This is a genomic window from Paenibacillus sp. FSL P4-0176 (assembly GCF_037975265.1).
GTDB classification, from domain to species: Bacteria; Bacillota; Bacilli; order Paenibacillales; family Paenibacillaceae; genus Paenibacillus; species Paenibacillus amylolyticus.
On sequence record NZ_CP150242.1, the window covers coordinates 3,287,276 to 3,344,946 of the forward strand.

Sequence of the window (57,671 nt, forward strand, 5' to 3'; positions counted from 1 at the left end):
ACTGAAAAAGAGCGTACCACTGAAAATATGGTTAGTGAAATTCATGAAGCGTTACAGCAACTTGGTATTCATAATTACACGCTCATGGCTCACTCCATTTCAGGGATATACGGCCTGGATTATGTGAACAAATATCCAAACGAAGTAAGTTCATTTGTGGGAATTGAGAGCAGTGTCCCAACGCAGGGAGGTAATGATGATCCATTTCCAACCGAAACGTACAAACTGCTTAAAAAATCAGGATTCTACCGATTGTTAATGAAACTGGCCCCTGATCAACTGATTGCACCCGATGTTGATGATGAGACCAGAGAACAAATTAGAATACTTTCACTCAAAAATACGTTTAATCCGAACAACCTGAATGAAGGCGAAAACTTTGGTCCTAATTTCAAAGCAGCTGAGAACTTGTCCTTCCCCAAAGATCTTCCGTTGATTTTCTTCTTACAGGCGAATGATACGGAAACGGAAGGCTGGATACCCTTGCATGAAGAGCAAGTCAAAGATTCTGTGCATGGAAAAGTGATGACATTTGAGGGAGAACATTATTTGCATCACACCCGATCCAAAGAAATGGTTCAAGAATATAGGAAGTTTATGAGTGAGATAAAATAGTATTGTCGCCAACAAAAGAAGTCGCGAAATCGCGGCTTTTTTTTTGTTGGCAAAATGATGAATATACAAGCGTAGTTACTTTATTGGAAAATTTAGGTTGACACTTCTTTTTATCGCGTATACAATCGTATACATGAATACGCTGTATACATATGTATACACGTTATGGGGGTGGCAAATATGAGAGATCGTCCTATCGAAGAGAAGGATGGAAGTGTACGTCAAGTTGAGCGTCCGAGACGTGATATGAGTGACAATGAGCAACGTGGTGAACGTTCCAGACGTGGAAGAGGTCATGTTGAACATGAGGGAAAACGGGGCCGTGGTGCGCAAACATTCCGTCGCGGCCGAATTCTTGTATTTCTGGAACAAATGCAGAATCGAAGAACAACGCTCGCCAGACAACTTGGTCAGGAGGAGTATGAACATATTCGCCCGATAATCAGTGGGGAGTTGAAAGCCATTGATCAGGTCATCGACGAGTATATCCATCTTTTCGAGCTGCAAAATGAAGATGTAAACCCCAATAAGGATCTGGAGAGTGAGAGTGAATAAGTATGATTCGTCGTTTTTTTTCGTATTATCGTCCCTATAAAAAACTGTTTTTGATTGATTTTGGATGCGCTGTACTCGCAGGTCTTCTGGAGTTGGCTTTCCCCCTTGCCGTCAGCAAATTCATTAATGAATTGTTGCCAGGTCAGGATTGGCCTCTCATTATGCTTGCCTGCGTCGTGCTGTTATCCATCTATGCACTTAATACCGTATTGAACTATGTAGTTACATATTGGGGACATATGCTGGGCATTAACATTGAGACCAACATGCGTGAGAAGATGTTCGCTCACTTGCAGAAGCTGTCCTTCCGGTTCTTTGATAATCGTAAAACAGGCCACTTAATTGGTCATCTTACGAATGATCTGAATGATATCGGCGAGGTTGCTCACCATGGACCTGAAGATGTGTTCATCGCAGTGATGACATTAATCGGATCGTTCTGGCTGATGGCTAACATTAATCTGGAGCTTGCGCTGCTTACCTTTATCATTATCCCAATTATGGCTTGGGTCATTATCGTATTTGGTGGCCGCATGACAAAGACCTATCGGCGACTTTTCGGAGACGTCGGCAATTTCAATGCGCGTATTGAAGACAACGTCGGCGGTATGCGTGTTGTGCAATCGTTCGCCAACGAAGAACATGAGAAAGAACTTTTTGCAGTGGACAATCAGAATTTCCGTAAAACCAAACTGCTTGCCTACAAAACGATGGCGAAAAGTATCTCGGTGAGTTATATGATGATGCGACTGGTTACGGTGTTTGTCATGATCAGCGGGGCTTGGTTTTATATCGATGGCAGAATCAATATGGGTGACTTTATGGCCTTCCTGCTTCTGTCCAATATCTTCTTCCGCCCGATCGAGAAAATCAATGCCGTCATTGAAAGTTATCCAAAGGGCATTGCTGGTTTCAAGCGTTATCTGGAGATCATTGATACAGAACCTGAGATTGCGGATAGCAAAAACGCCGTTGAATTCGAAAGTGTGAAGGGTGATATTCGCTTTGAGAACGTCTCGTTTGGATATGAATCCAGTCGGCGTATTCTAAGTGATATCAGTCTGTCTGTTCGACCAGGGGAAACCGTTGCTTTTGTTGGACCTTCGGGTGCAGGCAAAACGACAATCTGTAGCCTGTTGCCTCGATTCTATGAGGTAGAAGAGGGACGTATCACTGTAGATGGTGTGGACATTCGTAACGTTAAGCTTCAATCCTTGCGCAAGCATATCGGAATCGTTCAACAAGATGTATTTTTGTTCTCGGGTACCATTAAGGAGAATATTGCTTATGGTGATCTGAGTGCAACGGATGAACAAATCTGGGATGCCGCCCGTCGTGCCTCATTGGAGGAATTGATTCTTACGTTGCCGGATGGTATGGATACTGTCATTGGCGAGCGTGGAGTTAAGCTATCTGGAGGACAGAAGCAACGGTTATCTATTGCTCGTATGTTCTTGAAAAATCCACCCATTCTTATTCTGGATGAGGCAACCTCAGCGCTGGATACGGAAACGGAAGCACTGATCCAGCAATCACTCGCTGAATTGTCGGTGGGCAGAACTACACTTGTGATTGCACACAGACTGACAACTATCAAGAATGCAGATCGAATCATCGTAGTAAACACAGATGGTATCGCTGAGCAGGGCAACCATGAGGAATTGGTCGCCGCTGGAGGGATATACAGCCGTCTTCATCAGGTGCAATATAGTCACTCTTAATCCATGTAAATTGAATTTACACTGGACACTCCGATGACAGAACAACCTTGCCGCGCATATGCGTGGCTTTTTTCTGTTTGGATGTTAATAATGAGGTTATCAAATGCTAAGCAAAATATAATGTTGACAACGTCCACTAACGTGATTATTATAATGTTGACAATGTCCACTAAAAAGGAGGGTTTGACATCAACTCTCAGTACATAAATCCAGATATACTGGCTGACATGCGACGTTTTAACCGTTTTTATACCAACATACTCGGTGTACTCGATAAGCATATTCTCGGAACAGGGTATTCGTTTGCAGAAGTACGAGTCATTATTGAGATTGGAATTCGGGGAGAGAGCATTGCGAATAATCTGGTAGATACACTGACCATTGATCGCAGTTACATGAGCCGAATTGTGAACAAGCTGTCCAAGGAAGGACTGCTGGTGAAAGTGGATTCTGCGGCCGACAGCCGGGTCAGTCTGATTCGTCTGACAGCCAAGGGTGAGGAACTGTATGCCCAATTGAATGACCGATCCGATCAACAGATCCTGAAGCTGATGCAAGAATTGAATGAAGAAGAGATTCAAGAGGTATACACCTCCATGATGAACATACAAGAGAAGTTGAACAAGAAGGCAGGAGAGACAACACGATGATACGATTTGAATGTGATTATAACGAAGGTGCGCATGAACGCATTTTACAAAGACTGATGGAAACCAATATGGAACAGACGAGCGGGTATGGCACGGATGGACACTGCGAACGGGCGAGAATGCTTATTCGTCAGGCTTGTGACAATGAGCAAGCTGATGTTCATTTCCTGGTTGGTGGTACACAGACAAATACAACGGTGATTGCCTCTATTTTGCGTCCATATCAAGGTGTGATTGCTGCGTCCTCGGGACACATTGCGGTTCATGAAACCGGAGCTATTGAAGCTACGGGACATAAGGTACTCACAGTTCCAAGCGAGGACGGAAAGATCACGCCTGAGCAGGTTAGAGCCGTCTACGATGCGCACATGAATGAGTCGTCACCGGAACACTGTGTTCAACCAGGAATGGTCTACATATCCCAACCAACGGAGAATGGAACGATGTACAGCAAGGCAGAACTGCAAGCATTGCATACAGTGAGCAGAGCATGTGGTCTTCCGTTTTTCGTGGATGGAGCACGTCTTGGATATGCACTCGCTTCACGCGCTTGCGATATGACACTTGCTGATCTTGCTCGCTTGTGTGACGTGTTTTACATCGGGGGAACCAAGATTGGCGCATTGATGGGAGAAGCGGTTGTAATCCTGAATGATGCACTAAAACCAGATTTTCGTTATATGATCAAACAAAAAGGTGGCCTGCTTGCCAAAGGCAGATTGCTAGGTATCCAATTCGAAACGTTGTTCGAAGATGGTCTGTACCTCGATATTTCTCGCCATGCCGTAGATATGGCCTTGAGAATTCATGACTCACTCGAACAGCAGGGGGTACGCTTCCTGTACAATTCACCAACCAACCAGCAGTTTCCGATTCTGCCGGATCGTTTGCTTGAGAAATTACGCAGCGGTTATACGTTCACCTTCTGGGAAAAAGTTGACGGTACACACAGTGCGGTGCGGTTCTGCACCAGCTGGGCGACTCGTCAAGAGAATGTAGATGCACTGACTCGTGATATCACTCAATTATTGCACGGAGAGATCCACGTGCCAGAACCGGTCGAAGCATTGGTCTGATCATGTCCAAAAATTAAGGAGAACAGTTCCGATTTCCTTCTCATAAATACGAGTATTTGGAATAAATCCAAAAGAAATTACGCAGAATTTTGATACTGAACAAAGGACAACTCATTGTGGTTGTCCTTTTTTGGTTTGCCTTTTGTGTGATAGTTGTGAGATAGAGAGTGAATACTCGGTTACTCACTCAAGGCCATGTCATATTTCTCTTTCAGCCGTCGGATATCGGCTCTTGGCGGCGCACCGAACATGCGTGCATATTCGCGGCTAAATTGAGAAGCGCTCTCGTAACCAACCCGGAACGCTACATCTGCCGCATCGGCAGATTCGGCCATCAGAAGTCGCCGGGCTTCCTGTAATCTTAATTGTTTCTGGAATTGTAATGGGCTCATAGCTGTGATCTCTTTGAAGTGACGATGGAATGAAGAGACGCTCATGCTGGCGGTCTCAGCCAGATCTTCAATGCGAAATGGCTGTTCCCAATGATGAACGATGTTCTCAATCGCTTCTCTGATCCGATAAGTGCTGCTACCTTCAACCGCAATCTGCGCCAGTTCTCCTCCGTAAGGTCCTTGAAGGAGGCGGAACAGGATTTCTTTAACGTACAACGGAGCCAGAAACGGTATCTCTCCCGGCGTATCCAGCAATCGAACAAGTCGGAGTACAGCGTCCTGAATGGACGATTCCATCTGACCTACAAACATGGCTCGTCTGGCGTTTTCGTTGAATGTTACCTTGATATTGCATTCGTTAAGTACTTCGAGAATTTGGTTCGGTGTGAATTCGAGTTTGAGACTTAAGTAGGGTGCATCGGCGGATGCCTTGATAATCTGCCCGATGACCGGGAGATTCATGGAAGCAATCAGGTAATTGGAAGGTCCATATTCATAACGCTCCTGTGCGAGCAATACTTCTTTCAACCCTTGAACAATTACACAAAATGAAGGTTTATATACTCTGTATGCCGGTTCACTAATCTTGGAATGGTGATAGACAAACAGGGAAGGGATCGCCGTTTCCATTGCACCGTTATGATTGGAATGGCGTTTGATCAGGTCACTCAATTCCTGTTTTGGTTGAAATATTTCTTCGGTCATATGTATCCTCCTCACGGATTTAACCTACTTACATTATATAGCTTACCGTACAGAACCAAAAGAGGGCCTGAGAGGATCAGGCAATCAATTAAGACGATTGATATACCGCTTGCAGCCCATGACTCGGCATACTAAGAGTATATTAACAGAGCCAAGCGATTAAAGTTTATTCGAAAAGTTGGTGAGTAAGGTGATGAAGTGGTTATCAAACCATGTGAGGCAAATTTTGATTGACAGGCTCGAATCACAGATCAAGTATGAAGAAAATTCTGTACATCGAGAGATATACTTCACATGCTGGTTAGAGCTAGTTACCGTAGAGGTCGAGACAACATCAGTTTACAGAACAAATTCAAGGAGAGTATGAAATATGGAATATGTGGGCGAACAAAATCTCAGTTGATCCGAATTCTTAATGTTAAAGTCGCCATTCGGCGGCTTTTTTTATAGTGATCTGATGAGTGAATTGACAGTTCCTTTATATTAAAGTTATTATAGATACATTAGATCCTTAATTCAGAAGGAGATTATAATCTATGAATAACGGACATTCATCCGGTCAAACGAACGAATCGTGGAGTGGTCATTCCGCTCCTTTTGCGACGTTACAGGAAACACCTATCTTATCATTGCTCCAGCCATCCCAAGGTGAACGTATTCTTGATGTGGGTTGTGGCAATGGGGATCTGACAGCCAAAATTGCAGCCAGAGGAGCACTGCCAACAGGTATAGATTTTTCAGAAGAGACGATTAGGCAAGCTAAACAGAAATACCCTGATATGAATATTCAAGTAGCAAATGCTTGTCATTATCGGACAGAAGAACCGTTTGATGCGGTCTTCTCTCATGCCGTTCTGCATTGGATAAAGGATGCTCCAGCTGTAGTACAATCAATACAGTTAGCGCTCAAGAGGGGCGGGCGATTCGTGGCTGAGTTTGCTGCAAATGGTAACACGGCTATATTAATTACAGCGGTACAGGAAGAACTGGATGCCCGTGGATACAAATGGGAAGGACGGAATCCGTGGTATCACCCGACCATTGGCGAATATGCTAATCTTCTGGAGCAACACGGATTTCGAGTTAGTCTGGCTCAGCATGTGGATCAATTTACCCCGTTCAAGCCAGGTGCCAGAAAGTGGTTGACCAGCTTCGCGGAGTATTTATTCAGTGGTATCACACCTGCGGAACAGGATGTTATTATGGAAGCAGTTGAGAAAAAAGTACAGCCACAACTGATGCGGGATGGACAGTGGTATCTGGACAGAAGCCGACTGCGAGTTGTAGCTATTAAGGAATAGGGGAATACGGGATGAAAATGGACAAACCCAAGATTCAGGAGCAGTTGCTCGAACCGGAAACGATTGCATTCCTGGAATCCAAAGTGGAGTACAAACACAAACTGATCGAGAACATTACATTGGATCAACAGGAAGCGAGTAAGGTTTCCTTTGAAAATGTTGTATTTAGACATGTGACCATCTCGGAGTCTACCTTGGAACAATTTGAATTCACCGATGTCAGGTTCGAACACTGCGACTTCTCCAATGTCAATCTCTCTGGTGCCTTCATGCACCGGATCGAATGGCATAACTGCAAGTTTGTCGGAACTGATTTTTCCAATAGCCGATTGCAAAATGTCAGTTTCCTTCATGGTCTAGGCGACTACAGCAATTTCCGTTTTGCCCATCTGAAACAGGTCTCCTTCTCGGAATGTACCTTGATTGGTGCGGACTTTGCCTATCTGGCACTGCAAAAAATGGAGTTCAGTCAATGTAACATCGACCAAGCTTCCTTAACGGGGACCAAAATGAAGGATTTGGATCTTAGCGATTGCGAATTTGACTCCTTGGTGCTGACCATGGAAGATCTCAACGGTTGTGTGATTTCACCACATCAAGCCGCCACATTTGTAGGATTAATGGGTTTGATAATCAAATAAATGGCATGCTTGCATATACGGGGTTGCCAAGATAGTGGAAGTGTGTATAATTGGAGACACATTAGAATAAAAACAGGTTTTCTAGGGTTCCGCGATGGATGTGTCGGTCTGGTCCGAGAGAAAACCCGCAACCTGTTGGTTGTGCCACGGAGGGATAAAAGCCTGGGAGATGAACTGCTACATGCAGTTTGTTTCCCGGGCTTTTTTTGTTTTTACGCTAATGAACCTTGCGGGTTGTACAAAAAATGTAGTAGAGAAGGAGTGTTACAAGAATGAATAAAACATGGATGTCGGTTGTGATTGCTGCTTTGTTTGAAGTAGGTTGGGTCATTGGATTGAAACATGCCAGTGGTCTGCTGGAATGGGGGTTTACGTTGGTTGCAATTATCATTAGTTTCTCCTTGATGATTGCAGCTTCGCGGACACTGCCTGTGGGAACCGTATATGCCGTATTTGTTGGCCTGGGTACCGCTGGTACGGTACTTGCAGAGATTGTTCTGTTTAATGCGACTGTTCAAACCGGAAAAATGGTACTCATTGGTGTACTTTTACTCGGCGTGATTGGTCTTAAAATGCTGAGCAAAGAGAAGAATAAGGAGGTGCAGCTATAATGAACTGGGTATTTCTTATCTTGGCAGGTATATTTGAGATGATCGGAGTGCTGATGATAAACAAGTTGCACAAAGACCGTAATCTCATTTCACTGGTTCTATTGGTAGGCGGGTTTGGTTTAAGCTTCCTGTTCCTGTCCATTGCAATGGAAACTCTTCCGATGGGGACAGCATATGCCGTATGGACGGGAATCGGGGCCTCCGGTGGTGCCATTCTGGGCATGGTGTTTTATGGAGAACCTCGAAATGCCCTTCGAATTCTGTTTATCGCTATGGTGCTCGGATCGGCAGTTGGTCTTAAATTGGTCAGTTAAACAAAGTGATTTTAAAAAGATAATGTACAAATTACGTTTTTAATGGTATCCTTATACGTTACGTGTGAAATAAAAGATGCGTCATATTGATAGATGTGCGTAAATGAAGGAGACAACATGACATTTAAGGACTTAAATATTATCCCCTCTATTATGGAAGGGTTAAGCAAAGCAAACTATACTAATCCTACCCCTATACAGGAACAGGCCATACCAGCTGTATTAGCTGGCAGAGATCTGCTGGGATGTGCACAGACAGGAACAGGCAAGACGGCAGCATTTTCAGTGCCGATCATTCAATTATTAAGCGAAAGATCCAAAGGGCAAGGATCGAAGTCCGCACGACATATTCGCTCATTAATTTTGACACCAACACGAGAACTGGCGATTCAGATCGCGGATAACATCAAGGTATATAGCCGGTATACGGACATTCGTTGTACGGCAATCGTTGGCGGCGTTTCGCAAAAAGTGCAAGAGCGTGCGTTGAATCAAGGTGCAGATATTATTATCGCAACGCCTGGTAGATTGAACGATCTGATTAACCAGAAACGTATTGATCTGAAGATGGTTGAGATTCTCGTTTTGGATGAAGCAGACCGGATGTTAGACATGGGCTTCATTCATGATGTGAAAAGAATCATTGCCAAAATGCCGAACAAAAAGCAGACGCTGTTCTTCTCAGCTACGATGCCTCCTGAAATCACCAAAATGGTTAAAACCCTGCTGGTTGATCCAGTCAAAGTAGAAATCACACCGGTATCTTCAACGGTAGACCGCATTGAGCAGTCTATTTATTTGTTGGAGAACGGCAAGAAGCAACATATGTTGAACCAAATTTTGGAGGATAAATCCATCGTCACGGCATTGGTGTTCACACGCACGAAGCGCGGCGCTGACCGGGTTACACGTGATTTGGCCAAAGCGAATGTTACGGCACAGGCTATTCATGGCAACAAGTCTCAGAACGAGAGACAACGGGCACTGAACAACTTCAAGAGTGGTGCAACACGTGTATTAGTTGCGACGGATATCGCGGCAAGAGGAATTGACGTAGAGGAACTTTCACATGTCATTAACTTTAACCTGCCTAACATTCCGGAAACGTATGTTCACCGTATTGGCCGTACAGGTCGAGCAGGCAAAAGCGGGATGGCCATCTCGTTCTGCGAGAAGGACGAACTTCCATTCCTGAAGGATATCGAGAAAGTAATCAAAAAGACGATTCCTGAAGTGAAAGGTCATCCGTATCCAATGACAGGTGTACCTGTGTTTGATAAAACCAGCAAAGCATCAGGCAGTAAACCTTCGTTCAACAAATCGGCTGCAGGCAAACCGGCGAAGTCCAAAGCTAACCCGGCACGCAAGCCCAAATCCGAATGGTTTGCCAAGAGTGGTAAATCAAACAGTAGTCGTTCAAACGACGGTAGACCCAATAGCAGTAGATCAAACAGTAGTAGCAGTAAATCTAACCATGGCTCATTCAGCCGCAGCAGCAAAACTAGGAATGATAGAGCCAATTAAGATCTAAATAAATCCAGATAAAACCTTCTCCATTCATTTGGAGGAGGTTTTATTATGTGCTTTTATGTGCAACGAGCTTATTTACATACGAACTTACATTCGGTATCATTATATCGTCCACTGGTGAAAGGGAGGTACTGACTTGAAGGATACGATGATTGAATACAGTTTGAAGAAGAAAGGTGCGACCAAGGATTATCCATTTGGGCCTGATCCAGTCGCGATGAAGGTCGGAGGGAAAATATTCGCATTACTTTTCGAAGACAAAGAAGAAAATGGTCTATTAAACTTAAAATGTGATCCCATTATTGCAGAGAACCTGAGAGAGCAGCATGAAGCGGTTCGACCAGGATATCATATGAACAAAAAACACTGGAATACCATTACGCTGGATGGTTCATTGTCCGATGAAGATGTCTATGTCATGATCGATCACTCGTATGATATGGTTGTCAAATCCCTTCCAAAAAGCGTTCGGGAGTCTTTGGCCGAATGAGGAGAACATATACCACTTTCTCTACACCTCATTCATCATGTTATTGACATTTAAGAGGTAGGTGAAAAGGCTAATGGTCTGCTTCTCTAACAGAATGAATATCCTATGAAAATGAAGACATATTTGAAGTCCATTTGGTTCCATTACCTTGGAAATAAACAAGATCGAACAGCCTTGTTTAATGTGGCTTCCCTTGTTATCAATGCGGTAACAGGGATAGGCAAGTTAATCCTGGGTATATATCTGCTTTCGGGATGGTTCATCACAAATGCTGTATATTATCTGATTCTGTGTGTGGCAAAAAGCCAAGTGCTCCATAAATATACAGTTATCAAGAGAATGGACTCTCCCGAAGAAAGATATAGATTGGAACTTACGGTATATAAGCGCGGAGGTCTGTTCCTGTGTTTACTAGGCGTGTCCTATTCGATGGTCTGCCTGCGAATGTATCTAATCGGCGATGCCTTCATATATGAGGGTAACATCGTGTATATCGTATCTACAGTCGCTTTTACCAAGCTGGTTTTTGCCGTGTATGGTACCTGGGCGAACCGTCATCTCCATAACCCGATCATATCTACATTGAAAATGATTAACTTCACCGATGCGATGGTATCCATCGTGGTGACCCAAGCGACGTTACTTACCATGCAAGGCTCACCTCTTGCATTAAAAACCAGTAGCTTGTTTGGCATGGGGTGCAGCGTTTTATTTTGTTTGATGGGGGTCTGGATGATGTTCCACAAAAAAAAGGAAACAAGCACGGACCCAAACCAATCTCCTGGCACTGAATGTTAACATTGAAGCATTAAGAGCAGGGGAAGGTAATTTTGGTTGACGTTTCAGCATGTTGATCAATACATATCAAATGAATTGCACATGACGGAATAGACGAGTGTCATCTTTACTTAAAGTGACAACGGAAGAAGGCGTATTGGCAATCCACTAAAGGAGTGATATCTATGGATCAACAACAACAATTGGCAATGGTACAACGTATGCGTCAAAATGTCGTCGGTACAGGTGCAGCTCTTCAACCCAGTTCCACGTATGCGGTCACAGTAAAAGAAGTCATGATTCCTACGACGAAAGGTGATACACGTGTACTTGTGTATACACCGGATAGGGAGCATTCCGCGCCTCTGCCGGTCTTCTTTAATATGCATGGGGGTGGTTTCATCTTGGGACAAGCAGAGATGGATGATCCATGGTGTCGCTTGATTGCTGATCGATCTGATTGTGTGGTCGTTAATATCGATTACAGTCTTGCACCAGAGCACAAGTTCCCAACGGCGGTTCATGAATGTTACGACGTTGTACAGTGGGTCCACGCCAATCCGCAATCCTTATCGGTTAACCCGTCTCTATTCGCTATTGGGGGGCATAGTGCTGGTGGTAATCTTGCTGCAGCAGTGTGTTTACTGAATCAGCAACGTGGTAGCGAGCTGCCGATTGTTCTGCAAGTTATGGATTATGCCGTATTGGATGTGGCTACAGATCCGGCCGAGAAACCGAGTTTTGCAGAAGCCATTCCAGCCGATATCGCCAGAACGTTCAATGCTATGTACCTTGAAACGTCAGAAGATGCGCAAGACCCGTTGGCTTCACCTGTGCTTGCAACATCAGTAGAGGGACTTCCAGAAGCATTGATCATTACCGCGGAGAAAGATTCACTGGCCCAAGAAGCAAGAACATATGCAGCAAGGCTGGAAGCAAGCGGTGTGAAGGTGACACTTAAGGAGTATAAGGGAGCCGCTCATGGATTTACGCATTTTGGCGATCTCCAGATGGCTGAGGATGCCTGGTACCTGATGAGTGACAAGATCAGAGAAGCATTTTCCAAATAACGTGTATCAGAATGACGCTTAGAAGGAATATAGTTACCTTGAAGTCGCCTAATGGCGGCTTTTTTTCGTTCATTGGTGTAATTGCTTCAATGGCATGTTGAAACCAAGCTTCTGAGCTTGCGAATGTGTTAATAAACTAGTTTAGGAGCCTTATTGAGATTATAACGATATCGTTAAGGGTAAGAGTTGTTAAATTAGAGGAAATAATGACCAATACCAGGAGGTTTATTATGAACCAATATAACAGTCCATCCGATATCGCGATTCTTGGCATGGGAACGGCTCTACCTGCTCACCCCGTAGCGCAGCCAGATATTGCAGAACTAATCGCTTCTTCTCTTCAAGATCGGCCAGATTTGGCCCGTTTTGCCAAGCGAATATTCAAGTCCTGTGGTGTTGAAACACGATATACCGTGGAACCGAGCTATCTGGGTTCACTGGAAGAATGCCGTTATCTGCCCTCTGGTGAGCGATCAGACATCCCGACAACCGAAGAACGAATGAGTACATACAAGCGAGAGGCGCTTCCACTCGGGATTGAGGCGGCAGAGAAAGCCCTGGAGGATTCAGGCGTATCTCCAAAGAGCATCACACATATCATCACGGTCAGCTGCACCGGTCAATATCTGCCGGGTCTTGATGTTATGCTCATCCGCCATTTGGGTTTGTCTGCCCGAGTTAATCGACTGCCGCTGATCTTTCAGGGTTGTGCTGCAGGGTTGAAAGCCATTCAGATGGCAAGAGATGTCGTGCAGGGTGCTCCCGGATCACAGGTCCTTGTGGTCTGTGTAGAGTTGTGCACCATTCATTTTCAGCCCGTACAAGATCGGGAAGCGCTGTTTGCAGCTTCATTCTTCGGAGACGCTGCTTCTTCTTGTGTGGTGGGTACACCAGAATCTCAGCACAAGAATGTTTTGAGTCTGGGAACGGGTTATTCTGTGCTTCTTCCGGATTCGACTGAAGATATGACCTGGGAGGTGGGGAATCTGGGGTATGACCTGTATCTATCCCCTCGTATTCCGAAGCTGTTAGGTGTTCATCTGGAAGAGGAACTACGTCTCTTATTGCAAAGTGAACAGCTTCCTGAACTATGGGCCATTCATCCGGGAGGACGTGGGATTGTGGACTCTGTGCAGAATGTAATGAAGCTGCGAGACGAGCAAACGAAGTATAGCAGGGATGTCCTCAGAATGTATGGTAACTTATCTTCCAATACCATTCTGTTTGTACTGAATGCGATGCGTGAGGATATGAAGGCACAGGTTCAATCCTCCACAGATGGTGTAGCCATGGCATTTGGACCGGGACTCACCGCAGAGTTGATGAAATTCACTTATGTCCCCTCATTATCTTCAGTGATGGAGGAGCATGATCATGTCCTTTTTTAGAACATTGTCCATTCGAGCCAAGGAAGATGAACTGATGGATGACTTCTCTCTGGGAGGGGAGGAGCTACGTGAAGCGCTTAGACATCTGAGACGTCTTAACAAAATATTTGCAGCACCTGGCCCAACTCTGGCTGGTGTAGAGAAGTTATGGAACTCTGTCGGCAGGCCGGATAAGCTGACTCTGCTGGATGTGGGGGCAGGTTCAGGAGATGTGAACCAGAAACTACTGCAATGGGCAGATCGTCAGGGTGTTCAGCTGGAAATTACGTTGGTTGATCTGACGGAAGAAGCGTGTGAGGAAGCGAGACAACTATTTCGTGACGAACCCCGAGTTCGGGTACAGCGTGCCGATCTTACACAACTGCCCGATGCTTCCGCAGATATCGTGACAGGCTCCCAGTTTGTTCATCATTTTGACGGAGATCAGCTGGTTGATATGGTTTCTCATATGCTGCGAGCATCCAGATACGGTGTCGTTATTAATGATATTCACCGCCACCCCGTATCCTATAAGGCGGTCTGGATTACTACACGTATGATCTCGCGCAATCGTTATATTCGTCATGATGGGCCTCTTTCCGTAGCCAAAGGTTTTACAGGGAGGGATTGGAAGGAACTTAAACAACGTCTCAATCATGATACGATGACCTATGAATGGAAGCCATTATTCCGTTACTCTGTTGTTATTCCCACGAAAGGCAGGTGATCTTACGTGTCGAAATCGATAGATGTGATTGTCATCGGAGCCGGAATTGCCGGCAGTACATGTGCAATGCAACTGGCAGGGAAAGGACATCGGACCCTTTTGCTGGATCGCCAGGAGTTCCCGCGGCACAAAACCTGCGGTGAGTTCATGTCACCCGAAACGAAGGAGATGTTAGAAGTTCTGGATATTCACCTTCTGGACCAGTCGAAGAAACCTAGTACGATGGATCATGCCAAAATCGTTATGCCTCAAGGCGGAGTGATCGAAGCACCGCTGCCGGGATTCGCATATGGCATAAGTCGATATGAGCTGGACCAGATTTTGCATCAGAAGGCGCTGGAGGCCGGAGCCCAGATTGTGACCAAAGCGACCATAACGAGCATCGAGCAGCTTGAGGATGCCAGTTATGAGGTTCAGGTGAAACAGGGAGATGAGCGGATCAGTTACAGAGCCAAAGCCGTTATCGGGGCACATGGGACCAAAAAGCCGCGCGGGATGGCTTCCGCACCTGATCTGCGGGACCAAACCGTATATGTTGGCGTTAAGTCCCACTTCAGCGGGATAGAGATTCCCGCAAGGGTAGAGTTATATTTTTGCGAGGGTGGTTACGTGGGCATTTCCCCGATTGAGGATGGTATTGTGAATGTCGCCGCATTGTTGACACTGGATACCGTCCAGGGAAGTGGCAAGTCTGTAAACGATATTTTACGGGCGGCATCCCTGACAAACGTGAGCTTGGCGGCCCGTTTAGCCGAAGGAAAGCCCGTAGATGGAACGCAAGTGTCAATTGCGCCGCTGCATCTGTCCAACGTTCCTGAGTCGTGGTCTCAATATCCGCATATTGGGGATGCCATGCTGATGATACCACCCTTATGTGGAGACGGAATGTCCATTGCCCTTCGCTCCTCACTCCTGTGTGCAAGGTGGACTGACAAGTACCTGCAGGGTGATATTGAACATGCCGATTGGCAGAGTAATTACACGCTGGAAGCAAGCCGTGAATTCACCCAATTGCTCAGACGCGCAAGAAGAATCCAAAAGCTGGCATTTGCCAAAACCAATAAATTCTATCCTGGTCTCGCTCGGATGATCCCCGGTCTAGCCGCTTATGTCGTGAAGGCCACACGTTTATCCGAGATGAACGCAGCGCGCTAACAGGCTGAATGTTTGCGCAATACTTATGCAAAGAGGTTGCTGATGGCGGCCTCTTTTTTGGCGTACAAACATTAATTTTGTGGAGACAGTTTGGAAATTTCGGAAATGCTCGTATAATAGAATCTAATGTAATGATAGAGAGTTAATTCAGATGAAATGTCGGGAGGCACTATTTAAGATGAACTATTCATTTTCCAATCGTATCGCAGCACTGCAACCATCCATTATTCGTGAGATTCTGAAGGCTTCTTCGGGACAAAATGTGATTCCATTCTCCGCGGGAAATCCTGCTCCGGAAACCTTTCCTATTGAGGCGATTCGCACATTCACTCAATCCATTCTGGAGCATGACCCCGTCACAGCTCTGCAATATGGGATAACGGAAGGATATGTTCCCCTCAGGGAAGCATTGACTCAACATTTGAAGACAGGTTTTGATACCGGTAAACCATCCGATCAATTGTTCATTGTATCTGGAGCGCAGCAGGGGATTGAACTGGCCTGTAAAGTATTCTGTAATGAAGGGGACACGATCATCTGTGAGAGCCCGAGCTTTATTGGTTCCCTGAACTCCTTCCGGGCATCTGGTGCAAAGCTTGCAGGTGTTCCGATGGAGATGGACGGTATGGATATCGAAAAGCTGGAACAGGCGCTGCAAACGGAGCCTAATGTGAAAATGATCTACGTGATCCCAAGTTTCCAGAATCCTACCGGTGTAACAACGAGTCTTGCAAAACGTAAGGCCATATACGAGCTGGCTAAGAAGTATGGCGTTATGATTTTGGAAGATAACCCGTACGGAGAACTTCGATTCAATGGAGACGATGTGCCAACCATCAAGTCTATGGATGATGAGGGTCTGGTCATCTATGTTGGATCATTCTCCAAAATTTTGTCGGCAGGACTGCGCGTTGGTTTTGTACAAGCGCCCCATGAAGTCGTGGAGAAGATGGTTGTTGCCAAACAGGGAGAAGACGTACATACGGCCATGCTTCCACAGATTCTGGCATATAAGTTCATGACAGAGTATGATTACGCGGGGCACATTAACAGCATTCGTGAGGTCTATCGGAGAAAAGCAACATTGATGATGGACAAGCTGCAAGAGCATATGGGTGAGTCCATTACCTATACCCAACCGGATGGTGGACTGTTCCTCTGGTGTGATCTGCCAGCACATGTGCCAATGCTTGATTATGCCAAGACAGCGGCAGCTCAAGGGGTTGCGGTTGTACCGGGAAATGCATTCCTGGTGAACGAGCAAGACCCTTGTAATGCCATCAGACTTAATTTCTCAACCCCGTCAGATGAACAGATTGTCAAGGGTGTAGAGATTTTGGGGCAGGTATTGAAAGGGTATAACGCTTAAAAATGATTCAATGTGATATATCTACGAAAAGCCGCCAATTGGCGGCTTTTTTGGGCTTTTTCTCGTCCTTAATTATCGATTAAAGCACTTAATTCTGCCTGAAATACCTTTTGATTCTTCTGATTGAAAGTACTCAGCAGCACCGTAACAATCCCATTTCCTTTTCGTCTGGGAGTCAGTCCAATGACTTCTGCAATGACATGAAGTTCATCATCCGGAAAGACCGGTTTCAGGAATTGAATGTTATTCATTCCGGTGCCCGCCACGACATGCTCTCCATAGACCCCAACCTCAATCCATAATTTAAAGGAGATATTCATCGTTTGCATGCCAGAAGCAATTAAACTGCCAAATCGGCCTTGTTTGGCCTTTTCCTCATCCAAATGCATGTACTGTGGGTCATAGTTTGTGGCAAACTCAATAATATCACTCTTGGATAATGCCAAGGATGTGGTTTCGTAACGCTGACCTATTACATATTCACTAAATCTCATGAAGGCACCTCAGTTTCTTTAATATGTTTTTTCGTAGTTGATGTTTTGCTAAGAGACATGACTGGACTGACGTGTTAAAATGCTAGTGAACTATCCCGTGTGTATTGCTGTGTTACTGCCATAATGGACTAAACAGATGAAACTGTGTTTGAGGAGTATATATGATGACAACGATTAAAGATGTAGCCAAGATGGCTGGTGTAGCCAGTTCGACCGTATCTTGCGTACTCAACGATAAAGGGAATGTAAGTGAGCCGACAAGACTTCGAGTGCTTGAGGCAGCGAGTCAACTCAATTATGTTAGGCATGGTCCTGCATCGGAATTAAAACGAAATAGTACACAAACCATTGGTATTATTGTCCATGACATGTCCAGCCCGTATTTCTCGGATTTGGTGAACGGAATAGAAACCGTCGTTATGAGTCATGGATACGATATGATCGTATGTAGTTCGTTGGGTGGAGAGAAGTCGACAGCCCATCGTTACATTCGTGAACGAAGAATTGATGGAGCTATTGTTATCGCTCAGAATATTCAAGATCAGTTGCTGATTGAAGCATCTGAAGCAGGGTTTCCGATTGTTGTCATGGATCGGGATCTGGATGCTCAACATATTGTAAAGGTTTTGATGAGTGATACGCAAGGCGGTTACTTGGCTACCCGTTATCTGATCGATAAAGGGCATCGGACAATAGCTTATATTAGTGGCCCGTCACAATCGGAATGTAATCTCCATCGTTATCAAGGTTATTTGAAAGCCTTGAAGGAGGCAGGTATCGAAGAGAACCCCGAATGGAAAATTGGCGGACAATACATGAAGCAAGATGGGTACGATGCAGCCAAGAAACTGCTTGAAGGAGAGCTGCCATCCGCTGTATTTTTTGCAAATGATGAAATGGCCATCGGCGGCTTGGAAGCCTTCAGGGAGCATGATATCTCAATACCTGAACAGTTATCCGTAATTGGCTTTGACAATATACCTGCATCTCAGTACATGAATCCACCTCTAACCACATTTCGTCAGCCGAAGAGGGATGCAGGCCAGCTTGCAGGTCATGTTCTCTTCCAACTGCTGAACGGAGAGATCGTAGAGACGTTATATACACTGGACATCCAATGCGTGGAACGTGAATCTGTTCGGCTCCTCAACCTGAGTTGAGGAGTTTTTTTGCATTCTATAGAATTTTAAATTCTTAAAAAGAAAGGAGAGTAGCCATTTATGCATAATATAAAGACGAGGAGTATTTTGCGTTGGAAATAAATGGAGGTTGATACGATGGGCGTACCCACTTTTTTGGAGACAGGCCATATGCAAGAAGGTTTTCCCATTCGGGTAATTCATACAGGAAATCAGTTCAATTATGCTGCACACTGGCATGATGAGGTTGAACTGGTTCTCGTCAATGGAAAGAGCGCCAGAATTGGCGTGAACGACCACGTGTGTGAGTTGGAAAGAGGGGATGTGCTGCTGATCAAACCAGGGGATGTGCACTGCTTTTTGCCGGGGACCGAACATTTGACCATTATCTTGTTCCGACTCGAATTGTTAACCGGGAGTTTCACGACCGAAGCCGAAATTCAGGATCTCGGACAACTTTTCAACAAAACAACAGTTATTCCCTCGAATACGGGAAGTCAGAGCAATCTGACTCAATATATAGATGACATCATTACCGAGAAGAAAAATCAGAAGCCGGGATACCGATGGTTAATGGTATCCAGGTTGTATGATCTCATCATACTTTTATTACGTACCAAAGTACCGGTTACCACCGATGAATCCTCATCTTCAGGATGGGCATGTACTTCATCCAAAAAATTTGAATTCCTTGAATCGGTCTGTGAATACCTGGAGGAGCACTATGCTGAGCCCATTAAGCTGGAACAGGTGGCGGAACATATTAAATTCAGCAAGTTCCATGTCTGCAAGCTGTTCAAAGAGATCAAGGGAGTAACACTGATGGAATACTTGAATCATTTTCGAATTATCAAGTCCGAGTGGGCTTTATTGTTCCGTCAGGATACGATTCTGGAGATTGCGATCGGACATGGATTTAACAATGTTAACTCCTATAATCGTCTTTTTAAAAAATATAATGACTGTACACCCTCCGAATTTCGTAAGAAACATCGTACGAATATCACAAAATATGGAGGGTAATGCACAATATTTGTGGAGAAAGCCCTCTCCAAAATCAATATACTCTAATAAATTGTAAGCGTTTCCTTTTTGAAGGAGGGGGCCTATGAAGAAGTGGTTTAAGCCAACTATTGTATTTGTATGTGCAGCGATGTTGTTAGCTGGTTGTCAGTTCAGTCCATCGAGTCAAACCAAGCAACAGGAGATTACTGTGTGGAGTTTTACGGATGAAGCAGGGTACGCCATCGAGAAATTCGAACAGAAATATCCTGACATCAAAGTGAACTTTGTCAACATCCCTGGTAATTTCTATATCACCAAGCTGAAATCTGCGCTACAGACAACCTCGAAGGCTCCAGATGTATTTATGATTGAAAATGCGAATATTCGAGAGCTGATTGACGTTCCATATCTGGAGAATTTATCAGCTTCGCCGTATAACGCCAATGAACTTATCCAGGAACAATATGCTTTTGTTCAGGCCAATGAACAGGACAGTGAGGGAAATGTCAGAGCGATAGGTTATCAGGGAACACCAGGGGGCATCTACTATCGTCGGGATCTGGCGAAGAAATATCTGGGCACCGATGATCCTGAGAAGGTGGGTTCACAGATCGATACATGGGAGAAGATCTTCGAGATTGGAGAGAAGGTACAGCAACTTAGCGGGAATAAAGTACATGCATTGGCGAATTGGAATGCTATATCGAATTCATATGATGGTATACCTTGGGTGAAGGACGGCAAACTTGTTATCGATCCAACGTACTTGGAAGTGCTTGATCTTGTACGTGAAGCACGTGAGCGGAATGTACTTGCCGAGTATGAAGATGGAAGTGCCGGTTACGCTGCATCCATGCAAAAAGGAGAGGTCATGTTTTATCCCGGGGCAACCTGGGGTTTGCAATATACGTTCAAGGCAAACGCTCCGGATACCGAAGGCATGTGGGGCTTAGCCCAGGGACCGTCAGCCTTTAGTTCAGGTGGAACCTACATCGCGATGTACAGTAAAAGTGAGAAAAAGGATTTGGCCTGGAAGTTTATTGAGTTCTATAATTTTGACCACAATTTTCTATCCGAGTTAGCGAAAGAACAGGATTATTTCACCAGCAACATGGTTGTGAATGATGAACTTGCCCCGTCTCTCTCATCATCTTATTTGGGAGGACAAAAGCATTTCGAGTTTTTCTCGGAGGCTGCAAAACGGGTACCTGTATACGAACGCACCAAATATGATGCCACGATTAACAATGATATCTACAAGATTGTACTCCAGTTATATCTCAACAAGGACATTCAGACCAAGGAAGAAGTCGTAAAGCGAATCAAACGTGATGTTACCTTGAGATTTCCGGAGCTGGAAGTGGATTAACTTAGAAGTAATGAATTGAATATACACATCCGATGATAACTGGGGGGATAGAACATGTTTGCCAAAACGATTCGCAAGGACCATTACGGCTACTATTTCATTGCTCCGTTTTTTATTATTTTCACCACTTTTGGGCTGTATCCCATTTTATATTCCCTCTACATCAGTTTCACCAACTTTGATGGGATCACGACACCTGACTTTGTAGGGATCGGTAACTACGTTGCCGTATTACAAGATCCGTTGTTCTACAAAACCTTGTTTAATACGTTATTCATCTGGGGCGTATCTGTAGTTCCACAGCTCACAATCTCACTTGTGTTGGCTTTTATCTTGAATGATAAGCTGCTCAAAGGACGGGACTTTTTCAGAGCCGTATACTTTTTTCCCAACATCGTTACGGCGGCATCACTTGGATTGCTTGTGAGCTTGATTTTTGACTGGCAGTCTGGCGGACTGAATCATTTTTTGGTGCAGACCGGTATAATACAAGATCCAATTAACTGGAAAAATGATCCCTGGTTTATGCGTCTGATTGTATCATCCATTTTGTTTTTTCAATACTTCGGCTATTCCATGGTTATCTACCTTGCAGGTCTTCAGGGCATTGATCCTTCATTGCTGGAAGCTGCACAGATGGATGGCGCGAAAAAGAAACATATTTTCATCCATATTATCGTGCCGATGCTCCGTCCAATTATTCTGTTTCAGATGATTACATCCATTATTGGTGGCATCCAGATTTTCGATCAGCCATTTACACTAACCAACGGCAATGGCGGTCCTGACCGAGCAGCCATGACGAGCATTATGTATCTCTATAATGTAGCATTTCAGAGCACACGATTTGGTTACGGCGCTGCCATAGCATTTTGCCTGTTTATTATCATCATATTGTTGTCCGTTGCATCCTTCATCATGACCAAGCGGAAGAGCCGTTCATAGGGAGGGGAGTTCTTATGCAAACTGCAAAATCAGTTGAACAACCAAATGCGGCGATTCAGCAATATGCCAATACAAGGGGCCTGACGGCAGGCAAAATCATCATCTATCTGTTGCTGACAGGTCTTGCCGTGCTCTGCATTATTCCATTTTATCTGATGCTTATCTATTCCACACATAACAATGCAACGATTGCTTCGACGTTTACATTTCTCCCTGGGTCATTTTTGATTGATAACTATCTGAACATGGTATCCAAAATCAACATATGGCGTGGGTTTGCCAACAGCATATTTATTGCCGGAACATCGACCGTATTATCTCTGTATATTGGGGCCTTAACTGCGTATGGATTTGCCAAATTTAAATTCAAAGGTCGAAACGGGTTGTTCCTGTTTCTGTTAGCAACCATGATGGTACCGGGTCAACTGGCTTTGATTGGCGTATATCGACTATTCAGCATGATGGGACTTCTGGATAGTTATGCCGCAATTATTTTGCCTGCTGCGGCTAACGCGTTTAATGTATTTTTTATCAAACAGTTCATGGAGAGCAGCATCCCGGATGAGATTATTGAATCTGCACGGGTGGACAGTGCCGGTGAGTTCCGGACGTTCAATCAGATTGTACTGCCTATTCTGGGGCCGGCAATCGCCGCCCTTGGCATATTCACGTTTATCGGATCATGGAATAATTTCCTGACACCGCTCGTGCTATTTTTCTCCCTGGATAAATATCCGCTTCCGGTATTGGTTGCGCTAGTGCAGGGGTACTATGGGATGGATTATGGGCTCTTGTATTTGGGTGTAGCGATCTCAATCCTGCCTATTATTATTGTATTCTCTATATTTTCCAAACAGATTATTGGGAGTGTTGCTTTGGGTGCTGTGAAAGGATAGGGATAAATAGCGTTCTATATCATCAGAGTCGCTCATGAGGGCGGCTTTTTTGGCATTCTATATTTTGCGTATATATCCCATCTGATAAGTAAAGGATACCTTTAACTGAGAATATCTGGACGGAGCGTTTACGGAAAGGGGAGGCGTCATGGACACATCAGCGATAACACAACAGGACCTGCCATTAACCGGAAATCTTGCTATTGATCAAGAAATGTTACGCTCCGTTTTTGCGGGTTGCTCGGACGTTGTATTTCATACATTCCAAACGGCGTGTCTTACTTCAGCATTATGCGTATATTGTGTTGGTGTATGCGATACGGAACGGCTGGAACGCCAGGTACTAACGCCCCTTCAGGAAATGGGGATCGAAGCTGCGCAAGTTCCCCTAGCTTCTGTTAAGCAAGTTGAAACGACTACTCAAGCAGTACAGGCCATATTTGAAGGAGAAGCTCTGTTACTGCTGGACGGTTCAATAGGAGGAACTACATACCCTCTATACCTAGCTGCAAATCGTTCAACGGAAGAACCGTTAGCTGAATCGACCGTGCGTGGTGCACGGGATGGGTTCACAGAGTCGTTGACCATGAATATGTCTTTATTGCGCAAACGTCTCAAGACACCTGCATTGAAGATTCATACACGTAACATGGGAGATCGTACAAACACCAGTATTTCACTTGTATACATGGAGGGGATTATTGATCCCAAACTTGTTAAGGAAGTGGAGACACGACTTGGCGATTTAAAGCTCCGAGACGTACTGGAGAGTCAGTACATTGAGGAAGGCATTGTCGACCAGCGATATTCACCATTTCCACAGATGATTGCGACAGAGCGCCCGGATGTCGTCGTATCCAACTTGCTGGAAGGTCGTTTTGCTATTCTCGTTGACGGAACGCCGTTTACCCTTATCGCACCAGTAACCATTTTTTCCATGTTACAATCCCCCGAAGATTATTATCAAAATGTGTTCATGAGTGTTTTTGTACGCTGGCTGCGATACATTTTTTTTGTTTTATCCATGCTGCTTCCATCGGCTTATGTAGCGATTACGACGTTTCATCAGGAGATGATTCCTACCGTATTACTTCTCAGTATTGCTCGGGCGAGAGAAGAGATCCCTTTTCCTGCCCTGGTGGAAGCACTCATTATGGAAATTGCCTTTGAAGCATTGCGTGAGGCTGGCGTCCGATTGCCCAAGCAGGTCGGATCAGCGGTCAGTATTGTGGGGGCCTTAATTATTGGGCAAGCGGCGACGAGTGCCGGAATTGTCTCAGCCCCCATGATTATCATTGTAGCGATTACCGGTATCGCTTCTTTCATGATCCCTCGCTATGCTGCCAGCATCGCGACCCGTCTACTACGTTTTCCCATGATGTTTCTTGCAGGAACGTTGGGACTCACGGGTGTCATGCTGGGAGTCATCTTGGTTGTCATTCATCTAAGCAGTCTTCGTTCATTTGGAACACCTTATCTCTCACCGGTAGCACCTACGATGGCTAAGGAACTTAAGGATGTATGGTGGCGTCCATCCCCAAGGAACAAACCACACTAGAACAATCTACATTCAAGCAAACAAGGGAGCGGGATTACATATGTTGACGGACAAAGGGAAAATATCGGTGACTCAATTGGCATTTATGGTCTTTCCCGCCATTCTCGCGACGGCTATCCTGTCTGTGCCTGGAATTACAATGCACTATGCAGGACATGACATGTGGATGACCCCAATTATAGGTTCGATCGTTGGGTTGGCTGCCATTGGTATTTCCGTTGGACTTGATCATCTGTACCCTGGAAAAACACTCATTCAATCCAGTGTATTGATTATTGGTCGGATTCCTGGCAAGTTATTCGGCCTGATATATATCGCTTTTTTGCCCCACCTGACGGGCTTGATTATTCGGGAATACGGTGAATTCATTGTCAATAATGCACTTCCGCGTACACCTTTGTTTGTTGTGATGGGGACGATGGTTGTTGTATGTGCGATTAATGTCAGACTCGGGATTGAAGTTGTCGGACGAACCGCTCAGGTGTTTGTTACCCTGCTGATCGTTCTGCTGGCTTTGATCTTTATATTGTTGATTGGTGAACTGAACCCTGCCGAGCTGTTTCCTTTTATGGAGAAGGGTCCAATTCCCATTATTACGGGGGCTGCTGCACCTGCTGCATGGTTTAGTGAATATATCGTGTTGGCTTTTCTGCTACCTTATGTGAATGAAAAAAAACGAATAACCCGGGTCATACTGGGTTCCCTTGTGTTTACAACAACTGCAATGACAGTGACCAATCTGTTTTGCCTGTTTTTAATTGGTGATTTAACGGATACATTTGTATTTCCGGTCATGATCGCAGCAAGATACATAACCATTGCGGACTTTTTGCAACATATCGAATCCCTTATTATTGCTATCTGGATTTTCGGTATTTTCGTTAAAATTTCCGTTTTTTTATATATCTTTGCTACATCAACCGCGGAATGGATTGGTTTGCGGGACTACAAACCTGTGGTTGCGCCACTTTCGTTCCTGTGCATGATATTTGCTTACTGGGTTGTGTCCGGTGGATCCGGTATTTCCAGTTTGGTTAGCGCCTCAGCCAACTTGTATACGATCAGCATTTTATTAATCCTTCCGGCTATGATCTACGGTGTCGCATGGCTGAAGAAAGGGTGGGCACATTTTCGGAAGAATCGAGCGAACACCTGATTGATGGGGGAGGAGCACTTGCGAATATATAGAGTACTACTAATGCCAATATTGTGTTGTGTGCTTTTAAGTGGATGCTGGGATCGCATCGAGATTAACGATTTGGCTATCGTGCTGGCTACAGGGATAGATTATGAAGATGGTGAAGTACATTTGACTTCACAGATTTTCATTCCGCGGAAGGCGAGTGCAGGAGATAGTAGTGGGAGTGGAGGCAGTCCAAGCGGGGTAACAATGATTCGAACAGCGGAAGGACGTACAATTGCAGAGGCATTGAATCGGTTACAACGTAAAGTTCCCCGGAATATGTTCTGGGGCCACTGCGAAGTCATAATCATCAGTGAGCAAGCAGGCAAACGCGGTATCCGCGAGTATATCGATTTCTTCCTGCGTTACCCTCAGTTCAGGGAGCATGCATATGTCTTTTCCAGCGAAAAGGCTGCGAAAGATATCCTTGCGTTACTTGATCCACTGGAGCGAAGTTCTGCTGAATCGCTACGTGAGATGGCCAATCTGAAGTTAGGTACACGTGTTACTGCGCTTGAACTGGCTAAATCTATTGAAGGTCCGAGCAGTTCAGCCATTTTGTCTCGCATGTTAATCTTACCCCCGGAGCCCGATCAGGATAAACTGACGACTACGCCATATGTGAAAGGTCTGAGTATGTATAAGAAGGATCGTTATGTCAAGACGGTCAAAGAACCACTAAGCGTAGGTGTATTACTACTTGCAAAAGAACTGAACAGCATTATCATGCCCGTTGAGTTTGAGCCGTTAAAGGGTTCTTTTTCGATAAGACTCATTGAAAATAAAACCTCCTTGAAGCCGCGAATTGTAAACAAACAGTGGAGTATGAAGGTCGACATCCAAACCAGGGGAGAAGTGGTGTTAAATACGACGGATGCCAATCTGACGGATCCCGCTGTATTAACTAAACTGGAAAAGGAATGGTCGGCTAAACTCACATCTTTGGCTCATGATGCTTTAGACATGTCCCAGAAAGAGCAGCGCTCCGATTTCTTCAAATTCGCAGTTGAATTCCGCAGATATTACCCGCATCAATGGAAAGCGCAGGAGAAGAACTGGGAAACCATCTATCCTGATATGGACGTGGAAGTCAACGTAGATGCACATGTAGTACGTACCGGAAAATCAACAGGACCACAGGGGATACCTAATGAGGACGAAAGTTGAACAGAATCGGCTCCTGTACAAGCCTGGAAGAGAGGTGATTGCATGAAACTAGGCTCAATCCTTGGAATATTGATGCTGGCGACTGCGATAGTGTATGGAGAGTGGAAGAGCAGCAAAGAGAAGCGAGCCAGAATAGTGAGCGCGGGATTTACTGCTGTGGCGGCAGTAATTGGGATCATTCTTCTCTTTCAGCCCCGTTTGCCTGGTCCTACCCAGTTTGTGAAGCTTATATTTGGAAGTGTGGATAAATTTATAAAATAAGATGATGGGAAAAAGAAGGACCAAGTCTCTGCGTACCAGAGGCGCGGTCCTTCTTTTATTTAAGTTGTAGCCAGTTAGAAAGTTTACTCTTTGATCACAGAAGCATTCACGGCATCTTCCATCTTTGTATTGTAGGAACGGAACAGACCCAGACGCCAGAACGCGGCTCCTTTGAGGTCATAACGTTTGGCGAGACCCAGCTTATCATCAACAGAGGACGGCATTTCACTGCTTAGACTGATACCGAGCAGAAGCTTGCTCTTTGGGACACCGGCCTGAATGGCTAATTGAATCGCCTGATCTACAAGACTATTTGGCTCAGGTACCTGAGATTTGGTGCCAACCGGATTATACTGATAGGCCATAATGATAAGATCATCTGCAATAGAGGCAAGTGTCTTGTAATCATAACCTTTATAAGCACTATTTAGCGGTGGTACCGCCAGAGATAAAGCTGTCTCCTGGGGCAAGGAACTTTTTAATTGTTTCACGTAAGCATTGAGCAGCTTCTGTTGTTCTACTACATCCAGTTTAAAGCCCAGTCCTTCAAAATCCAGAACAACTCCGTCAAAACCATGCTCTGTGACAGCAGCAGTTATACCTTCAATCGATTTCTGCCGCAGGCTCTTGTCGCTCAGAACTTTGGTCAGTTCACCATTTCCGTCCAATGCGTACACCATGAGCTGTGGTTGGATCTGCTGATCTGCTGCGTCAGCAACGATAGACTGCGGTGTAATATCACCCGCAGCAGCAGGGAGGCGGTACTCATCCCCTTGGAGCGTAAATTGGCCTTCACGATCAATGCGGCTCCAGCCAAAGGCTACGGAATTCATGGAAGTAATAAGGTCCTTTTCTTGAAAGGATTGCAATGCATAGAAGGCTCTCAGGTGCATCTCGCGTTGTGGGGAGACAAGGGAGACCGTCTTGGTTGCTTGATTCCAGCTTACTTGTACACCGAATTGGTTACTGAACGAACTTAGTGGAATAAGTACGCGGCCCTCCCGCTGAACGGGTGCTGCAGCAAGTGTAACTTTTTTTCCATTTACGGTCGCTGTGGTGCTGCCAACTTGTAATAGTACCTCGGTAGTTTGTCCTTTCACAGTGTTCGTTGCTTTTACAGTCTGTGATTTGCTGTTCCAGGTAATATCGATACCTAGGGCTTCCCCGACCGTCCGAAACGGAACGTAAGTGACACCTCTATCAATACGTGGAGCTGCATCAAATATCAGGGGCACATCATCCAATTGAACTGAGATGGCCGGGGCAGCATAGGCTCCACCGATATTGGGGGTACTTCCAAGAATAGAGAGAGCAATTACGGTAACCGCAGCGATGTTTCCTACACGTTTAATAAGCATCGTTTGTGTCCTCCAACTCCGTACATAATAGTAGAATTATATTTTGAACAGAATCTAGTAATCTAACATATGTAGCATAACAAAATTTTCATATCGTTCCAATATAAGAGTCTGGAATATAGTCATATATACCATATCGCTGTTTAATGGATTCTTCCAACCATAGTGTAATTGAATGATAGCTTTGGTGAGTTGTTGGCTAGAAGTCCAAACACAATAGTACGCTACGAATATACTATCCTATCCCAACATTAGGAGGTAGATTGATGAGCACATTTCTGGATGCAAGAACATCACAAAATGCCAGTTTGGCCAACTCAATAGCTATTCCAATATTATTCCTGAACACCCCACAGCTCTTTGGTCAAATTGGTCTGCAAACTGCCGGAGCAGGAGCCAATCCCAGAGTTCAATTTAAAGGGACGGTTTCTGTACAATTACCTTTAGCTCTTGTGGGCATAACGATTACCGTTGTAAGAGGTACCTTGTCAACGGACCCGGTTATTTACTCCGCAACGTCCACATTTGGTTTAAGTGTATTGGCACCACAAGTAATTACATTCTCTGGAAATGATTTTAATCCACCGATTTTACCACAATTAACTTACACTGCTTTTGTAAGCTCCAACTTGCTGGGAACAATCCGCGTTGGTCCCGAGAATTTTGATGGATTTGTGGTCTCTGATTAATAGCTCGCTCTAAAAATAGTTATGTTATCGTAAAAACAACCCCATATCTCTAATCTACGGGAAACCGATTAGAGGTATGGGGTTGTACATGTTTGTTCAATCTGAAACGACATATCCGTCGAAACTCTCGGGTCCCACCCGAGTAGTACCGAGCAGGTTTGTGCTGATAAATGCGGTATAGGTTAATTGAGGCATAAGCGGTGGGTTATAGTCAGTGGAAGAGAAGACAATCACTTCAGGGTTAAGCAGACCATTCAGACCATATGTGTGGTTTCCCGAGTATACAATTGGATCGGTTGCGATTGTTCCTCTTACCACAGTAATCCTCACTATAAAAAGTGCACGCGGCAATTGCACCGTGATGGTTCCTTTTAATGAAACTCTTAGATTGGTTCCGGCTCCAGCGGTGATGAGACCAATCTGGCCGAATAATTGTGGCGTAAAAATCACTGGAATCGGTATGGAGATAGAATTAAACAAGGCGGCATTTTGCGATGATCTTGCATCCAGAAATTGAGTCAACGTATATACCTCCTATCTGTTTCAGATAGAATAATATATTCATCATTCAGATATTCGTATGGACGTTGGGTGAAGCGCTGGAAATATTAAAGACAAACCGACTGCCCATAGGACTGGACTTTTTAAGCCATACAATGCCACCCATTAATTCGGCGAGTTGTTTACAGATGGACAGGCCCAGCCCTGCTCCGCCATACTTTCCTGAATTACCATGAATCTGGGAATAGGATTTGAACAATAGATCCTGACGATCCTGCGGGATGCCGATGCCCGTATCCTTTATTTCGTAGGATGCATGGAGAGTACCTTCTGTATCAGCAGATACCTCAGTAGAGATGCATACTTCACCTTTCTCCGTAAATTTAAGTGCATTCCCAACGAGATTGATTAGAATCTGACGAACTTTGTGCTGATCGCCCATAAGCATCAGATGATCATTAATATTATATTCTGCGTACAACCTAATTCCTTTTTTCTGTGCTTCAGAAGAGAATAATTGTAATACATGTTCAACTGTTTCAGTGACACTATAGGGCTTGATCTCCAGAGAGATCGCACCAGCTTCTGCTTTGGAGTAGTCCAGAATCTGATCCATCATCGACAGAAGGCTGGCGCCACTTGACTCAATGACATTAACATATAACGATTGATCCTCACTTAGCCTGGTCGATTGCAACAGATTGGCCATTGCAAGAACACCATTCATTGGCGTCCGGATTTCATGGCTGAGAACGGCCAGCAAATTTTTCTTTTCTTCAAGCACTTTTGCAGCGGTCTCTTCCGCCTGTTTTAATTGTTGCAGAGTTGTTTCCATCTCAAGAAGACTCGTGAAAAAGGAAGACAAGGAGAGAAGCAGATCCACGTCCTTTTGTTGATAGGAATAGAAATCCTGATCAAATGAGCAAAGGGAGCCGTAGATTTCTCCGTTCTCATTATGTATAGGCACACCAACAAATGAACACCCACCTACGAATTCGGTTGCGTCCATATGTCTGGTTAATGGATGTGTTAGATTATTATTGATTACTAACGGGCCTTGGGAATGTTCAGTCACAAGTGCACAGTATGACTCGGCGTTATCAACGACCAGCCCCTCACCCAGAATAAGTTTTTCACGATTATATACGTTCAGAACCTTGGTGGATAGATGATCCAACTGGGCAATACAAAACGTGTTTGCAGGAATTAACCTGCTTGCCGTGTCCATGACATTAGCAGCCGAATCATATAATTTATGTGAGACAAGGGATAGTACATCAATGAATTCTGTTTTTAACATATTGATTTGACTCCTCCTGATTGTAGAAATTCGTTGTGCACTGTATTCAGTATATATGAATTTGAAGAATCGATCATGTATGGTTTTGACAGTGGAAGACGGAAATGAGAAAATATAATGCTGTGCAACATGTATATATTAATAAAGTTTTGGAGGCAAATCAATGAATCAGCGTTTTCGAATTACCCGATCCATGCAAGATAGTAATGCCGAACAATCCATCTCGCTGGAAGAGTGCAAACTCTACTTCGAATCCCAACCCGATTTTACCTATTCACCGGTTCTTAACATTGTAGGAGCTGAGAGCACCATGACCATCGACGGGGACTTTTTTATGTGGGACCTTGAGGGTGCACAGATTGCTTTTCGTTTGTACATGGGGGATCTGTATGTAGCTATTTCTAACGAAGCTATTGTACCCAAAATGATTGAGATTGCAACAGATCTACGTGCAGATATCGTTGAAGGGTAAGAAGTAGAGAACTAGAGTTTAATAAAATGTAATGATGTTATTTGTAGTATACTTTAGACATCCCTGTAAAAATGAGACTAAAGATTCATTTATATTCCATATGTTAGATTGTAATATATGGAATATAAAACATTTTACAGGAGGGTAATGAAGTGAAAAAGACCAAATTAATGCTTGTTGTATTCATGAGTATGATCCTTGCCTTATCCATAACTGGAATAGGATCGAGTTCAAAGGCTTCTGCAGCTACGGCACGTACACCCATTGTATTGGTACATGGATTGACCGGTTCAGATAGCAATTTTACAGCAATTGAGAGTTATTTGCGTAGTCAAGGGTGGACAAGAGACGAATTATTCGCGATTGACCTTCCTAGCAAACAAGGAAACCAGCTGTTGAACTCCGCAGCAATTAGTCGATTCGTAGATGATGTTCTGCGCCAAACGGGTCATACAAAAGTCAATATTATAGCTCATAGCATGGGTGGAGCTAATAGTCTCTATTACATACTTAACCGTGGAGGCGCTTCCAAAGTGGATAAGTTGATTACCCTTGGCGGGGCTAATCGATTGACCACAACGACAGCTCCGAGTGGAATAAAGGTGACTTCGATCTATTCCACCAGTGACACGATTGTGTCCCCGGTACTTTCCCGGTTGAACGGGGCGAACAACGTTTCGGTTTCCCTCGTATCCCATATCGGTCTGCTGTTTAACTCGCGGGTGAATGCCCTGATCAAAACTGCGTTGAATGAGTAGCTGAACATACAAAATGTGCATTCTCTCATAATATACTGAATGATTGACTTGAACACGACTGGCCATTCATGGTTAGTCGTGTTTTCGTATTACCCGGAAATGGCTCGCTGAGGTAAGTTTCAAAAATAGGTACATCCATTCTATAATTAGAAATCAGAATAAAAATGGAACAAGTTAAAGGAGTCTGTATACATGCAACCTCAACCGAATGATCGGATTAAAGTTCATCCAGGCTTTTGGGCTGGATTACATCAATTAGGGATTGGTGCTGATGACATCGCTCGCACAGCACAACTATCTCTTGAGACAATAAATAAACCTGTAGTGACCCAATCTCAATACTTCGCAATCTGGCAGGCCTACTCTGATCTCAATGGGGACACCGCCGAGGGCATCATCAAACTTGCAACCGGATATGAAATATCGAAGTATCCTCCACCTGTACTGGCGATGTACCATGCTCGTGATTATCGTGATGCGTTGAATCGCATGGTGCGTTACAAGCAAATGTGTCCTCCCGAGAGTTTGCAGATTACCGAAGCAGGTGAGGAATGGTTCATTGAACTCGAATGGTTACATAAGGAGCAACAAGGTCCGCCATTACTTGTTGGTATTACGCTGGCATTTCTGATCGAACTTGGACGGAGGGGCACAGGACAACCTTTGACTGCCAAAAGGGTTGAGTTCTCCCAACCGATGGGTGACGTAGCCACCCTTGAGGCTTACTTCGGCTGCCGAGTTGATACGAATTCTAACCATAATCGGCTGACGCTGGAACGGAAAGATCTGAGTCTTCCATTTCTATCGTATAACGAGGAGTTACTGGAGATTCTGACCCCGGCACTGGATCGGTCGCTGGACGAACAAGAGAGCAATCGTTCCATTACTGAAGTGGTCAAATGGATTATGAAACGCAGCCTCACAGGAAAGCGCCCTGACATCCAGACGGTCGCCAAAGAGCTTCGCATGAGTGATCGTACCTTGCAGCGGCGACTGACGGAGGAGAACACAAACTTCAAGCAATTATTAACCGAGGCCAGACGTGAGCAGGCCCGAGAGTACCTTGCAGATCCTTCACTCGATATCAAAGAAGTGGCATTTCTGGTTGGATATGAAGATCAGAATTCATTCTATCGTGCTTTCAAGATCTGGGAAGGGGATACACCTTCAAATTGGCGTGTAAGGCAATAATTCTGGCGTAAAGTGCTAGTTACTAGGCCCCTCAGACTGCGTAATATTATATCTACCCGGTGTATGAAGCTGTTGGCAATTTTCAAGAAATAGCTGCCGGATAGTTGTAATCAAGAAGGAGAAATGCAGGATGGATATGGGACTAAAAGAGAAAACAGCCTTAGTTACAGGATCAACAAAAGGAATCGGTAAAGCGATTGCTATAGAACTCGCTCGAGAAGGTGTTCATGTTCTGATTAATGGACGTAATGATGAAGAGGTGGAACAAACCGTTCGTGAAATCAAGTCTACTTTTCCGGAGACCTCTCCGCAAAAGGCTACCGCTGATCTTGTGGATCTGGCGCAACGCGAAGCTTTATTCGAGAAATTTCCTGAAGTTGATATATTAATCAATAACATGGGTATATATGAAATCATGAGTTATGAAGACATAAATGATGAAGTGTGGGAGAAATATTTCCGTACTAATGTACTTGCTGCCAATGGCTTGTCTCAATTTTATTTACCTAAAATGGTGAAGAACAATGACGGACGTATTATTTTCATTGCAAGTGAAGAAGCCCTTATGCCTTCAGGCCAGATGCCTCAGTATTGCATGACCAAGTCAATGCTGCTGTCATTATCCAAAAGTTTGTCCAAACTGACAGCAGGGAGCGAGGTTACGATCAATACGATCCTGCCAGGTCCAACACTGTCCGAAAACGTACAAGAAATCATTGAGGGCATATACCCTGATGAGGCACTGACTTTTGAGGAAAAAGAGAAAGACTTTATGAAGAGTAATCTGCCACAGTCCGAATTACAGCGATTCATCAAGCCAAGTGAAATAGGCAGACTCGCTGCATTTGTATGCAGCCCATATGCTTCAGCCTTCAGAGGCTCTCCCATCCGGATGGACGGGGGCATGGTTCCCACCATATTTTAAAATTGTTCAGGATACAGGATATGTATCCATAAGATGTCGCCAGCATTGGCGGCTTTTTTATTTGTAAATGATCTATGCGAGGGCGTCAATCGAGTTTATAATACAGGTATGTTTTTCGAAAACGATTTCTGTTCATTGGAAGCGATTACTTTTATCGATTATATGAATCTAAAAGGGGACACTATCATGATAGAAGCAATAAATCTGGAAGGCATATGGAAACTCCAACTTGATGAACATAAGGTGGAACGTGGTCTGAATTTCTCAGACGTTATTACATTGCCAAATACTACATCTCATGCGGCCAAGGGCAAGAAAAACGAGAATGTGTTAATCGGTGCGCTGACGGATGAGTACTTATTCGAGGGTTATGCCTGGTTTTCACGAGAGATTGAAATTCCCGAACACTTGGCTGGCAAACGTTGTTTCTTGCATCTGGAACGAACAAGAGTTACCACAGTCTGGATTGATGGGGTGGAATGGGGAAAGCAAAACAGTCTGAACACACCTCACCGTTACGAGATTGAGGCAGGGTTAACCGCTGGGACTCATACAATTACGATTCGTGTGGACAATACCAATTATCCAACCAAAGGGGGTCACCTTACATCCGAAGACACACAGACGAATTGGAACGGCATCACCGGGAAATTGGAACTTCAATTTTTCGAGCGTGTTTTCCTGGATAATGTTCAGGTCTATCCCGATCTTGCGACTCGATCTTTCGATATCAAGGCAGCACTTGTTGGTGACCTGCAAGAAGTACGAATCGTGGTTTCAGCTGTTGCAGTCAGTGCAGATCCGGTGTATACGACCGAGGAACAGATTTTCGCCCCGGATTCGCAGGAAATCCAGCTGACGTACAAGATTGGTGAAGATGCGATGTTATGGAGTGATGATGAACCTAACCTGTACCAACTTCATATTCATCTGCAAGATCAGGACGGCGAAGTGCTGGATTCCACCGAAGTATGGACGGGATTACGGGAATTCCGGGCTGCTGGAGACAAATTCACCATTAATGGTCGAAAAACGTTTCTTCGAGGCAAACATGACGGGCTGATCTTTCCGCTCACGGGATACGCGCCAACAGATGTGGATGAATGGGTTCGTATTCTCGCTATCTCCAAGTCCTACGGTATCAATCACTACCGTTTTCATACCTGTTGTCCTCCGGAGGCTGCTTTTATTGCAGCGGATCTGCTCGGCATCTACATGGAGCCTGAGCTTCCGTTCTGGGGAACGATTACGGATGAATCTTCGGATGGGCATAATCAAGCCGAGCAGGATTACTTGATTAGCGAAGGATTTGCGATGCTGCGTGCTTTTGGTAATCATCCTTCGTTTGTCATGATGTCGATGGGGAATGAACTATGGGGAAGCAAGGACAGATTGAATTCGATCCTGAAGGCATACAAAGCATATGATCATCGTCATCTATACACCGAAGGTTCGAATAACTTTCAGTTTGTGCCGGACATTCTGGAGGAAAGTGAATTCTTCTGCGGGGTTCGTTTCTCCAAAGAGCGCCTGTTCAGAGGTTCATATGCGATGTGTGATGCTCCGCTCGGTCACGTGCAGACCGACCTGCCAAATACATTGAAAGATTACGATTCAAACATTGTACCTGAGCAAGGCAGCGATGCTGACCCTTCTGGTCAGACTGGGGACAAAGAGATTCAGATTCAGTATGGGACAGGTTCCAAAACAGTGCAGGCCGAAGCTGGAAGTGACCAACTTGTCTCACACGTACCAATCATCTCGCATGAAATTGGACAGTACGCCACGTTTCCTAATTTCGAGGAGATCAACAAGTATACGGGTTCTCTCAAAGCCAAGAATTTCGAAGTGTTTCGGGAGCGTCTGAATGCCAAAGGACTGGGACATCTGGCGGAAGCATACTTCAGAGCCTCTGGTAAACTCGCGGTCGCATGTTACAAGGAAGAACTGGAAGCTGCTTTTCGTTCGCAGCAACTAGCCGGGTTCCAGCTGCTGGATCTCCAGGATTTCAGTGGTCAGGGAACAGCGCTGGTGGGTGTACTGGACGCATTCATGGATTCCAAAGGCATGATTACACCTGAGGAGTGGAGAACGTTTTGTTCCGACGCTGTGTTGTTGGCGAGATTCCCCAAATATAATTATCAAGCGGGTGAATTGTTCGAAGCACGCATTGAACTAAGTTACTTCCGCAGACAGGCATTGGACGGACGTCATCTGAAGTGGGAGCTACATGGTGAGGATTCCACCCTTACAGAAGGGAAAGCAGACCTGCCAGCGACCCATGGAGAACACTATGTGAATGTCGCGGATCTCAGCATTCGCATTCCTGAAGTCTCCAATATGACCAAAGTGGAACTTAGACTGTCTATTCCGGGTACGGATATCCGTAAGTCTTACTACCTGTGGATCTACCCGAGTCAGGAGGAAGTGGACCTGAGCGGTTTGAATCTATTTACCGAACTCTCGGAACAGGCGTTGGCGCTGCTTGAGCAGGGCGAGGATATTTTACTTTTCCCGAATCCCAATCAGCTTCAACACGCGATCCAAGGTTTCTATAGCACCGATTTCTGGTCTTACCCTATGTTCCGATCCATCTCGGAGAATATGAAAAGAGAAGTTCCTGTGGGCACAATGGGCTTGTTAATTCAACAGGATCATCCGGCCTTCGAACATTTTGTCTCAGAGGAGCACTCAACTTATCCGTGGTGGAGCATCGTGTCCGAGTCGTCATCGATCATCTTGGATGAGTTGGATAAAGACTTGAATCCGATCGTGCAGACCATTGATAATTTTGAGCGAAACCACAAGCTCGGCCTGTTGATGGAGTGTCGGGTCCGGAAGGGGAGAGTGCTGATGGGAGCGCTGAATCTGGAGCGTCTGATGACTACATTGGAGGGCAGACAGCTGTTATACAGCTTCCAGCATTATGTACAAAGTTCCGCTTACCAGCCAGTTGCACGTCTGGAAGTAGAGGAACTTCGCAAGTTGTTTAACTAAGATGTAGGGAGAAGAAGTGTCAGGTTTCCCTTAATTATGCCAATGAGCCCCTTCCGCGTATGGAAGGGGCTATAAGACATGCAGATTGAATCGGTTCATTCTCTCATTATGCGTTAAATGAACCTGCACTTTTTAGGATTACATTCCAATCTTCTTCAAAAAGTATGTTGTCTTTCTCCTCTGTTACTCCGATCCGGACCTCAAGGATCACCATCCTGGTTTCAGCCAGAATAGAAAAGAGACTCTCCTTGGTAATCACGAACTGATTGCCCATACTCACTTGCATGACCTTTCCGTTGACAAGCACTTGCCCACTGCCTGCAAGCACGGTCCATGCTCTACACCCAGTTCTATGCCAGTTCAACCCGATATGTTTGCCCGGTAGAACCGTTATGTTTAATGTGGTTACAGTTGTATTCTCATCGTCTAACGAACTCTCAATGACACGATAACTGCCCCAGGTTGCTTCACCATACATCGGTTTTAATGGCAAGTTACCCAATTGAGCTTTAATTTCATTTGAATTATTTTTGTTGGCAATGAGAATGCCATCCGGACTTGCGGCAGCGATAATACCTGGCACGCCAATGACTTGGATGGGGTAGGGAAGCTCGTTAATAATATAGGAATCGGAGGAAGAACCCGAGATTCCACCGTGTCCGATTACATGGGTATCTAACTGTGCGCACAGCGTATCCCAGCTTCCGATATCCTGCCATACTCCCTTATAAGGCAGGACTACGGCCCGCTGTGCCTTTTCTGCAACATGCTTGTCAAAACTGCGTTCAGGTAACGCTTCATACAGGGACGACAATTGATCATAATGAACCGGAAGCCCCATTTTTTTAATATGGGATATCATAAACGCGACGGTGAACGCGTACACACCGCAGTTCCATAGTGCCCCACGTTGTAGCAGCGTTTCAGCAATGGTGGCTTCAGGTTTTTCTATAAATTGTGTTATGGGCGCATAAGCATTACGTTCTTCCCCACCCGGCAGGATGTATCCATACTGTTCTGAAGCATGTGTAGGCCTTGTCCCAATTAAAGCGATTTCGGCTTGAGAATGTTTCAATATGTCCGGCAGTAATTGGAAGTTGCTGAAAAAATCTTCACCTGCGAACACATCAGCTGGCGCGATACAGATCACATCGTCATCTTTGGCCATTCGGAAGGATTGCAGATATAACGTCGCTAAGGCCGCCGCAGTAAAAGTGCCTCGTTTATAAGGTTCCCCAATGACTGGGATTTTGCCTTGAGTATGTCGTGCCGTAATATTAGCCTGATCTTGATGTGAAATAATGAGTGTTGAATCCGTTAGGGATGAACTGTCAAGCTGGCGGCATACTCTGCTGATCATGGATTCCCTACCTCCAGCGGGTGATGGAAGTATATCTATGAACAGCTTGGAGCGAAGCTCATTGGATAAAGGCCAGAGCCTTTTGCCAGAGCCGCCGCACAGCATTACGATATGCATGGGCTTCCTCCTTAAGCTCAGGGAGCTTTACTATAGATTTTCCGTTTATGAAAGGAAAGAGAACGATATTTAAGAGCCAGATTGCGGATTTGTTGCTCTTTTAACGAAGAAGCGTTCACATTCAGACTTTTATTCTTGGAACTTCTAAGGACCATGCTGCCTGGGTTTTTCGTATACATAAAATTGGCATACGTTTCATACTCGGAGAAACCAAACTGCTTTTTCTTATTGATATTGGAGATGATCGCTTTGTACCATGGCAGTTTATGAACCGCTTCAATTTTCTGTTTTAAGGCAGCGAGTTTCGATTTGTCGAACAGCATATAATGGGTGACAAAAGAGCGGGGACGCGGAGCTTTCATGCCTAATAACTTGCGGTAGGTATTGAAATATTCCGGCTGGCTCCAGTCACGGCAGTAAAAGACTGTTTTGCCTTCTACAAGAAATGAATGAGGTTTAATCAGTACGGTATCTGCATCCATGACTAGAAAGTACTTTGCCTTCACAATGGAATCTCCGTTCATTTTGAGCAACTGCTGATATAACCAGCCTGACCGATTCCATCGGGAGGACTGGTAGTGTATGTCGTTTTTGGTTATAGGCAGGACGGATCGCTCATTAACAAAAATGCAGTTTTTGAGGGTACAGAGTTTTCTGATCTTGGTGCTGACCGGAGAAACAATATATATGCTTCCAATGGGATGTTTTACATAACGGCGAATGTTATCGATGACGAGGGGAAGGGTAGCCAAATCTTTCTCGATCGCTGGTATAAGAACATCAATCTTAGGCGCATTATTCAACCGGATTCCAGGCTGGACGGACATCTACTCATCTCCTTGCACAAATCGTGATGACTCATTATATGGTATGTGTGCAAAAGTGTTTTGGTCAGGGCATGTGCAAATATACATTTTTACGAATAGGGGCTTTTGTTGAGGGTTCCTTTATCGGTATTACATATAATGCTTGCAGGATCTTGATCAAACAGCAGGCTTTGATGCGGTTGCTGAAGGGAGAGTTTACGACATGGGAGTTGATAAGTTGCAGCCGTTAAGAAGCAAGTGGTTAAAAACAAAATTGATCATAAATAATGAATTAATTAAACCGTTTATCCCCGACACACAGAAATATAACAAAACGAATCTGAAATCCATGATCAGCAAATATGGGATGGTCTATGTCAAACCCGAGAGAGGTACTTTCGGGATGGGTGTTATTAAGGCGGAGATGGAAAGTCAGCAACATTTTGTCTATCAGATCGAGCAAAAACGTCTGACGTTTGACAGCTTTGAATCGTTTTATAACAGTCTGACTCGTCTGGTGAATAAAAGAAGTTATCTGATTCAGAGAGGAATCCATCTGCTTAAGCACAATAACAGACGTTTTGACATCCGTGTCATGATACAGCTAAGCCCGACCAAACATTGGGAAGCTACCGGAATCATCGGTCGACTGGGTCATCCTAAGAAAATCGTAACCAATTATCATAGTGGTGGTACACCGATGGATATTCACAAGCTACTACAATCGCATGCATCCACAAAACGCAGGAATGAACTGGTTCAGGAGATGAATGAGCTTAGCCTGCGCATAGCTCGTCATATGAAAAAAAAGTATCCGTATCTAAAGCAAATCGGTGTAGATATCGGCCTTGACCACAGTCTGAAACCCTGGATTATTGAGGTAAATGTCAAACCTGACCCATTTATATTCAATCAATTAAAGGACAAGACGATGTATCGCAAGGTAATACGATATTACCGCCATGCTTTCCCCAAAAAAACAAAATAACAGACTGGACTTTTCATAGGAATGCTGGAGAAGGTTACAAGCTCAAGAGTCGCCAATGTGGCGACTTTTTTTGTTGATCTGCGTTTTAGGGTCGGAATAATGCATTTCATCCCCATTCGACTCCGAAACCTATGCTAAAATAGTATATTCGAGAGTGAAATTCAGAGTCGATGTCGATGAAAGGCGGATGTTCCCCCATGTTCAATATTGCAATCTGTGATGATGAGGAGCAGCAACGAGAACGTGTGAAAACGATGCTGGTCTCCTTATCTCTAAAAACCAATTTTGATTTTCAAATTAGCCTATTCACATCTGGTGAACAACTGCTCTCGCACTACAGAGAGGTTGGGGACACATTCAATATTCTTATCTTGGATGTGGAGATGGGCGGAATGAACGGGATTCAGACCGCTAAAGAGATCAGGAACCTGAAGTTTCTGGATGTACAGATTATGTTTCTGACCAGTTACCCGGAATATATGGTGGAGAGCTTTGATGTCATCACCTTTCAATATCTGATCAAGCCAATCCAGCCGCAAGTTTTCGAGGAAAAGATGATTAAGCTGTGTCAATATTTTCAGGCATTGGACAAAAAGTATGTACTAATCAAATCAGACTATGATGAATTGCTGCTGAAATATGATGATATTCTCTGGATTGAGGTCGTCAAAAGTTTAACGATTAAGAACAAGTTGAATTTTGTGACACAGGAAAATGTACATGAGACCAAAGGCATTTTATCCAGTTATGCTACCGGTTTGAAAGACCATGGTTTCTTGCAGATCCATCGCTCGATTATCATCAATCTGATGCATGTTCAGAAGTTTTCCGGTACCCAAGTCATTATGTTGAATGGAACGGAACTGCCCATAGGTCGATCCAAGGTCAAAGAAATCAAGGATGCCTACACCAAATATATGATCATGAGGATTCAATGATATGGGTACCTATATGATCTTTTCCATCATCTTTGTGACCTTACTTATGGCATTTCAGGCGAATTTTTATTTTGATTCTGTGTTGGGCAAGTCCAGGCGTAAGCCGCGCAGAGCGATCTATTTCATGGTATTTGTCATGTTGGGTTATTTTTATTTGGTCTCTTCCTTCTCTGATATCGTTTCTACTGCTGTTGCTCTGCTGTTAATCTTCAGTCTGGCACAGTCCTATGAAGTGGAGTTCAAAATCAAGCTTGTTTTTACCATCCTGTATGCGGTTCTGATTACAATGGCAAATACGATAGCTGTATATATTCTCGGAGTCTTGGAATCCACAGAATTCATTTCATGGGAACAGTTCAACGGAGAAAACCACTGGATTCTTTCCAAGGTAATGCTGGTTGGTTGCAGTATCATGTTTATTGTTATTCAAATTGTACGTTTAGTGGCTAAACGCAGAAGTTTTGCCGTGCATTATCGTTATTATTTGCTGTTTCTTATCGTACCCATTATTACGATCTATCAGATCAATGTGGCCTCCATATATAGTGAAAAAAACATATTCTACGTCTTTTCCGTACTAGGCTCTCTATTTCTCAACGTGTTCATTGTTTATGTATTCGATAATATGGTGGAAAAGGTACAGCTTGCGCATGAAAATACCCAGTTACAGCGTCAGATGGACTACCAGGATGCCAACTATGAGAAGACCGTTCACAGTTTCAAAAACATTAAATCCATCATCCATGATATCAATCAGCAATTTCTGTATATTGATGAATGTATCCAGCGTAACGAACTGGCAGCGGCAGGTGACCATATCAAGTCAACATTAAATACCATTGAAGGTGCGTACCAGCGGGTGAACTCCGGTAATCTGGTCATTGATGCACTCGTTACAAATACCTTGGCTATGGGGCAGGCAAACGGGATCAAAATCGACACCAAAGTCCAGCTCCACTCGCAACATATCCAGATCGATCGATATGATCTGTGTGTAGTGCTTGGTAACATGCTTGATAACGCAATTGAGGCCTCCAAGAAAGTTAGACAGGCCGAGGATCGATACATCCTCATTGCCATTCACTCCACATCATCTACACTGGTCATCCAGATTATGAATCATGTGGAGCAACCAATCGTTGACTTGAAAAGTGACAAGCCCAATCCGGAGTACCATGGGATCGGTCTAACCAATATATCGCGAATGTGCGAGAAATATGGTGGACATATGAGTATTGAGCATCAGCATCGGAAATTTAACAACATGGTCGTGCTTCCGTTCCACACCGACAACCCCTGAACCTGCCGTTCAGGGGTTGTTTTTTTCCATTCAGGGTCCGTTTTCGTTTGATCAGTCTCTTCCCGGATATGATGAATTCATTCATAAGAACATTTGAGGGAGGACATAGGATGAAGAAACTAATTAGTCTTTTATGTACAGCGGTGCTTGTAATTACACCGCTGGCAGATGTCAGAGCAGAGGAGAATAACAGCGGTACGATTGAGGCACGGGCGGAGCAGATCGCCAAGGAGATGGTGCAAAACTACGGTGTCACCAGTGTGCAATATGCGATCATGGATGAAGGGGAATATATTTTATCAGATAGTGTCGGACTGCACGATAAGGCATCACAGAAGCCAATAGACAAGGATAGCATGTATGGCATAGGCTCGGTTAGCAAAATGGTTGTTACGACAGCCGCCATGAAGCTGGTTGATTCCGGTAAAATAGATCTGGATGAGCCACTTACTTCGTATATCAAGGACTTTAAAATGGCAGATGCGCGCTATACTCAAATCACACCGCGCATGTTGATGAATCATTCATCCGGTCTTTACGGTACACATTATGGAAACAGCATGTTGTTTGAAGATAATGACACCCGCAATCATGATGAGTTATTGCTCAAACTTCAGTCCGAAAAACTGAAATCCAAACCTGGCGCATACTCCGTCTACGCCAATGACGGTTTTCAATTGCTTGAAATCCTGGTTGAACGGGTGAGTGGATTAAGCTACAGCGAATATATCGCCAAGTTCATCAGCGAGCCGTTGAAGTTGGAATCAACGAAGACACCACTAGATTCCTTTGACAGAGCGCAATTATCCGAAACCTATTGGCCTACACTTGAGATGAAGATGCCTACCGAAAATGCAAACATTATCGGCACAGGCGGAGTGTACTCTACAGCAGAAGAATTGAGTCAATTCGGAGAGGTTTTAATGGGGAACAGACCGGATATTCTGTCCGAATCTGCTGTGAAGGCCATGCAATCTCATGAATATCGTAAGGGCATATGGGTATCTGATGAGCAAAATACGATCAATTATGGCTTGGGATGGGATTCGGTTGACCTTGCACCTTTCAGCGATTATGGGGTTACCGCGCTTGCCAAAGGCGGGGATACCATGTTGTACCACGCCGTGTTAATCACTATACCCGAACATGATATTTCAATGGCGGTTCTATCATCTGGCGGATCTTCCATCTACAATCAGATGTTTGCCAGCAAAGTGCTGCTGGAAGTTCTGGCGGATCAAGGCATCATCGACAAGGTTAAACCCGATCAGACCTTCTCGTCACCCGACAAAGTGAAGATGCCAACAGAATTAAGCGCGTACTCCGGTCTCTATGGTACGGTAGGAGAGACATTGGATATAACGATTAAGGATGGTGAGATGCAACTGCCAGCCTTGTTGGGTGGAATTATTCCAGAGCAGAAATATGTGTACACAGGCGACAAACATTTTACAAGTGCGGATGGCAGTGTGAAAGCTAGTTTTGTGAAGGAACGTAATGACAAGGTATATGTTAAAGTTCAGGGTATGATTACGTTACCCGGCATAGGCCAAACGGTAATGAACACGTATGATTATCAAAAACTGGATCATAATGCGCTTGACGCAGCAACAAAAGAGAAATGGACAGCTCGTGACGGCTCGAAATATTACGCGTTGGATGAAAAAATAACATCGATCTTTTATCTGCTTCCATCGATGCTGATCAAGAACCTGTCTGTTGACGCCGAACATGGTTACGCCAATGGTACGCAAATCATGGATGCAAACAACGCAGAGAATATCGCCGAGATTCCTGTAATGAACGGAAGAGACGCGTTTGATCTGCAATTTTACACAAAGAATGGCGCCGAGATTTTGCTCCAGGATGGGCAGGAATACATTGCTGAGGAGGCGATTACTCCAATCTTTGGTGGAAAAAAAGGAATTACGACTATTCCGGCAAACGGTCAAGCCCGGTGGTATGCGATCGATGCCCGATCGGGTAACAAATCCATCACGGTGGATTCTCCGAAGACCGGAGGTTATGCAGTGTATACTGATAAAGGGGAAATGGTTGACTTCTCTGTAGCAACCAATCATGAATCGACGAAACTCCCGAAAAGTGGTTTTATCGTTTTTGGTGGGGACTCCGGTGATATATTCCAGATCCAACTAAAGTAAAGCAGAAACTTCATTAATGAGTCACGTTCGCAACTTATCACCGAAAAAATACAGTTATCAAGAAGTCGCCTGGTGGCGGCTTTTTTGATATTTTCTTTGAATAATTTAACAATACGGTAACTATTTGGACCCATCACACGTTATGTTTATGTAGTTATATCTCAGGATTTTAATAACAGGAGGAATTCATTTACCATGGTCAATATACATAAACGTCAAATGAATAAGGAATGGAAAAGAAGAGCAGGAAGACCCATCATTGCAGGCATTACTGCCGGAATGTTGATGGTTCACGGCGTTATCGGCGTGTTGCCATCGCAGGCACATGCTGAAGCATCGGATGTATCCATCCGTAACTGGTATTCGTATCAACGAATCACTGTACCTGAACTGAAACCTTCTTGGACAGCGAAAGTAGATAACTATCTGAATATGAACGAGACTTATGTTGGAGTTAATGCGATCGCAGAAGAAGGAAAAGTATTCACGTTTGCTGGATCGAAGCTGATTGCACTTGATGCGACAACAGGTAAACGGTTGTGGACTTACGGCAAAGAACTGACTCCTTATATTACCTATCAAAGCGGGATTCTCTACGGACTGACCATTGATCACAAGCCATATGCCTTGAATGCGAAGACAGGCAAAGCAAAATGGCAGTCAGGTACATCCACCTGGATTGATACGTATAACCGTACGGAAGCTCTGATTCCAACGGTGGATACCCTCTACGTGATTAAGGGGAGTACAACGTTTGCACTGGATATCCAGTCAGGCAAACTGCGCTGGGAAGCAGATGAACCATTAGGTGAAGGTAATGGTACTGAGTATCTGAGAGAATCTAATGGTGTGGTGCTGAGAACCTTTTTTGTCCAAGGGGCACTTACATCCTTACAGCTTAATGCATATGACAAGAAAACGGGCAAGAAGATATGGGGTCATTTTGGTCAGGGGGAAGCTATTCAGATCAAAGACGGTCTTGTATACTCAGCGGACTACTATTCTTCGATGTTGGAAAATGACGAGTCTTCACCAGAACGCAAATGGAAAGTGAATGCGTACAACTTGAAGACCGGTGTGTTGAAAGGAAGTCAGGAGTATAAGTGGACCATGCCGGGGGATCCACCGTATGTGAATGGGTATGGAGGGATATTTTCCAATAAAGACAAACTATACATTCTACAAGGGGATAAGATAGCGGAGTATTCGTTGACCTCAACCAAGCCGGGTCCCGCGCCACTTCGAACTTTTCACCGTCCTTACGGCGAAAATATGGTATGGCTTGGCGTTACACAGGAAAGGTTGATCTTCAAAAACGGAAACACGGGAGAACTTACAGGCATCAAGCTGGCTAATGGTCAGGAGGTTCAGTGGCATGGTGATGCTCCCGTTTCTCAGATCGATGTTTACGGTAAAGGCATGTATCGAGCGCAACGTAACGGCACCCTGCTTGTCCTCAACATGATGTCGGGTCAGTCGGTCTTCCGCGTCTCCACCGGTGGAGATCTGCATAACACGACGTTAAAGACAAACGGAATGATCATCATCCAAACCGAAGGCAAACTTCTCGGCGTTAAGCTGCCAGCATCGCTGAAATAAGTGATTTAAGATGAAAAATATGTGAGAAGACTGGATTACGGCATAGCTGCCCATAATCCGGTCTTTTTTTATTTTTGCGCATAAAACACTGCAAAGTCCAAGTATTTGTACATGCAATCTGCCACGCGAAACCCCGCTTCCTCCAACCACACCAATTGATCCTCCAGCGTGGCATTGATATCCACCTTGCGTCTTTCAATCGATGCCGAGATGTCCGTATCGAGGGTTCTTCCCTGACCCTAGGGAAATACTGATTATGGATAAACTCATAGGTTGGACCTATGGATTCCGAGTCTCAGCCATGGGTAATAACATGTAAGCGCAGAATATAGACAGGGAGGAATGAACCTGATGTTTCAACCACGTTCTATTATGATGAGTATCTCGTTAATCGTTATAGTTCTAACACTTGTAGCTTGCTCTGGTAGTAATGAACCTTTGCCTAGCCCTCAACCATCAATGCCAGTAGGTGAACCTGCTCCAGCACCTTCAACAGAAAATGAACAACCAACTGAAACAGGTGGAACAGAAGAAGCAAATGAAACGGAGCGTCCACAGACCGCAAGTTTTGAAATGTTGACCGCAGATGGCAATCAATCACTAGAGGCGACCTTGCAACAAGGAGAAGGATTTTCCTTGTACGTATTCGAGAAATTCACATTTGATGCTGCTCAAGGCCGTCTGTCACTGACTAGTAACGCTGACTATTATGTGGATATTGAACCACTGCCTTCGGATTATAATCTGGCAGAACTGGAGACAGCGGGTAAAGAAGAATTAGAAAAAGCCGGTAAGGTATCTGATTATAGTGGAGAGCTGGTAGAACACCCACTTGGTTATGCCGAGCTCTATCTTCAGGCCTCTGGTGAAGAAGGCATTAGCGATTATATGGTCTGGAAATCAGAAGAAGAGGAAGCATTTCTATTCCGTCTTCATAATCCAAAAGGAGAAGAGGCCTCTGATTTCGCCAGTCCGGTCCTTGTTTCGTTATCCACCGTTCAGGGTGATTCGTAACGTGGATGACTATAATCATTTCAACGAAAGTCGCCAACTGGCGGCTTTTTTACGTTTACAGATTGCACGGAGAAGTTGCAGGTGATGTATTCACTTCCATTTGACTTAGAGTACGCTCTAGGGTGTAGACTTTGAAGAAGTAGAAATATTACTAAGGAGATGAACAGAATGACACAGGAAAATAATACTAGAACTTTACAACATAAAATGGACTCTGGCTTCAACCATAATAGTACAGCGGAGGATGTATTGAGGGATCTGGACCTGTCCGGACAGCTTGCTATTGTAACGGGTGGATATTCCGGCCTGGGGTTGGAGACGACACGTGCGCTTGTTAATGCGGGAGCCCGTGTAGTGGTGACTGCACGTCGTCCAGCGGTTGCGAAGGAAGCACTTTCGGGTCTGGAAGGTGTTGAAATAGATGAATTGGACCTCGCTGATTTATCCAGCGTTCGTGCTTTTGCGGAGCGGTTTCTGGCGAGTGATCGGGACATTGACATGCTGATTCTTAATGCGGGCATCATGGCTTGCCCGGAGACGCGGGTTGGTCATGGCTGGGAAGCTCAATTTGCAACCAATCATCTGGGCCACTTTGCCCTGACTAATCTGTTATGGCCAGCACTTGCAAGTCAGGGGGGAGCACGTGTTGTTTCCTTGGCATCAGCGGGACATCATTTCTCATCGATTCGTTGGGATGACATCCAATTTGAACATGGCTATGAGAAATTCACTGCCTATGGACAGTCCAAAACAGCAACGATTTTATTCAGCGTTGAGCTGGATCGTCGAGGTACAGAGCACGGCGTACGGGCTTTCTCAGTTCATCCTGGCGGAATTATGACACCACTACAGCGTCATATGCCACAAGAGGAAATGATTGCTCTAGGCTGGATTGATGAATCTGGACAAGTGGCCAATCCTGCGTTCAAAACACCTGGGCAGGGGGCAGCGACGCAAGTCTGGGCAGCAACTTCACCTCAGCTTGAGGGAAAAGGCGGTGTCTACTGCGAGGATTGTGACATCAGTGAATTGGCTCCAGAGGATGGAGGTTTCTATGGGGTCAAGAAGTATGCCATCGACCCTGAGCAAGCTATTCGTTTATGGGAGCTATCAGCCAAGCTGACTCAAACAGACATAGAACTCTCATAATCATGTAGTTGTGGCAACAGAGCAACAGCTCGCTTCCATGCAGGAACTCACGGAAAAGTTCAAAATCTAAAGAGAATGTGATTAATTATAATGAAAACAACATAATTTCAAACAAAATCTCCTATTTAGCATATAATAAAGAAGGAGCATCTCATTTTCGCGATGGTGCAATCATTTCTTTATGAATTCAGGGAGAGAAAATCATGAATATTTTTGAGCATCAGATACCTTTGGAAAAAGTGAAATTCAATGAACCACTAAAAAATCACACGTTTATTAAAATAGGTGGCAACGCAGATATTCTCATCCATCCAACAACGATAGACGAAATCACTAAAATCGTGGAAATTGCCAACTTACATCAGTTACCTCTGACGGTCATTGGAAAAGGCTCAAACGTCATTATTAAAGACGGGGGCATCCGGGGAGTAACGATTTCTCTTAGCCACTTCGATCAAATTAAAGTGAATGAGGACAGCATGATTGCGCAAAGCGGCGTTGATATCATTGATGTATCCAGACTTGCTTTGGAGCATAGCTTGACCGGTTTGGAGTTTGCTTGTGGTATTCCCGGCAGCACGGGGGGTGCACTTTACATGAATGCGGGTGCTTATGGCGGTCAGATCGCCGATGTTGTTGAACGTGCAACTGTGATCACCAAAGACGGCGCAGTGTTGAAGATCCCGCGAGAAGAGATGAAGTTTGGTTATCGAAATAGTCTCTTCAAGATGGATCACTATATCATACTGGAGGCCGAATTCGGGCTCAAAAAAGGCAACAAGGAAGATATTGCAAGCAAAATGAAGGAATTAACGTTCCTGAGAGAATCCAAGCAGCCGCTTGAATTCCCCTCTTGTGGAAGTGTATTTAAACGACCCGAGGGACATTTTGCCGGTAAACTGATTCAGGATTGTAACTTGCAGGGCACTCGCATCGGAGGTGCTGAAATCTCCATGAAGCATGCAGGTTTTATCGTAAATGTGGATCACGCTACTGCCCAGGATTATATGGATCTGATCCAATTTATTCAGAAGAAAGTATATGATACGTTCCAAGTTGAATTGGAAACCGAAGTAATCTTTCTGGGAGAATAGCTTCAATGAATGACTTGAAAGGTCGCCAATGGCGGCCTTTTTTGATTGTCCGAATTATACTTAAACAAGAACTAATATGCTAATTATGGTAATATCAGAGTGATTGTATTTAATATTTCATCGTTATCATAAGGAGTGTACATGGAGATAATCAAGCGTAACAGGAGAATTCTGCTAATCACTGCAATGGTAATTTTACTATCGCCCCTGTCAATCTTGGCATATATGTATATGAATGAACGAGCTGGCGGGCTAGCCGATCAACGGATATCCAAAGTTTGGGGATTGAATGAACCTATACATATTCCTATAGCGAACAGTCCTCAAAGGGCCGTTCAAGAATTTAGAGGTGAATCTTATACCTCCCAATTCATTCATCAGGAGGCTGTGGACGGGGGCATGATTTTGTTCACGCACAAAAAGGGTCGGGAAAACAACAGTAATCTTCAGATGGAGTATACCCGCAAGAACATTTTCGGATGGAAATGGGTATGGGGTGGAGGATATTCCATTAATGAATCAGTTGAATCCAAGTTTGCGTTGAATTATATGAGCATACCGAAATTAGAAAAAGTCTCGGCCCCGTTACCGATGTTATTTGGTGACATTATAGACTCCACTATCAGACGTGTAACTGTTGAAATCAAAGAAAATGGAAAGCCCGAAACTTTCGATGCGAAGCTGGTTGAGGCAGGTGAGAACCAACAAATCTGGTATGCATTCCTGCCTTCATCAGCTACTCCTCCTTATACAATCAAAGCATATGATGAAAAGGAGAGCCTCTTAATCAACAAAGACATTGAAGAGGCAGATGGCTTTGGCTCATTATTTATTGAATAATCTCAAATAGAACTCCAGTAAAAAACAGCGGCATTCGAAGACTTTAGGTACGAGTCTAAGATTGTTGCTGTTTTACGGTTAGAGAATAAATAGTTACCTGGACTTTGGATCATCTGCGGTTCGATTGGCCTTCACATATTTGAGTTGCGCAACGATGATGACACTGATGATGACCAGCAGGAACCACGAACTAATTTTGCTAAAGCTAACCAGTTGCCAGGCATCATGTTGATCAGGATACTTCCAGGCATTGAAAAATGTAGCGATGTTCTCAGCAGTCCAAATGAAGAAACCAACGATGATAAATGCAAGCGATAAGGGCATTCGATAGGTCGTTGCTCGTACCCGGTAAATAATCCAGGTTTTCCAGAAGACAATAAATACAAGCGCCGTCAGCCACCAGCGAAAATCGGGCATAAAATGATGAGTGAAAAAGTTAATATAGATAGCTGCTCCCAGCAGCATCGAAGGTGCAAAACCAGGCCATCCGGTCATGTCCATTCGCAGTCTTCGCCACACTTGACACATAAAACTGGCTACACTTGCATACATGAATCCGCTATAAAGAGGGACACCCAGGATTTTGCTGTATGCTTGCTCAGGGTATGACCATGATCCCATCCATACTTTATAGATTTCTAGCACCAGGCCAATAATGTGAAATACACAGATGACCTTGATTTCATCCTTGGTTTCCAAGCCGCTTCGATACATTAGGTACTGCACAGCAAGCAATACGAGCAGAATGGCATCATATCGATGAAGGTAAGGAATAGGAATTACGCTGGACAGTGCCAGTGTTCCAAAGATCGCTACGGGAAATATGCAGCTCATGGCCTGATGATAGCCAAAATGAAGTAGTTGTATTAGAGATTTCAAGTCGAGTTAAACTCCTTTCCAAACATGTTGGAGCAAGATTCATTTAAAATTTAAGGTTCTTCATCACGGGCGTTTTTGCCTACACTTCATAATATAGATATGATCCATGAATAAAAAGAGAAAAAACCACGCAAATCTGTTCTTGTTTTCAAACTGGAATCATCATGAGAGGGCTCTATGTGAGGTCGACAGGGTCACTCCATGTATATTCTCTTGTGGTTATGTTAAAATGAAATTTGTACAATTACATTAGATAAGGAGGCCGCTATGCAACCGATTAAACCTCAAGACATTCAGCTCCGGATCAATAATCTTGCTGATCAGGACTTATACGTACATCTAGAACTTACGTCAGGTGCTTACGCACAACACATGGACAGTACAAAACATCCAGCATCGGCATTCATTACTAATGCGGCCATACGATATACGCAGGGGTCCATTTCAGGTACAGGTCCATACCGTGTTGGTCTGAAAACAACGCAGGGATGGCTTTACGCCGAAGGACTTACACATATTGATGAGCAGGAACAAGAAAGACTGATTCTCGCCGGTCACGACAGCCAAGGTAAACTAGTTGTGGCGTTACAATTAAGCCGAGAGATGTTCTGATGAAAGCGGAGGATTGAATAACCATGAATACTACACACAACGAGCATGAGCGCATCTTGGTGGTATATCCACATCCAGATGATGAAGCTTTCTCTGTATCGGGAACGTTAGCCAAATACATAGATGGCGGTGCCCATGTAACCTATGCTTGTCTAACACTTGGCGAGATGGGGCGCAATATGGGGATTCCTCCATTTGCCAACCGAGTGACGTTGCCTGGCATCCGTAAACAGGAACTCATCGAAGCTTCTGAAGCGATTGGTATTCAGGACCTGAGAATGCTGGGTTTCCACGATAAAATGCTGGAGTTCGAAGACCCACAGTTACTGGAAGATACCATCATGTCGCTACTTAAAGAGTTGAACCCCACGCTGGTCATTACGTTCTATCCGGGGTACAGTGTTCATCCCGATCATGATGCAACGGGAGCCGCTGTTATACGTACAATCGCTAAACTTCCTGTGGATGAACGTCCGATTGTTCATTGCGTTGCGTTCGCTAATAATCAGGAACAGTACATTGGCAAACCGGATGTATTTGTTGACGTATCCGAATTTTTGGATCGAAAAATGGCGTCCATTCGTGCCCATCGTTCACAATTCCAGGCAGCAGAGCTTGTAGGAAATCGTGAGCTGAATAATGAAGAAATCAAGAAACGTTTTGGCAGAGAAACATTTTGGACCTATCCATTTGAATAATATATTACTTAAGAAGTCGCCTATATGGCGGCTTTTTTTGATTTACATCACAATATCGACACAAAAATGTAGCGTCTATAGCCTAATTGAGCTATATGGAATAAATATCATTTTAAGTACACTATGATCAGGATTGTGATAACGCTTCATTTATTACTTTGCTTCAATGGATGAGGAACATGGAGAGTTGATTTTAAGTGGAATGGAGGGATGGTGTGTACAACCAACGTATATTTTGGATTAACGTAAGACCCGTTGAATACATTGCCACAGCAATAAGCAACTGTAACAAGAAGCCGGAATTGCGCGGTTTGAATCATGAGTAATCCTTGGGCAGGCTTGAGTGCATTCAACAGTTGTAAGAAGAGTCGGGTTACAGGTTTAATTTTTCTAATCGGAATGATGATGCTCCTGCTATCCCTTCCGCACGGTGCAGTCATGGCCTCTTCCGGACATCGTGATCTCATTCCCCTTCAGCCTATGATTGACCGCACTGCACCTGGAGAAGTCATTGAACTTGCATCAGGTCGTTATTCTGGACCCGTGACGATTGACAAAAACATCACCATTCAGGGTGATCCTACGGTCATAGTTGTTAATGCGGAAGCCACCTCTACGATAATGATTCGGTCGGATGGGGTGAAACTGAGCGGTTTTACAATTGAACATGATACGAATGAACAGACTGCAGCGATTCAGGTTGAAGGGAAAAACAGTGAAATCACGGATCTGCATATTCAGACCCAGGGGTATGGGATGATCATCCGGAATTCGAGTCAGGCAACGATTCAGCGGAACAACATTACGTGGGCCGGGTCTGATTCTGCTTCCAGTGGCCAGAAGGGCAATGGCATTGATCTGTACAACTCCCATGATAGCTTCATTGAAGCCAATGAGATCACCGGCATGAGGGATGGAATCTATCTGGAGAACAGTCGCAAGTCTATCGTGCAAAATAACAGGCTGTTACATACAAGGTACGGCATCCACTGTATGTACATTGACGGCTCTTCTGTCATGGACAATACCGGAGAGGAGAACATGACAGGTGCCATGATTATGGGCGTCAAGAATACGGTCATATCGGGCAATTCTTTTCGCAAACAGAGTACTAATGTTCATTCTCAAGGGATTTTGTTGTATGACGTGCATCAATCCTCAATTCACAACAATGTGGTGGAGGGTAATCGTGTCGGCATGAATATTGCAGAGTCATCGGGCAATGAGATCCATGACAATGCGGTGCTTCGGAATTTTGTTGGCATACAGCTTGTTCTGGCAGAAGCTAATGAGTTTACACGTAACCAATTGGTGTCTAATGTCATTGAAGCTTCGGCGCTGGATAGCCCGAATAATGTCCTGATGGAGAACTACTGGGACTCCTTTCAGGGGCTCGATCTGAATCGGGATGGGATCAGTGAAATATCCTATGCCATCAATCCTTTTTATGAGCAACTGGTCAGTCGAAATTCAGCGTATCAGCTCTTTTTCCAATCACCGGGTATGGTCTTTCTGAGTGAGTTGTTTACAGAAGGCAGAGAACAATGGACTACCGACAAATTTCCACGAATGAGCATGGATACGGAATCTGATCTGCACAAGTCAGTAGAAAATGCTACAGATTCCAATGTGGTGTGGTTGTTCGGGTTAATTCTGTTGGGTATGGCAACTTTTATAATCATCTATATGGGGGTATTACGAAAATGAACAAAAGCTTGAACAGAAGATGGACATTCCTCATGGTACTTATGTTTGGCATGGTGCTGTTAACCGCTTGCGGAACAAAATACGCGGCATTGCCGATCAATGAAGACGTGGATATCTGTGCGATCTGTAAAATGCAGGTGAAGGACGATGCATATGCAACACAGCTCACTACAAAAGACGGCCAAAATTACAAGTTCGATGATATCGGCTGCATGAACCAGTGGAAAACAGAAAATGGCACAGATAACATCGGCATGGACTATGTACGTGATTATAATGACAAGGAATGGGTTGAATACAGCAAAGCCACGTATGTATACGATGCTTCATTGCGCACGCCTATGGCCTATGGAATTCTTAACTTTAAGGACAAGCCCTCGGCTGAAGCTTTCATTGCAGAGCAAGGTGTAGGAACCATTATGACTGCTGAGGATCTTGCCTCTCATGACTGGAAACAGAACACAGAGAATATGGACATGATGGGTGAACATGGGCATGGTGAAGAAGGAGACGGTAATGAGATACATCAGGAAGGTGAGATGAAAGAAGAGTCAGGCCACTAAGTATGACAATAGAAAATGGTGATCAATGATGTCAGATATGATACAGATTGCAAGACGAGAAGTGAAAATGGGATTTCGCAATCCTTGGGCGTATTCGTTTCTGATCCTTTTTTGCACATTTAGCTTAAGCTTGTTACTTCTGAATTCGCAGAATCTGGTTGAAGGATACTCGGGCACAACAGGTTCGATGTTGAATCTCATTCTTTACCTCTTACCATTAATGACGCTGTTCCTCGGTTCCTTCTCACTAACATCTGAAAAGGAAGACGGTAGCTGGCAACTGCTGTCCACGTATCCCATTGGCACGATGTCTTTTATTGTGGGCAAGTATCTTGGGCTCTCGATTGTTTTAATTACCATTGTTGCGTTTGGATACGGCCTGATGGGGGTTATTAGCGGAGTAATCGGGAATCCACTGGATGCCGTGACATATCTTCTCTTTCTGGCATTTTCTTGTGGACTGGTGTTGTTATTCCTGACGTTGGCGCTATTTATCGGTTCGTTGTCGCGCAATCGGTGGCAGGCGTTAACCATATCCGTTACCGTATGGTTCTTCGCTGTCATTGGATGGCCGACGTTATTGCTCTCTGTTCTGGGACTGATGCCTTATCTATGGGTGAAACCGTTGCTGATTATACTAACGCTCATCAATCCGGCCGAGCTGGTGCGATTGTTTGTAGTCATCAAACTGGGAGGCGGTTCCATTCTTGGACCAGAATATTATCGATGGGTGGAGTGGGTGCAACAACCAAGTGGCAGTTGGATCTTCATCGGGATATGCCTATTCTGGATTGCCTTCTCTGTCCTGGCGGTATATGCGATCTGGGAGAGGGGGCGTTCTCATGGATAAAGTGGGACTCGAAGTGATGGGATTGTGCAAATCCATTAAAAAGCAACCAATTGTTGAGGATATCTCCTTTCGCATTACTTCAGGCCAAGTGCTTGCCCTCTGTGGAGGGAATGGTGCAGGAAAGAGCACGGTGCTGCGTATGATCGCAGGAATTCTTCGGCCTACCTCCGGTGATGTTGCGGTGAACAATGTTCGATGGTTGAAGGAGCGCAAGCGTTATTCAGAGCAGATTGGATATATGCCGGACGATTATCAATTTAATCAAGGACTGAGTGCGGAGGAAATGCTTCTGTTCTGGGCTTCTCTGAGGAAAGTTCCCAAGGAGAGAGTACAGGAAGTACTGACCATGGTAGGTTTGGAGGATCAAAAGAAAAACCGGGTTACGACCTTCTCCAAAGGCATGCGCCAACGTGTGTTATTCGCCCAGGCTGTGCTGTCGAAACCTCCACTGCTCATCATGGATGAGCCAACGAATGGATTGGACCCATTCTGGATGCAGGAATTAACTCAGCTGCTCAAGGGAATCAAACAGGATGGTCACATGGTAGTTTTCTCTACCCATCAGCTGGAGATCGCAGACGATATTGCAGATCAGGTGATATTCATGAACCATGGACGAAATGTTGGAGAGGGCTCTACTCACGACTTTTGTGATCAATTCGGTTCGCTCCATGCAGCATTTCATCAAAGTCTTGGTTTAAAGTGAAGGTGAGTTTAATGCAGAAGAAGAGTTTTAAAAGCAGACGTACACTTACAATTTTGATTGGTGTGGTCGCATTGTTAGCAGGTGCATGGGCCATTTTCACAAATGTATCGACACCCGAATCTCAGCGAGGTAACGCCATTGAAGCTGGTGCCGTGGCTCCTGAGTTTACAGCGGTTAATTCAGCAGGCGAACAAGTCAAGCTGTCGGATTATCGGGGCAAAGCCGTCATGATTAACTTTTGGGCTTCATGGTGCACGCCCTGTGTAAGGGAGATGCCGCTCGTTCACCAGATTGCTCAGGACTATCAGAACGACGTGGAAACCCTGTTTGTTAACGTGGGGGAATCGAAGGGCACGATTCGTGAGTTTATGGATAAGCAGGCGTTTGATTTCCCGGTGATCATTGACGTGACGGGCAACATATCAGGTATGTATCGTATAACGGGTTTGCCCGCAACAATGGTCATTGATAGGGATGGGGAGTTCCGTCACATACTGCTCGGTGAACTGACCGAAGATACACCGTTGCAGCAATGGCTGAAAGATAGTATCTAGTTGTAAGCATTGGATGGTGAGAAAAGGGGCAAGAACGCCAGAGATTGCCATGTTACAAGTGAAATGAATTTACGTTAAAAGTAACTAAAAAATAACCAGATAAAAAGCCGGACACCCATTTAACGAAGGGGTGTCCGGCTTTACTTTTGAAGTTATGCTGCTTCGCAGCCGATTACAATACAGCAGCTGAAGCGTGATTGTTACGAGCGATTCTGGTTGCGTCAACCATGTTACGCAGAGAAGCTACCGTTTCTTCCTGTCCACGGGTTTTTAATCCGCAGTCCGGGTTAATCCAGAACAACTTCGGATCAAGAACACGCAGGGCACGTTCAATCATGCTGCTCATTTCATCCACACTTGGAACACGTGGACTATGGATATCATATACGCCAAGACCGATACCGAGCTCATACGTATTTTCTTCAAAGCTATGAATCAGTTCACCGTGACTACGGGATGTC

The 57,671-nt window shown here is 44.6% G+C and carries 57 protein-coding genes and 1 riboswitch (2 of these 58 running past the window's edge); of the genes, 48 read left to right on the top strand and 9 right to left on the bottom strand.

All coding sequences use genetic code 11. The features are described 5' to 3' along the window. From MKY95_RS14975 to MKY95_RS14995, 5 genes are all read left to right on the top strand, one after another. Window positions 1-615, top strand: the 3' portion of a protein-coding gene (locus MKY95_RS14975; RefSeq protein WP_339199494.1) for an alpha/beta hydrolase. It extends 327 nt beyond the left edge of the window; the window shows 615 of its 942 coding nt (coding positions 328-942); the start codon falls outside the window, past its left edge; its stop codon occupies window positions 613-615. Window positions 616-795: 180 nt separating this feature from the next. After that, on the top strand, window positions 796-1,170 hold the full coding sequence (locus MKY95_RS14980; protein WP_339199496.1) for a hypothetical protein: 375 nt from the start codon (window positions 796-798) through the stop codon (window positions 1,168-1,170). Window positions 1,171-1,172: 2 nt separating this feature from the next. Continuing rightward, complete coding sequence (locus MKY95_RS14985; RefSeq protein WP_036670808.1) at window positions 1,173-2,891, top strand: ABC transporter ATP-binding protein; 1,719 nt, start codon at window positions 1,173-1,175, stop codon at window positions 2,889-2,891. A 227-nt stretch (window positions 2,892-3,118) separates the two neighbouring features. Beyond that, window positions 3,119-3,541 carry a MarR family winged helix-turn-helix transcriptional regulator gene (locus MKY95_RS14990; RefSeq protein ID WP_036670809.1) on the top strand — a complete coding sequence of 141 codons (423 nt, stop codon included), beginning with the start codon at window positions 3,119-3,121 and terminating at the stop codon, window positions 3,539-3,541. After that, entirely contained in the window at window positions 3,538-4,617 is a 1,080-nt protein-coding gene (locus tag MKY95_RS14995; protein WP_339199500.1) for a low specificity L-threonine aldolase, read from the top strand. Before MKY95_RS14990 ends, MKY95_RS14995 begins: the two co-directional genes overlap by 4 nt. Before the next feature lie 179 nt (window positions 4,618-4,796). Here the strand turns inward: MKY95_RS14995 and MKY95_RS15000 are convergent, their stop codons facing one another. After that, window positions 4,797-5,714, bottom strand: coding sequence for an AraC family transcriptional regulator (locus MKY95_RS15000; RefSeq protein WP_339199503.1), 918 nt, complete (start codon window positions 5,712-5,714; stop codon window positions 4,797-4,799). A 536-nt stretch (window positions 5,715-6,250) separates the two neighbouring features. On the opposite strand from MKY95_RS15000, the gene MKY95_RS15005 reads away from it, so the two are divergent. The 12 genes from MKY95_RS15005 to MKY95_RS15060 all read left to right on the top strand — a co-directional run bounded on the left by MKY95_RS15005 (window position 6,251) and on the right by MKY95_RS15060 (window position 17,066). After that, window positions 6,251-7,015, top strand: a complete 765-nt coding sequence (locus tag MKY95_RS15005; protein WP_339199506.1) for a methyltransferase domain-containing protein — start codon at window positions 6,251-6,253, stop codon at window positions 7,013-7,015. Window positions 7,016-7,026: 11 nt separating this feature from the next. Further along, window positions 7,027-7,656 (top strand): pentapeptide repeat-containing protein, encoded by a 630-nt coding sequence (locus MKY95_RS15010; RefSeq protein ID WP_076249406.1) that lies wholly within the window; start codon window positions 7,027-7,029, stop codon window positions 7,654-7,656. Window positions 7,657-7,726: 70 nt separating this feature from the next. Continuing rightward, window positions 7,727-7,827, top strand: a riboswitch (guanidine-I (ykkC/yxkD leader). Between the two features lie 101 nt (window positions 7,828-7,928). After that, window positions 7,929-8,267 (top strand): multidrug efflux SMR transporter, encoded by a 339-nt coding sequence (locus MKY95_RS15015; protein ID WP_036608190.1) that lies wholly within the window; start codon window positions 7,929-7,931, stop codon window positions 8,265-8,267. Continuing rightward, window positions 8,267-8,581: a multidrug efflux SMR transporter gene (locus MKY95_RS15020; protein WP_036670814.1), complete on the top strand. Its 315-nt coding sequence runs from the start codon at window positions 8,267-8,269 to the stop codon at window positions 8,579-8,581. The genes MKY95_RS15015 and MKY95_RS15020 overlap by 1 nt, the downstream gene beginning before the upstream one ends. A gap of 117 nt (window positions 8,582-8,698) precedes the next feature. Then, window positions 8,699-10,105 carry a DEAD/DEAH box helicase gene (locus MKY95_RS15025; protein WP_036608186.1) on the top strand — a complete coding sequence of 469 codons (1,407 nt, stop codon included), beginning with the start codon at window positions 8,699-8,701 and terminating at the stop codon, window positions 10,103-10,105. A 142-nt stretch (window positions 10,106-10,247) separates the two neighbouring features. Continuing rightward, complete coding sequence (locus tag MKY95_RS15030) at window positions 10,248-10,601, top strand: MmcQ/YjbR family DNA-binding protein (protein WP_076249404.1); 354 nt, start codon at window positions 10,248-10,250, stop codon at window positions 10,599-10,601. A 105-nt stretch (window positions 10,602-10,706) separates the two neighbouring features. Then, window positions 10,707-11,399 (top strand): hypothetical protein, encoded by a 693-nt coding sequence (locus MKY95_RS15035; protein ID WP_076317966.1) that lies wholly within the window; start codon window positions 10,707-10,709, stop codon window positions 11,397-11,399. 164 nt (window positions 11,400-11,563) lie between these two features. Then, a complete protein-coding gene (locus MKY95_RS15040) occupies window positions 11,564-12,448 on the top strand; it encodes an alpha/beta hydrolase (protein ID WP_076317965.1) in 885 nt (294 codons plus the stop codon). Between the two features lie 230 nt (window positions 12,449-12,678). Next, a complete protein-coding gene (locus tag MKY95_RS15045; RefSeq protein WP_076317964.1) occupies window positions 12,679-13,836 on the top strand; it encodes a type III polyketide synthase in 1,158 nt (385 codons plus the stop codon). After that, window positions 13,823-14,542, top strand: coding sequence for a methyltransferase domain-containing protein (locus MKY95_RS15050; RefSeq protein WP_047842870.1), 720 nt, complete (start codon window positions 13,823-13,825; stop codon window positions 14,540-14,542). Before MKY95_RS15045 ends, MKY95_RS15050 begins: the two co-directional genes overlap by 14 nt. A 6-nt stretch (window positions 14,543-14,548) precedes the next feature. After that, window positions 14,549-15,697, top strand: coding sequence for an FAD-dependent oxidoreductase (locus MKY95_RS15055; protein ID WP_076317963.1), 1,149 nt, complete (start codon window positions 14,549-14,551; stop codon window positions 15,695-15,697). A 178-nt stretch (window positions 15,698-15,875) separates the two neighbouring features. Beyond that, window positions 15,876-17,066: a PLP-dependent aminotransferase family protein gene (locus tag MKY95_RS15060; RefSeq protein WP_076317962.1), complete on the top strand. Its 1,191-nt coding sequence runs from the start codon at window positions 15,876-15,878 to the stop codon at window positions 17,064-17,066. A gap of 68 nt (window positions 17,067-17,134) precedes the next feature. Here MKY95_RS15060 and MKY95_RS15065 read toward each other — a convergent pair whose 3' ends face one another. After that, window positions 17,135-17,560, bottom strand: a complete 426-nt coding sequence (locus MKY95_RS15065) for a MaoC family dehydratase (RefSeq protein ID WP_076317961.1) — start codon at window positions 17,558-17,560, stop codon at window positions 17,135-17,137. Between the two features lie 161 nt (window positions 17,561-17,721). Here MKY95_RS15065 and MKY95_RS15070 point away from each other — a divergent pair, with 161 nt between their 5' ends. From MKY95_RS15070 to MKY95_RS15110, 9 genes are all read left to right on the top strand, one after another. Further along, entirely contained in the window at window positions 17,722-18,720 is a 999-nt protein-coding gene (locus MKY95_RS15070) for a LacI family DNA-binding transcriptional regulator (RefSeq protein ID WP_339199514.1), read from the top strand. A 117-nt stretch (window positions 18,721-18,837) separates the two neighbouring features. After that, window positions 18,838-19,722: an AraC family transcriptional regulator gene (locus MKY95_RS15075; RefSeq protein WP_076317959.1), complete on the top strand. Its 885-nt coding sequence runs from the start codon at window positions 18,838-18,840 to the stop codon at window positions 19,720-19,722. An 85-nt stretch (window positions 19,723-19,807) separates the two neighbouring features. After that, window positions 19,808-21,073 (top strand): extracellular solute-binding protein, encoded by a 1,266-nt coding sequence (locus tag MKY95_RS15080; protein WP_076317958.1) that lies wholly within the window; start codon window positions 19,808-19,810, stop codon window positions 21,071-21,073. A gap of 54 nt (window positions 21,074-21,127) precedes the next feature. After that, window positions 21,128-22,018: a sugar ABC transporter permease gene (locus MKY95_RS15085; RefSeq protein WP_036608160.1), complete on the top strand. Its 891-nt coding sequence runs from the start codon at window positions 21,128-21,130 to the stop codon at window positions 22,016-22,018. A gap of 14 nt (window positions 22,019-22,032) precedes the next feature. Further along, window positions 22,033-22,914 carry a carbohydrate ABC transporter permease gene (locus MKY95_RS15090; RefSeq protein WP_081745887.1) on the top strand — a complete coding sequence of 294 codons (882 nt, stop codon included), beginning with the start codon at window positions 22,033-22,035 and terminating at the stop codon, window positions 22,912-22,914. 148 nt (window positions 22,915-23,062) lie between these two features. Then, window positions 23,063-24,472 carry a spore germination protein gene (locus MKY95_RS15095; RefSeq protein WP_036608157.1) on the top strand — a complete coding sequence of 470 codons (1,410 nt, stop codon included), beginning with the start codon at window positions 23,063-23,065 and terminating at the stop codon, window positions 24,470-24,472. A gap of 40 nt (window positions 24,473-24,512) precedes the next feature. Further along, window positions 24,513-25,628, top strand: a complete 1,116-nt coding sequence (locus MKY95_RS15100; RefSeq protein WP_339199519.1) for an endospore germination permease — start codon at window positions 24,513-24,515, stop codon at window positions 25,626-25,628. A gap of 42 nt (window positions 25,629-25,670) precedes the next feature. Next, on the top strand, window positions 25,671-26,822 hold the full coding sequence (locus MKY95_RS15105; protein ID WP_339199522.1) for a Ger(x)C family spore germination protein: 1,152 nt from the start codon (window positions 25,671-25,673) through the stop codon (window positions 26,820-26,822). Window positions 26,823-26,864: 42 nt separating this feature from the next. Next, window positions 26,865-27,083 (top strand): hypothetical protein, encoded by a 219-nt coding sequence (locus MKY95_RS15110; RefSeq protein WP_036608149.1) that lies wholly within the window; start codon window positions 26,865-26,867, stop codon window positions 27,081-27,083. An 83-nt stretch (window positions 27,084-27,166) separates the two neighbouring features. Here the strand turns inward: MKY95_RS15110 and MKY95_RS15115 are convergent, their stop codons facing one another. Then, the gene (locus tag MKY95_RS15115) at window positions 27,167-28,441 is read right to left on the bottom strand and encodes a stalk domain-containing protein (RefSeq protein WP_339199525.1); all 1,275 of its coding nucleotides are present in this window, start codon (window positions 28,439-28,441) and stop codon (window positions 27,167-27,169) included. Between the two features lie 266 nt (window positions 28,442-28,707). Here MKY95_RS15115 and MKY95_RS15120 point away from each other — a divergent pair, with 266 nt between their 5' ends. Further along, window positions 28,708-29,130, top strand: coding sequence for a hypothetical protein (locus MKY95_RS15120; protein WP_017688591.1), 423 nt, complete (start codon window positions 28,708-28,710; stop codon window positions 29,128-29,130). 96 nt (window positions 29,131-29,226) lie between these two features. Here the strand turns inward: MKY95_RS15120 and MKY95_RS15125 are convergent, their stop codons facing one another. Both MKY95_RS15125 and MKY95_RS15130 read right to left on the bottom strand, forming a co-directional pair. Continuing rightward, window positions 29,227-29,652 (bottom strand): hypothetical protein, encoded by a 426-nt coding sequence (locus MKY95_RS15125; RefSeq protein ID WP_036608140.1) that lies wholly within the window; start codon window positions 29,650-29,652, stop codon window positions 29,227-29,229. Between the two features lie 46 nt (window positions 29,653-29,698). After that, window positions 29,699-30,931: an ATP-binding protein gene (locus MKY95_RS15130; protein ID WP_339199531.1), complete on the bottom strand. Its 1,233-nt coding sequence runs from the start codon at window positions 30,929-30,931 to the stop codon at window positions 29,699-29,701. A 163-nt stretch (window positions 30,932-31,094) separates the two neighbouring features. Between MKY95_RS15130 and MKY95_RS15135 the strand changes: the two genes are divergently transcribed. The 5 genes from MKY95_RS15135 to MKY95_RS15155 all read left to right on the top strand — a co-directional run bounded on the left by MKY95_RS15135 (window position 31,095) and on the right by MKY95_RS15155 (window position 37,274). Then, window positions 31,095-31,403, top strand: coding sequence for a hypothetical protein (locus MKY95_RS15135; protein WP_076317953.1), 309 nt, complete (start codon window positions 31,095-31,097; stop codon window positions 31,401-31,403). A gap of 170 nt (window positions 31,404-31,573) precedes the next feature. Next, entirely contained in the window at window positions 31,574-32,161 is a 588-nt protein-coding gene (locus tag MKY95_RS15140; RefSeq protein ID WP_076318164.1) for an alpha/beta fold hydrolase, read from the top strand. A gap of 192 nt (window positions 32,162-32,353) precedes the next feature. Next, window positions 32,354-33,352 (top strand): helix-turn-helix domain-containing protein, encoded by a 999-nt coding sequence (locus MKY95_RS15145; RefSeq protein ID WP_339199534.1) that lies wholly within the window; start codon window positions 32,354-32,356, stop codon window positions 33,350-33,352. Between the two features lie 130 nt (window positions 33,353-33,482). Continuing rightward, entirely contained in the window at window positions 33,483-34,277 is a 795-nt protein-coding gene (locus tag MKY95_RS15150) for an SDR family oxidoreductase (protein ID WP_076317951.1), read from the top strand. A 186-nt stretch (window positions 34,278-34,463) separates the two neighbouring features. Next, complete coding sequence (locus MKY95_RS15155; protein ID WP_076317950.1) at window positions 34,464-37,274, top strand: glycoside hydrolase family 2 TIM barrel-domain containing protein; 2,811 nt, start codon at window positions 34,464-34,466, stop codon at window positions 37,272-37,274. Between the two features lie 106 nt (window positions 37,275-37,380). Here MKY95_RS15155 and MKY95_RS15160 read toward each other — a convergent pair whose 3' ends face one another. Together MKY95_RS15160 and MKY95_RS15165 are read right to left on the bottom strand one after the other, a co-directional pair. Beyond that, a complete protein-coding gene (locus MKY95_RS15160; protein WP_076317949.1) occupies window positions 37,381-38,751 on the bottom strand; it encodes a sugar phosphate nucleotidyltransferase in 1,371 nt (456 codons plus the stop codon). Window positions 38,752-38,768: 17 nt separating this feature from the next. Continuing rightward, window positions 38,769-39,578, bottom strand: a complete 810-nt coding sequence (locus MKY95_RS15165) for a DUF6492 family protein (RefSeq protein ID WP_339199538.1) — start codon at window positions 39,576-39,578, stop codon at window positions 38,769-38,771. A 202-nt stretch (window positions 39,579-39,780) separates the two neighbouring features. Between MKY95_RS15165 and MKY95_RS15170 the strand changes: the two genes are divergently transcribed. The 9 genes from MKY95_RS15170 (at window position 39,781) to MKY95_RS15210 (ending at window position 50,641) form a co-directional block, all read left to right on the top strand. Beyond that, the gene (locus MKY95_RS15170) at window positions 39,781-40,545 is read left to right on the top strand and encodes a YheC/YheD family protein (protein WP_339199541.1); all 765 of its coding nucleotides are present in this window, start codon (window positions 39,781-39,783) and stop codon (window positions 40,543-40,545) included. Window positions 40,546-40,742: 197 nt separating this feature from the next. Next, window positions 40,743-41,483 carry a LytTR family DNA-binding domain-containing protein gene (locus tag MKY95_RS15175; protein WP_339199544.1) on the top strand — a complete coding sequence of 247 codons (741 nt, stop codon included), beginning with the start codon at window positions 40,743-40,745 and terminating at the stop codon, window positions 41,481-41,483. 1 nt (window position 41,484) lies between these two features. Then, window positions 41,485-42,783 (top strand): GHKL domain-containing protein, encoded by a 1,299-nt coding sequence (locus tag MKY95_RS15180; RefSeq protein ID WP_338708773.1) that lies wholly within the window; start codon window positions 41,485-41,487, stop codon window positions 42,781-42,783. Between the two features lie 110 nt (window positions 42,784-42,893). Then, the gene (locus MKY95_RS15185) at window positions 42,894-44,945 is read left to right on the top strand and encodes a serine hydrolase domain-containing protein (RefSeq protein ID WP_076317946.1); all 2,052 of its coding nucleotides are present in this window, start codon (window positions 42,894-42,896) and stop codon (window positions 44,943-44,945) included. A 195-nt stretch (window positions 44,946-45,140) separates the two neighbouring features. Continuing rightward, a complete protein-coding gene (locus MKY95_RS15190; protein WP_076317945.1) occupies window positions 45,141-46,544 on the top strand; it encodes a PQQ-binding-like beta-propeller repeat protein in 1,404 nt (467 codons plus the stop codon). A 351-nt stretch (window positions 46,545-46,895) separates the two neighbouring features. Further along, the gene (locus tag MKY95_RS15195) at window positions 46,896-47,558 is read left to right on the top strand and encodes a hypothetical protein (protein ID WP_076317944.1); all 663 of its coding nucleotides are present in this window, start codon (window positions 46,896-46,898) and stop codon (window positions 47,556-47,558) included. Window positions 47,559-47,726: 168 nt separating this feature from the next. After that, complete coding sequence (locus MKY95_RS15200) at window positions 47,727-48,707, top strand: SDR family NAD(P)-dependent oxidoreductase (RefSeq protein WP_339199551.1); 981 nt, start codon at window positions 47,727-47,729, stop codon at window positions 48,705-48,707. A 203-nt stretch (window positions 48,708-48,910) separates the two neighbouring features. Continuing rightward, window positions 48,911-49,801: a UDP-N-acetylmuramate dehydrogenase gene (murB, locus tag MKY95_RS15205; RefSeq protein WP_076317942.1), complete on the top strand. Its 891-nt coding sequence runs from the start codon at window positions 48,911-48,913 to the stop codon at window positions 49,799-49,801. Between the two features lie 225 nt (window positions 49,802-50,026). Beyond that, on the top strand, window positions 50,027-50,641 hold the full coding sequence (locus MKY95_RS15210; protein WP_339199554.1) for a hypothetical protein: 615 nt from the start codon (window positions 50,027-50,029) through the stop codon (window positions 50,639-50,641). Between the two features lie 93 nt (window positions 50,642-50,734). Here the strand turns inward: MKY95_RS15210 and MKY95_RS15215 are convergent, their stop codons facing one another. Beyond that, window positions 50,735-51,520 carry a DUF817 domain-containing protein gene (locus MKY95_RS15215; protein WP_076317940.1) on the bottom strand — a complete coding sequence of 262 codons (786 nt, stop codon included), beginning with the start codon at window positions 51,518-51,520 and terminating at the stop codon, window positions 50,735-50,737. A gap of 267 nt (window positions 51,521-51,787) precedes the next feature. Here MKY95_RS15215 and MKY95_RS15220 point away from each other — a divergent pair, with 267 nt between their 5' ends. The 7 genes from MKY95_RS15220 (at window position 51,788) to MKY95_RS15250 (ending at window position 57,210) form a co-directional block, all read left to right on the top strand. After that, entirely contained in the window at window positions 51,788-52,132 is a 345-nt protein-coding gene (locus MKY95_RS15220) for a YojF family protein (RefSeq protein ID WP_017688572.1), read from the top strand. Window positions 52,133-52,155: 23 nt separating this feature from the next. Beyond that, window positions 52,156-52,830 (top strand): bacillithiol biosynthesis deacetylase BshB2, encoded by a 675-nt coding sequence (gene bshB2 / locus MKY95_RS15225; protein ID WP_074095002.1) that lies wholly within the window; start codon window positions 52,156-52,158, stop codon window positions 52,828-52,830. Window positions 52,831-53,148: 318 nt separating this feature from the next. After that, the gene (locus tag MKY95_RS15230) at window positions 53,149-54,537 is read left to right on the top strand and encodes a NosD domain-containing protein (RefSeq protein WP_256721218.1); all 1,389 of its coding nucleotides are present in this window, start codon (window positions 53,149-53,151) and stop codon (window positions 54,535-54,537) included. After that, complete coding sequence (locus tag MKY95_RS15235) at window positions 54,534-55,100, top strand: nitrous oxide reductase accessory protein NosL (protein ID WP_083669674.1); 567 nt, start codon at window positions 54,534-54,536, stop codon at window positions 55,098-55,100. Before MKY95_RS15230 ends, MKY95_RS15235 begins: the two co-directional genes overlap by 4 nt. A gap of 28 nt (window positions 55,101-55,128) precedes the next feature. Continuing rightward, on the top strand, window positions 55,129-55,950 hold the full coding sequence (locus tag MKY95_RS15240; protein ID WP_036608083.1) for an ABC transporter permease: 822 nt from the start codon (window positions 55,129-55,131) through the stop codon (window positions 55,948-55,950). After that, window positions 55,943-56,656, top strand: a complete 714-nt coding sequence (locus MKY95_RS15245; protein ID WP_076317938.1) for an ABC transporter ATP-binding protein — start codon at window positions 55,943-55,945, stop codon at window positions 56,654-56,656. Before MKY95_RS15240 ends, MKY95_RS15245 begins: the two co-directional genes overlap by 8 nt. Before the next feature lie 11 nt (window positions 56,657-56,667). After that, window positions 56,668-57,210, top strand: a complete 543-nt coding sequence (locus MKY95_RS15250) for a redoxin domain-containing protein (RefSeq protein WP_339199558.1) — start codon at window positions 56,668-56,670, stop codon at window positions 57,208-57,210. 172 nt (window positions 57,211-57,382) lie between these two features. Here MKY95_RS15250 and metE read toward each other — a convergent pair whose 3' ends face one another. Further along, on the bottom strand, window positions 57,383-57,671 hold the 3' portion of the coding sequence (gene metE, locus MKY95_RS15255) for a 5-methyltetrahydropteroyltriglutamate--homocysteine S-methyltransferase (protein ID WP_339199561.1). Its footprint extends 2,006 nt past the window's final position; only the last 289 of its 2,295 coding nucleotides appear in the window; its start codon lies off the right edge, out of view; it ends in the stop codon at window positions 57,383-57,385.

Bases quoted from the DNA above. Each gene is read 5' to 3' on its own strand.
- MKY95_RS14980 (WP_339199496.1), top strand. From the start codon at position 796: ATGAGAGATCGTCCTATCGAAGAGAAGGATGGAAGTGTACGTCAAGTT.
- MKY95_RS14985 (WP_036670808.1), top strand. From the start codon at position 1,173: ATGATTCGTCGTTTTTTTTCGTATTATCGTCCCTATAAAAAACTGTTT.
- MKY95_RS14990 (WP_036670809.1), top strand. From the start codon at position 3,119: ATGCGACGTTTTAACCGTTTTTATACCAACATACTCGGTGTACTCGAT.
- MKY95_RS14995 (WP_339199500.1), top strand. From the start codon at position 3,538: ATGATACGATTTGAATGTGATTATAACGAAGGTGCGCATGAACGCATT.
- MKY95_RS15000 (WP_339199503.1), bottom strand. From the start codon at position 5,714: ATGACCGAAGAAATATTTCAACCAAAACAGGAATTGAGTGACCTGATC.
- MKY95_RS15005 (WP_339199506.1), top strand. From the start codon at position 6,251: ATGAATAACGGACATTCATCCGGTCAAACGAACGAATCGTGGAGTGGT.
- MKY95_RS15010 (WP_076249406.1), top strand. From the start codon at position 7,027: ATGAAAATGGACAAACCCAAGATTCAGGAGCAGTTGCTCGAACCGGAA.
- MKY95_RS15015 (WP_036608190.1), top strand. From the start codon at position 7,929: ATGAATAAAACATGGATGTCGGTTGTGATTGCTGCTTTGTTTGAAGTA.
- MKY95_RS15020 (WP_036670814.1), top strand. From the start codon at position 8,267: ATGAACTGGGTATTTCTTATCTTGGCAGGTATATTTGAGATGATCGGA.
- MKY95_RS15025 (WP_036608186.1), top strand. From the start codon at position 8,699: ATGACATTTAAGGACTTAAATATTATCCCCTCTATTATGGAAGGGTTA.
- MKY95_RS15035 (WP_076317966.1), top strand. From the start codon at position 10,707: ATGAAAATGAAGACATATTTGAAGTCCATTTGGTTCCATTACCTTGGA.
- MKY95_RS15040 (WP_076317965.1), top strand. From the start codon at position 11,564: ATGGATCAACAACAACAATTGGCAATGGTACAACGTATGCGTCAAAAT.
- MKY95_RS15045 (WP_076317964.1), top strand. From the start codon at position 12,679: ATGAACCAATATAACAGTCCATCCGATATCGCGATTCTTGGCATGGGA.
- MKY95_RS15050 (WP_047842870.1), top strand. From the start codon at position 13,823: ATGTCCTTTTTTAGAACATTGTCCATTCGAGCCAAGGAAGATGAACTG.
- MKY95_RS15060 (WP_076317962.1), top strand. From the start codon at position 15,876: ATGAACTATTCATTTTCCAATCGTATCGCAGCACTGCAACCATCCATT.
- MKY95_RS15065 (WP_076317961.1), bottom strand. From the start codon at position 17,560: ATGAGATTTAGTGAATATGTAATAGGTCAGCGTTACGAAACCACATCC.
- MKY95_RS15070 (WP_339199514.1), top strand. From the start codon at position 17,722: ATGATGACAACGATTAAAGATGTAGCCAAGATGGCTGGTGTAGCCAGT.
- MKY95_RS15075 (WP_076317959.1), top strand. From the start codon at position 18,838: ATGGGCGTACCCACTTTTTTGGAGACAGGCCATATGCAAGAAGGTTTT.
- MKY95_RS15080 (WP_076317958.1), top strand. From the start codon at position 19,808: ATGAAGAAGTGGTTTAAGCCAACTATTGTATTTGTATGTGCAGCGATG.
- MKY95_RS15085 (WP_036608160.1), top strand. From the start codon at position 21,128: ATGTTTGCCAAAACGATTCGCAAGGACCATTACGGCTACTATTTCATT.
- MKY95_RS15090 (WP_081745887.1), top strand. From the start codon at position 22,033: ATGCAAACTGCAAAATCAGTTGAACAACCAAATGCGGCGATTCAGCAA.
- MKY95_RS15095 (WP_036608157.1), top strand. From the start codon at position 23,063: ATGGACACATCAGCGATAACACAACAGGACCTGCCATTAACCGGAAAT.
- MKY95_RS15100 (WP_339199519.1), top strand. From the start codon at position 24,513: ATGTTGACGGACAAAGGGAAAATATCGGTGACTCAATTGGCATTTATG.
- MKY95_RS15105 (WP_339199522.1), top strand. From the start codon at position 25,671: ATGCCAATATTGTGTTGTGTGCTTTTAAGTGGATGCTGGGATCGCATC.
- MKY95_RS15110 (WP_036608149.1), top strand. From the start codon at position 26,865: ATGAAACTAGGCTCAATCCTTGGAATATTGATGCTGGCGACTGCGATA.
- MKY95_RS15115 (WP_339199525.1), bottom strand. From the start codon at position 28,441: ATGCTTATTAAACGTGTAGGAAACATCGCTGCGGTTACCGTAATTGCT.
- MKY95_RS15120 (WP_017688591.1), top strand. From the start codon at position 28,708: ATGAGCACATTTCTGGATGCAAGAACATCACAAAATGCCAGTTTGGCC.
- MKY95_RS15130 (WP_339199531.1), bottom strand. From the start codon at position 30,931: ATGTTAAAAACAGAATTCATTGATGTACTATCCCTTGTCTCACATAAA.
- MKY95_RS15135 (WP_076317953.1), top strand. From the start codon at position 31,095: ATGAATCAGCGTTTTCGAATTACCCGATCCATGCAAGATAGTAATGCC.
- MKY95_RS15140 (WP_076318164.1), top strand. From the start codon at position 31,574: ATGCTTGTTGTATTCATGAGTATGATCCTTGCCTTATCCATAACTGGA.
- MKY95_RS15145 (WP_339199534.1), top strand. From the start codon at position 32,354: ATGCAACCTCAACCGAATGATCGGATTAAAGTTCATCCAGGCTTTTGG.
- MKY95_RS15150 (WP_076317951.1), top strand. From the start codon at position 33,483: ATGGATATGGGACTAAAAGAGAAAACAGCCTTAGTTACAGGATCAACA.
- MKY95_RS15155 (WP_076317950.1), top strand. From the start codon at position 34,464: ATGATAGAAGCAATAAATCTGGAAGGCATATGGAAACTCCAACTTGAT.
- MKY95_RS15160 (WP_076317949.1), bottom strand. From the start codon at position 38,751: ATGCATATCGTAATGCTGTGCGGCGGCTCTGGCAAAAGGCTCTGGCCT.
- MKY95_RS15165 (WP_339199538.1), bottom strand. From the start codon at position 39,578: ATGTCCGTCCAGCCTGGAATCCGGTTGAATAATGCGCCTAAGATTGAT.
- MKY95_RS15170 (WP_339199541.1), top strand. From the start codon at position 39,781: ATGGGAGTTGATAAGTTGCAGCCGTTAAGAAGCAAGTGGTTAAAAACA.
- MKY95_RS15175 (WP_339199544.1), top strand. From the start codon at position 40,743: ATGTTCAATATTGCAATCTGTGATGATGAGGAGCAGCAACGAGAACGT.
- MKY95_RS15180 (WP_338708773.1), top strand. From the start codon at position 41,485: ATGGGTACCTATATGATCTTTTCCATCATCTTTGTGACCTTACTTATG.
- MKY95_RS15185 (WP_076317946.1), top strand. From the start codon at position 42,894: ATGAAGAAACTAATTAGTCTTTTATGTACAGCGGTGCTTGTAATTACA.
- MKY95_RS15190 (WP_076317945.1), top strand. From the start codon at position 45,141: ATGGTCAATATACATAAACGTCAAATGAATAAGGAATGGAAAAGAAGA.
- MKY95_RS15195 (WP_076317944.1), top strand. From the start codon at position 46,896: ATGTTTCAACCACGTTCTATTATGATGAGTATCTCGTTAATCGTTATA.
- MKY95_RS15200 (WP_339199551.1), top strand. From the start codon at position 47,727: ATGACACAGGAAAATAATACTAGAACTTTACAACATAAAATGGACTCT.
- murB (WP_076317942.1), top strand. From the start codon at position 48,911: ATGAATATTTTTGAGCATCAGATACCTTTGGAAAAAGTGAAATTCAAT.
- MKY95_RS15210 (WP_339199554.1), top strand. From the start codon at position 50,027: ATGTATATGAATGAACGAGCTGGCGGGCTAGCCGATCAACGGATATCC.
- MKY95_RS15220 (WP_017688572.1), top strand. From the start codon at position 51,788: ATGCAACCGATTAAACCTCAAGACATTCAGCTCCGGATCAATAATCTT.
- bshB2 (WP_074095002.1), top strand. From the start codon at position 52,156: ATGAATACTACACACAACGAGCATGAGCGCATCTTGGTGGTATATCCA.
- MKY95_RS15230 (WP_256721218.1), top strand. From the start codon at position 53,149: ATGAGTAATCCTTGGGCAGGCTTGAGTGCATTCAACAGTTGTAAGAAG.
- MKY95_RS15235 (WP_083669674.1), top strand. From the start codon at position 54,534: ATGAACAAAAGCTTGAACAGAAGATGGACATTCCTCATGGTACTTATG.
- MKY95_RS15240 (WP_036608083.1), top strand. From the start codon at position 55,129: ATGTCAGATATGATACAGATTGCAAGACGAGAAGTGAAAATGGGATTT.
- MKY95_RS15245 (WP_076317938.1), top strand. From the start codon at position 55,943: ATGGATAAAGTGGGACTCGAAGTGATGGGATTGTGCAAATCCATTAAA.
- MKY95_RS15250 (WP_339199558.1), top strand. From the start codon at position 56,668: ATGCAGAAGAAGAGTTTTAAAAGCAGACGTACACTTACAATTTTGATT.